43 protein-coding genes and 2 pseudogenes are annotated in these 44788 nt (G+C 26.4%); 14 read left to right on the top strand and 31 right to left on the bottom strand.

The window, feature by feature from the left end:
- Positions 1 to 244 precede the first annotated feature (244 nt).
- The 8 genes from NNC19_RS18195 to NNC19_RS18160 all read right to left on the bottom strand — a co-directional run bounded on the left by NNC19_RS18195 (position 245) and on the right by NNC19_RS18160 (position 11655).
- Positions 245 to 2278 carry a DUF262 domain-containing protein gene (locus tag NNC19_RS18195; RefSeq protein WP_310940107.1) on the bottom strand — a complete coding sequence of 678 codons (2034 nt, stop codon included), beginning with the start codon at positions 2276 to 2278 and terminating at the stop codon, positions 245 to 247.
- Between the two features lie 247 nt (positions 2279 to 2525).
- Positions 2526 to 3410 (bottom strand): retron St85 family RNA-directed DNA polymerase, encoded by an 885-nt coding sequence (locus tag NNC19_RS18190; RefSeq protein WP_310940108.1) that lies wholly within the window; start codon positions 3408 to 3410, stop codon positions 2526 to 2528.
- On the bottom strand, positions 3388 to 4353 hold the full coding sequence (locus NNC19_RS18185; protein WP_310940106.1) for a retron St85 family effector protein: 966 nt from the start codon (positions 4351 to 4353) through the stop codon (positions 3388 to 3390). Before NNC19_RS18185 ends, NNC19_RS18190 begins: the two co-directional genes overlap by 23 nt.
- Before the next feature lie 405 nt (positions 4354 to 4758).
- Positions 4759 to 6216, bottom strand: coding sequence for a TnsD family Tn7-like transposition protein (locus tag NNC19_RS18180; protein ID WP_310940105.1), 1458 nt, complete (start codon positions 6214 to 6216; stop codon positions 4759 to 4761).
- 1 nt (position 6217) lies between these two features.
- Entirely contained in the window at positions 6218 to 7837 is a 1620-nt protein-coding gene (locus tag NNC19_RS18175; protein ID WP_310940104.1) for an ATP-binding protein, read from the bottom strand.
- Positions 7830 to 9935: a Mu transposase C-terminal domain-containing protein gene (locus NNC19_RS18170; protein WP_310940103.1), complete on the bottom strand. Its 2106-nt coding sequence runs from the start codon at positions 9933 to 9935 to the stop codon at positions 7830 to 7832. Before NNC19_RS18170 ends, NNC19_RS18175 begins: the two co-directional genes overlap by 8 nt.
- Complete coding sequence (locus NNC19_RS18165) at positions 9916 to 10683, bottom strand: TnsA endonuclease N-terminal domain-containing protein (RefSeq protein WP_310940102.1); 768 nt, start codon at positions 10681 to 10683, stop codon at positions 9916 to 9918. The genes NNC19_RS18170 and NNC19_RS18165 overlap by 20 nt, the downstream gene beginning before the upstream one ends.
- Positions 10684 to 10809: 126 nt before the next feature.
- Entirely contained in the window at positions 10810 to 11655 is an 846-nt protein-coding gene (locus NNC19_RS18160; RefSeq protein ID WP_310940101.1) for a tyrosine-type recombinase/integrase, read from the bottom strand.
- Between the two features lie 368 nt (positions 11656 to 12023).
- Between NNC19_RS18160 and NNC19_RS18155 the strand changes: the two genes are divergently transcribed.
- The 4 genes from NNC19_RS18155 to NNC19_RS18140 all read left to right on the top strand — a co-directional run bounded on the left by NNC19_RS18155 (position 12024) and on the right by NNC19_RS18140 (position 15423).
- Positions 12024 to 12497: a hypothetical protein gene (locus tag NNC19_RS18155; protein WP_310940100.1), complete on the top strand. Its 474-nt coding sequence runs from the start codon at positions 12024 to 12026 to the stop codon at positions 12495 to 12497.
- A gap of 80 nt (positions 12498 to 12577) precedes the next feature.
- Positions 12578 to 13252: a hypothetical protein gene (locus NNC19_RS18150; protein WP_310940099.1), complete on the top strand. Its 675-nt coding sequence runs from the start codon at positions 12578 to 12580 to the stop codon at positions 13250 to 13252.
- 65 nt (positions 13253 to 13317) lie between these two features.
- Positions 13318 to 13992: a hypothetical protein gene (locus tag NNC19_RS18145; protein WP_310940098.1), complete on the top strand. Its 675-nt coding sequence runs from the start codon at positions 13318 to 13320 to the stop codon at positions 13990 to 13992.
- Positions 13993 to 14181: 189 nt separating this feature from the next.
- Positions 14182 to 15423 carry a hypothetical protein gene (locus NNC19_RS18140; protein ID WP_310940097.1) on the top strand — a complete coding sequence of 414 codons (1242 nt, stop codon included), beginning with the start codon at positions 14182 to 14184 and terminating at the stop codon, positions 15421 to 15423.
- Between the two features lie 519 nt (positions 15424 to 15942).
- Here the strand turns inward: NNC19_RS18140 and NNC19_RS18135 are convergent.
- The 6 genes from NNC19_RS18135 to NNC19_RS18110 all read right to left on the bottom strand — a co-directional run bounded on the left by NNC19_RS18135 (position 15943) and on the right by NNC19_RS18110 (position 20949).
- Positions 15943 to 16413, bottom strand: a complete 471-nt coding sequence (locus NNC19_RS18135) for a hypothetical protein (RefSeq protein WP_310940096.1) — start codon at positions 16411 to 16413, stop codon at positions 15943 to 15945.
- Between the two features lie 36 nt (positions 16414 to 16449).
- A complete protein-coding gene (locus tag NNC19_RS18130) occupies positions 16450 to 16980 on the bottom strand; it encodes a hypothetical protein (RefSeq protein WP_310940095.1) in 531 nt (176 codons plus the stop codon).
- 414 nt (positions 16981 to 17394) lie between these two features.
- On the bottom strand, positions 17395 to 17670 hold the full coding sequence (locus tag NNC19_RS18125) for a stage V sporulation protein S (RefSeq protein WP_310940094.1): 276 nt from the start codon (positions 17668 to 17670) through the stop codon (positions 17395 to 17397).
- Positions 17671 to 18420: 750 nt separating this feature from the next.
- The gene (locus tag NNC19_RS18120; protein ID WP_310940093.1) at positions 18421 to 20292 is read right to left on the bottom strand and encodes a hypothetical protein; all 1872 of its coding nucleotides are present in this window, start codon (positions 20290 to 20292) and stop codon (positions 18421 to 18423) included.
- A gap of 331 nt (positions 20293 to 20623) precedes the next feature.
- Positions 20624 to 20761 (bottom strand): hypothetical protein, encoded by a 138-nt coding sequence (locus NNC19_RS18115; protein WP_310940092.1) that lies wholly within the window; start codon positions 20759 to 20761, stop codon positions 20624 to 20626.
- A gap of 2 nt (positions 20762 to 20763) precedes the next feature.
- Positions 20764 to 20949 (bottom strand): hypothetical protein, encoded by a 186-nt coding sequence (locus NNC19_RS18110; protein ID WP_310940091.1) that lies wholly within the window; start codon positions 20947 to 20949, stop codon positions 20764 to 20766.
- Positions 20950 to 21210: 261 nt separating this feature from the next.
- Here NNC19_RS18110 and NNC19_RS18105 point away from each other — a divergent pair, with 261 nt between their 5' ends.
- Together NNC19_RS18105 and NNC19_RS18100 are read left to right on the top strand one after the other, a co-directional pair.
- On the top strand, positions 21211 to 21516 hold the full coding sequence (locus NNC19_RS18105) for a hypothetical protein (RefSeq protein ID WP_310940090.1): 306 nt from the start codon (positions 21211 to 21213) through the stop codon (positions 21514 to 21516).
- 14 nt (positions 21517 to 21530) lie between these two features.
- The gene (locus NNC19_RS18100) at positions 21531 to 21833 is read left to right on the top strand and encodes a hypothetical protein (RefSeq protein ID WP_310940089.1); all 303 of its coding nucleotides are present in this window, start codon (positions 21531 to 21533) and stop codon (positions 21831 to 21833) included.
- A 196-nt stretch (positions 21834 to 22029) separates the two neighbouring features.
- On the opposite strand, the gene NNC19_RS18095 is transcribed toward NNC19_RS18100, so the two are convergent.
- Together NNC19_RS18095 and NNC19_RS18090 are read right to left on the bottom strand one after the other, a co-directional pair.
- Positions 22030 to 22671, bottom strand: a complete 642-nt coding sequence (locus tag NNC19_RS18095; RefSeq protein WP_310940088.1) for a hypothetical protein — start codon at positions 22669 to 22671, stop codon at positions 22030 to 22032.
- A 266-nt stretch (positions 22672 to 22937) separates the two neighbouring features.
- Entirely contained in the window at positions 22938 to 23309 is a 372-nt protein-coding gene (locus NNC19_RS18090) for a hypothetical protein (protein ID WP_310940087.1), read from the bottom strand.
- A gap of 380 nt (positions 23310 to 23689) precedes the next feature.
- Here NNC19_RS18090 and NNC19_RS18085 point away from each other — a divergent pair, with 380 nt between their 5' ends.
- Together NNC19_RS18085 and dcm are read left to right on the top strand one after the other, a co-directional pair.
- Positions 23690 to 23893: a hypothetical protein gene (locus tag NNC19_RS18085; protein WP_310940086.1), complete on the top strand. Its 204-nt coding sequence runs from the start codon at positions 23690 to 23692 to the stop codon at positions 23891 to 23893.
- Positions 23886 to 25082 (top strand): annotated as a pseudogene (dcm, locus tag NNC19_RS18080) (DNA (cytosine-5-)-methyltransferase). The gene NNC19_RS18085 and the pseudogene dcm overlap by 8 nt, the downstream one beginning before the upstream one ends.
- Before the next feature lie 13 nt (positions 25083 to 25095).
- Here the strand turns inward: dcm and NNC19_RS18075 are convergent.
- Both NNC19_RS18075 and NNC19_RS18070 read right to left on the bottom strand, forming a co-directional pair.
- Entirely contained in the window at positions 25096 to 26220 is a 1125-nt protein-coding gene (locus tag NNC19_RS18075) for a hypothetical protein (protein ID WP_310940085.1), read from the bottom strand.
- Between the two features lie 2 nt (positions 26221 to 26222).
- A complete protein-coding gene (locus tag NNC19_RS18070) occupies positions 26223 to 27638 on the bottom strand; it encodes a Sau3AI family type II restriction endonuclease (protein ID WP_310940084.1) in 1416 nt (471 codons plus the stop codon).
- Between the two features lie 657 nt (positions 27639 to 28295).
- On the opposite strand from NNC19_RS18070, the gene NNC19_RS18065 reads away from it, so the two are divergent.
- Positions 28296 to 28598 carry a hypothetical protein gene (locus NNC19_RS18065; protein WP_310940083.1) on the top strand — a complete coding sequence of 101 codons (303 nt, stop codon included), beginning with the start codon at positions 28296 to 28298 and terminating at the stop codon, positions 28596 to 28598.
- A 208-nt stretch (positions 28599 to 28806) separates the two neighbouring features.
- Here the strand turns inward: NNC19_RS18065 and NNC19_RS18060 are convergent, their stop codons facing one another.
- Complete coding sequence (locus tag NNC19_RS18060) at positions 28807 to 29103, bottom strand: hypothetical protein (RefSeq protein ID WP_310940082.1); 297 nt, start codon at positions 29101 to 29103, stop codon at positions 28807 to 28809.
- 285 nt (positions 29104 to 29388) lie between these two features.
- Entirely contained in the window at positions 29389 to 30129 is a 741-nt protein-coding gene (locus NNC19_RS18055; RefSeq protein ID WP_310940081.1) for a hypothetical protein, read from the bottom strand.
- A gap of 831 nt (positions 30130 to 30960) precedes the next feature.
- Here NNC19_RS18055 and NNC19_RS18050 point away from each other — a divergent pair.
- Both NNC19_RS18050 and NNC19_RS18045 read left to right on the top strand, forming a co-directional pair.
- A pseudogene (locus NNC19_RS18050) lies at positions 30961 to 31337 on the top strand (hypothetical protein); the annotation flags it as partial.
- A 120-nt stretch (positions 31338 to 31457) separates the two neighbouring features.
- Positions 31458 to 31988 (top strand): DUF7010 family protein, encoded by a 531-nt coding sequence (locus tag NNC19_RS18045; protein ID WP_310940080.1) that lies wholly within the window; start codon positions 31458 to 31460, stop codon positions 31986 to 31988.
- 495 nt (positions 31989 to 32483) lie between these two features.
- Here NNC19_RS18045 and NNC19_RS18040 read toward each other — a convergent pair whose 3' ends face one another.
- The 10 genes from NNC19_RS18040 to NNC19_RS17995 all read right to left on the bottom strand — a co-directional run bounded on the left by NNC19_RS18040 (position 32484) and on the right by NNC19_RS17995 (position 42203).
- The gene (locus NNC19_RS18040; protein ID WP_310940079.1) at positions 32484 to 33962 is read right to left on the bottom strand and encodes a hypothetical protein; all 1479 of its coding nucleotides are present in this window, start codon (positions 33960 to 33962) and stop codon (positions 32484 to 32486) included.
- 227 nt (positions 33963 to 34189) lie between these two features.
- On the bottom strand, positions 34190 to 34597 hold the full coding sequence (locus tag NNC19_RS18035) for a hypothetical protein (protein WP_310940078.1): 408 nt from the start codon (positions 34595 to 34597) through the stop codon (positions 34190 to 34192).
- 202 nt (positions 34598 to 34799) lie between these two features.
- The gene (locus tag NNC19_RS18030; RefSeq protein ID WP_310940077.1) at positions 34800 to 35789 is read right to left on the bottom strand and encodes a DNA-primase RepB domain-containing protein; all 990 of its coding nucleotides are present in this window, start codon (positions 35787 to 35789) and stop codon (positions 34800 to 34802) included.
- A 135-nt stretch (positions 35790 to 35924) separates the two neighbouring features.
- Positions 35925 to 36113, bottom strand: a complete 189-nt coding sequence (locus NNC19_RS18025; RefSeq protein ID WP_310940076.1) for a hypothetical protein — start codon at positions 36111 to 36113, stop codon at positions 35925 to 35927.
- Positions 36114 to 36433: 320 nt separating this feature from the next.
- Positions 36434 to 36979, bottom strand: a complete 546-nt coding sequence (locus NNC19_RS18020; RefSeq protein WP_310940075.1) for an OB-fold protein — start codon at positions 36977 to 36979, stop codon at positions 36434 to 36436.
- Between the two features lie 862 nt (positions 36980 to 37841).
- On the bottom strand, positions 37842 to 38333 hold the full coding sequence (locus NNC19_RS18015) for an SMI1/KNR4 family protein (protein WP_310940074.1): 492 nt from the start codon (positions 38331 to 38333) through the stop codon (positions 37842 to 37844).
- A 41-nt stretch (positions 38334 to 38374) separates the two neighbouring features.
- A complete protein-coding gene (locus tag NNC19_RS18010; protein ID WP_310940073.1) occupies positions 38375 to 39310 on the bottom strand; it encodes a WG repeat-containing protein in 936 nt (311 codons plus the stop codon).
- 28 nt (positions 39311 to 39338) lie between these two features.
- Positions 39339 to 41666, bottom strand: a complete 2328-nt coding sequence (locus NNC19_RS18005; RefSeq protein ID WP_310940072.1) for a Hint domain-containing protein — start codon at positions 41664 to 41666, stop codon at positions 39339 to 39341.
- A gap of 11 nt (positions 41667 to 41677) precedes the next feature.
- Positions 41678 to 41890 carry a hypothetical protein gene (locus tag NNC19_RS18000; RefSeq protein WP_310940071.1) on the bottom strand — a complete coding sequence of 71 codons (213 nt, stop codon included), beginning with the start codon at positions 41888 to 41890 and terminating at the stop codon, positions 41678 to 41680.
- A gap of 10 nt (positions 41891 to 41900) precedes the next feature.
- Positions 41901 to 42203, bottom strand: a complete 303-nt coding sequence (locus NNC19_RS17995; RefSeq protein WP_310940070.1) for a hypothetical protein — start codon at positions 42201 to 42203, stop codon at positions 41901 to 41903.
- A 354-nt stretch (positions 42204 to 42557) separates the two neighbouring features.
- Here NNC19_RS17995 and NNC19_RS17990 point away from each other — a divergent pair, with 354 nt between their 5' ends.
- Genes NNC19_RS17990 through NNC19_RS17980 form a run of 3 tightly spaced genes read left to right on the top strand, consistent with a single transcriptional unit; the run spans position 42558 to position 43628 of the window.
- Positions 42558 to 42911 carry a hypothetical protein gene (locus NNC19_RS17990; RefSeq protein ID WP_310940069.1) on the top strand — a complete coding sequence of 118 codons (354 nt, stop codon included), beginning with the start codon at positions 42558 to 42560 and terminating at the stop codon, positions 42909 to 42911.
- Between the two features lie 2 nt (positions 42912 to 42913).
- Positions 42914 to 43249 (top strand): hypothetical protein, encoded by a 336-nt coding sequence (locus NNC19_RS17985; protein ID WP_310940068.1) that lies wholly within the window; start codon positions 42914 to 42916, stop codon positions 43247 to 43249.
- 28 nt (positions 43250 to 43277) lie between these two features.
- Complete coding sequence (locus tag NNC19_RS17980) at positions 43278 to 43628, top strand: hypothetical protein (protein WP_310940067.1); 351 nt, start codon at positions 43278 to 43280, stop codon at positions 43626 to 43628.
- 122 nt (positions 43629 to 43750) lie between these two features.
- On the opposite strand, the gene NNC19_RS17975 is transcribed toward NNC19_RS17980, so the two are convergent.
- Positions 43751 to 44461, bottom strand: a complete 711-nt coding sequence (locus tag NNC19_RS17975; protein WP_310940066.1) for a DUF4303 domain-containing protein — start codon at positions 44459 to 44461, stop codon at positions 43751 to 43753.
- Between the last annotated feature and the right edge of the window lie 327 nt (positions 44462 to 44788).

The following is a 44788-nucleotide window of genomic DNA, read 5'->3' as shown; positions in this document are numbered from 1 at the left end:
TTGTCCATCTGAAGAGGCGTATTGGAGTTTGGTTCAGAACTTTGTTATTTCGTTCAGAACTTTGTTATTAATGAACATATTTAATTCTTTTCAAATATATAAACTCTACAAAAACTATTTACATATTAGAATTAATATAAATTCCTTCACTACACTTGCTCAGGATACTTAAAGATTTTGTTGTTTTAAGTATTGCCTTCTGCTTATCGTTATAATATATATTTATTTTTGATTTTATAACAGCCTACTTAACTTTAAATGTTATTTCGTCATCCATTCCTTCGTATTTTTCAACAACTAATTTAGAATAATTCAACGCATCATTAGCACTTAAGTTTTGTTCAATGTAAATATTATCTGTAATCTCAGCAGGTTTTATCAAACTTTCTTTATCATCAGTAATAATCCTTTTTTTTCTGCCTTTAAAATCATTATGTCTTACTAAGCCTCTGAATATTTGTGAATCATATTCATACATTACCATACAAATTCTATAAAAAAACTCTCTCCAACTATTTATGCTATATTTTACTCCACATATTTCAAGCTCATATGGACTTCTTCCTGTAACATCTATGTCATCCATAATTTCAAATTCATTCATAACTAAATCATCATTTATATATATGTCTTCTACTTCGGGAAATCCCCATATAAGGATAGCCTTTTGAAGTAAACTATTTCCTCTATCATCTATTTCTTTTTCAGTCCATTCATCAACTTTAACTAACTGTCTATTTAACATAATATTAGAATTTATGAGATACTCTTTTTTTTCACTATAACTTTTATTAGATAGCTCTGAATTATATCCTGTTAATGTTAAGTTTCCTATCTTATTTAAATTAGTTTCGTGAATTTCTTTAAATCTTTTTCCTAAATCTACTTGCCATTTAGGAGTTAATGTTTGTGGCATTATATGTTCTATAGTTAAATCTTCCAATTGAACATTTTCTTTACTTTGTGATTTTTCTATTTCCTCTAAAATAAATCTTCCTTGTTTAAAATGATAAAAATCTTTATTTAAAAAACTCTCCTTTATAAAATTATCATTTGGAAATATTACTTTTCCTTTTTTGCTAATAAGTGCTACACTTATTTTCTTATCAATGCTTAACTCATTATATTTTTCTTTAGATATATCACGCAATAATGAAGCAAAAACCTTATTTAAAGCATTTGTTGGCAAATCACAAATTAATCTTCTTAATACATATGAGATAATAACATCTAAAGAACTACATAATTCAATAGTAGTTATATTTTTATATAAATAGCAATCTTCAAATATATTTAACAAAAATGGATATACTACAGTTGACTTTAATTTCTGTAATTCAAGTAATCTTTTATTAACATCATAATTAGGAGAATTACAATATTTAAACCAGCTATAATACTCACTATATGTTTTTAATTCTTCTAAAAATCCTTCTGCATCATAATTGCCTAAACCCTCGTAATATTCTTTAAAATTCTTATATACTTTATCTTTATTAGGTATTGTACCTGTTTTAAGTGTTAAATAATCTCTTATAAAATCCGAAATCATCAAATCTGGTAATAACTTTTCTATTTTTACCCAATAATTAGCATACAATTCTTCTTGTTTATTATATTCTTGTCCCATTAATAAATAATTTCTAATTAAATCTGCTTGAGTTAAGTCTAATCCAGTAGAATTTAAACTTTCAAAAATTAATTGTGGGTTTTCATTATCTCTTGATAATTGTATATACACAATCTCAAGCTTTTGTATACCTTCATATATTTCATCAGGTGTAAGGTTTGAATTATCTATTAATTCTAAAAAATACTTATAATTTGATATTATAGCTGACTCAGATAAATCTTCTATATTACCATCAATTACATCTTTATATATTTCAAAGTCAGATTTCATAGGTTTTAATTTAATTCTAAAATGTTCAGGCGCCCTTTTATTAATTAAAAAACTTTCATATATATCATCTTTAGTATCTTGATTTGTAATTCTTTGTTTTAATGCATTTAATAACAACATTATTGAAGTTAATCTTTGTTGCCCATCAATCACAATAAATTCTCTAAAATTTGCTGTATCTTCTCCTTGAATATAAACCATGGTTCCTAAAAAATGAATATTTCTATTACTATCTTTCGAAATCTTCTCAATATCTCTAAACAAAGTCATGCATTGCAATTTTTTCCAGTCATAATTTCGCTGATATACTGGTATTGTAAATGTTCTTTTAGATGCACTAATGAACTCTAAAAGATTTATATTATCCGCTTTCATGCCTTTTCCCCCTCATTACTTCAATCATTTCATACCATTACTATATTATTTGATTTAAAACAACTAAATACATCCGCATTTTAAGAAATATCTTCTATTTAAGTTAAAACACCTAAGATAATTCACTATTTCGATTATCTTACTTTTTATTTAGACAGAAGTAACTATTACTACTATATCTTAATTCTCTATAAATATTATTACATTTTTACTTTTGCCTCATCTATTTCTTTTAGCATATGATATATTAAAATAAAGTATTATTTTTATCATATTTACTATATATTTCTTTTAAATTATTATATTTTTTTATATCAATATCTTTTATAAATGCTAAACTTCCCAATATGTTATCTCTATTTCCTTGATTTTTAACTAAAAAACTGTATATTACTCTTTTAACTTCTCTATACTTTTTACTTCCAATAGATAAGGAGTTATTATTATTATCAATAACTATACCAGTAACAGCTCTTTTAGATTTTTTATTCATAAAATATGTTTTCTGCTCATTAAGAACAAATTTATTTTCATCTAATATAGCTTTAATATCTTTAATAATATTTTCACCTATATATTCCTTACTAGATATTATAATATCATCAGCATACCTAGTGTATATTAAATTTCTACCTCTTATGCATTTATTTATTATTTCTTCATCTATATCATACATAATACAATTAGAAATAATAGGCGACGCAACACTACCAATAACTAGATACTCACCTTTGTAAAAAACTATCCTCTTTATTAAATCCATATCTGTGCTATCTATTTTATCAATTTTTCTTAAAATCCTATCTAAATGATAATGTGATATGCTTTCAAAAAAATTAGTTATATCTAAATGTAACATATAATTAGAATTCTTATGAATTAAAGCATTTTTCTTTATCGAGTTTCCTTTTGAATATGCTGTACTACATTTACTAATAGGAAATTTCGAAAAAATTCTTTTTACCAACCAATATTGCAATAATTTAAGCTCTTTACTAGGATGATATATTGTTCTATATCCACCTTTTTTTTTAGGAATTCTATACTTTTTATAAGCAGTATTTTTTTCTGATATCTTTAATATAAATTCCTCATCCAAATTTAAATCTTTACTCATTAATTCTAATATCATCACTACCATCCCCCCACAATCTTTCAGGGTAATTCTTTCTCATCTCATAAAGAATTTTTCCTCTAACTTCATTGCACTTTTCCTTGCTTATATTAAATAAAGAATTATAATATGTATAATCGCCCTTTTTCTTTATATACTCTCCTTTTATATCTACCAAATCCATATTTTCCATTAATTTAATTATTTTATTTGAGGAATTAATCTTATGTTTTTCTCTATTTTTAATATCATATCCAGGAAATTCTTTAATTCTTTTATAAATATGAAAAAGTTCATGTGTTGTTATAGGTTCAAATAGCTCTATAATGTTTAATAATTCATAAATTAAATTCTTTAAGTCTAACTTTTTATAATTGTTATTAGGCGTAATAATAATTTCTTTTTCTTTTATACTTTTTATACTCTCATTAACTTGCAAATTGCTTTTGAATAAGTCATATTCATCATTAACTAATATATATCGTTCCTCATCATTCATTTTTATTTTTCTTATAGGACCTTCATTTATAAACGACTTGTCATCTTTATATTTTACATCATTTATTACAATAAGCTTTTTAAAAAACTTATTATTAACAGTAAATGCCCCTAATTCGCAAATTGTTCCAGGACTTTCTATTATAATTATAATATCTTCACTAAGTTCAGCTAATATTTCCTCAAATGTTAACGTATCAACCATAGAACTACTATCATATATTTTCTCTGATATTGTACATATTAATGTTCTAGATGATAACTTATCAATTAAAAATTGTCTCTTATTTTTATTCTCATTTAGCTGGTTACTATCAATAACATCCCCTGATTCATTTATTATCTGCTTTCCGCATATAAAAACAAATTTAGGTATTTTACAACTTACAAATTTATTTTTTCTTTTACAATATGATAACTTATCTATTATACTTTCAATACTTTTAGAATATAGAATTGACATAGTATACCCCCATTTGCATAAAAAAAGAGCTTTACATTAAAGCACAAGCCAAATGAAAGTGTGACTTAATTCTGCGGGGCATAATTAAGTTACAGTTTTATTTGGCAGAATGCTACCAATATCTCTTCCTCTGAACTCAACTCAAAGGAGCACAGCATATCAAAAATATACTATACGATTAATACTAAAGCTCTACTAACATTATACAACTTAGTTACTTACCAATCAATATTTTTCACTTTTTTACTTTTATATACATACTAATCATTATGTGGTATATCGTCATATAAAAATAGCTTTAGGCAACTTATATTGATACCTAAAGCTCTAAACTTCATTTACTTATGCTATGATTCGCTTTACACTCTACTAAATACTTTTCATAATATATATTTTGTATATTAATCATTTGATACCTACTAATCGCATCCTCTCCCACTGTCTCAACTCAGGAAACTTCTCCTCAACCCATCTATACCTTCTCTTCTGAAACTCTTCAATGCTCTCAATGTTTTCATCAAGATACTCCTTTGTTTCCTTTAATCTATATAAATTTCTTCCTAATAAATACCTGTTTCCTATCTTTCTACCTATTGCTCCAACTGAAACCCTCTCAGGTTTTCCTTCACTTTCTAATATATCTTCAACAGCCTTCTTGACCTGCTCCAATAACTCTAAATCTCTCTTATCCCAATCAATTTTTGAGTTATTTCCCTTTCTATTTCTTCTAGGCGAGTTTTGTTTTAACCACTCATTATCATATTTATACAGCCATGTATATGTAGAAATATCTATCTTCCTTATCTTTGTTGTATTGTAGCTTGGATATTCATTTAATAAATTGCTCCACTTAGTTCTATATTTTTGGGTTTCCTCATTACTTTTTTCTTTATATACCTTCTGTTTCTTAACTTCTCTATTTGCGAACATTTCATCAATATCTAGTCCTAAAAACTGTATCATTAAAAGATGCTGCAATGGGTGATACATTGTTCTATGCTTTCTTACAATATGAGTAACCCAATTGCTCTTATTATTTATATTAACCTCAGCTCCAACCTTTCTAAGATACTCTTCTCCATAAAGTCCAACAAAACTTTTTAATAGAGCCTCTTGATTTAAATTCATCTTATTACTGGCTATTTTCTTATTTATTAGCTGCTGTACATACACTTCTCTTGCATCATTCATCTCAAGTCTTTTATAATTTGAAGATAGTATTTTATGGACATTGTTACAATAAATTAACTGCAACTCTAACTCTCTATTATCTAACTTATGTATATCATTATCCTCTTGTAAATTATGTTCAACTTCTAGATTAAACCACTCTTGCCTATTTATTCTTCCTTTATCTTTGCTAAATGTTTTTAGCATAGTTTTATGTTTTCTACATATTAATACTCCATCTAGTTGATGCTCTAAATGCCAATATGCCTCTCCATATCTTTTCCTATCTTCCTCTATGCACATTTTACAGTATCTTAAATTTGTATTGGATTTGATTCTGTTATTACATAATCCTAATACATTATAAATTCTAGACCCATTACTACTTAGCATATTTTCATATACATTATCTTTAATCTCCGTAGTTGAAAAAGTAGTATAAAAGTTATATGCAGTATTAGATTTAATTAACTCTTCTGCTTTTATTACATACCTCTCTGGTATATTTTTATATAGTAATCTAAAATTAGCAGGTAATAATCTACCTGCTATAATATTAGTTGTATTATATAATTCTTTTAAAACTGTCTTATTATCAATTATTCCACTCCAAACCTTATATCTAGATATTACTCCATAAAATAATTCACTAGGATAAGGTGTTGGAAAAAATGTAAGTCTATTTCTATCCATACTAAACTACCTCTTGAAAAATATCTTTGTAATTTTTTATATATCCTATCTTTTTTAGATTCTCATATATTTTCTTATTTTCTTTGTTTGGAGCAGCTACTTTTCTTACATCATCATCTTCAAAAATTTTATTAGCTTTTCTTTTAGGATTATTTGCTTCTTTATTACTAGGGCCAACTATCATTTCTATAATTACTCTAACTATTTTCCCAACATCTTTTTCTCCTAAAGCTATAACCTCATCAATATATTTTTTTATTTCTATTTCCTTAAATCCTAATTCTAAAAGCTTAATGAATACTTCTTCCTTTATATCAACTTTAGCTTTACTCTTAATTTCTTCTTTTGCTCTTTTAAAATCTTCAATCTTACTATTCAATTCAACTTTACTTTTTTCTGCATTTATAAAATTATCTATATCTAAAACCATAATATCATTATAGGAAGTTATATTTCTCAAATCTCCTGAAGATAAAGCTTTAAGCATTGGCCTAACTAATTTTAAATTTTCTTTTGCTACATTTCTTATTATTGCAGCTGTAATACACTTCTTTCCTAATGATACTGCTCTAACTTGTGCCATCACAAATAGCTTTATTGCAATATCAATAATACCTTGTGATTCCTCATATATTATGTTTGAGAGCTCTGTGGTTAATTCCGTCTTCTCGTTTGTCCATTGATAATCCCATAGCCCTTCTAATAATAGAATCCATTGTTCATCATTTTTTAACCTATCCCAAACCATATCTCCTTGTCCACTTCCTCTTCTTGCTTGTCGAAATTCGCTCTGAAGTATTCCTAGAGCTTTTGGTGTTCCAACTAAAACAACTGGAACTCCTATAGTATTTATTAAAGTAACAAAATAATTTAACATTTTTTCTGCTCCACCACTTTTTGCTAAGCTAAGATGTTGAATCTCATCTATAATCAACATTCCAAGGTTTAGACTTCTAGCTACTTGATTCATTATTGGTAACAATGTATTAGCTGATAACCTTGCAGTATTGTACCTTTCAAAATAGTTAGTCCCTAAAACATTATCTACAGATAACAAGAAATTCAGACAAAGTGCCTTTAATGAACCATCAAATGGGCAATCTACTTTTAGCCAAGTTAACTGTGTTAAAGACATAGGAAATCCATTATATTTATCATGTGCTATTACTTGTGGTATTGTATTCAGAATTCTATTTAAAGCTGTTGTTTTTCCCATACCACTTACTCCAATTAAAGAAAAACCTGCTGCTGTTGTTACAAATAATTCTTCATTATTAATGACTCCATTTTCTATGTCTTTGTATCCATGATTTAATGACATTTTATATTCACTTGATAATGGATTTCTATTTATATATCCTTGTCTTAGCATCCTAGATATTCTACTTTCCAAATCTAGATGCATTGGTAATGGCTGAAAATATTTAAATATTCTTTGAATTATATGTAGTCTTATATGTGCTGGTAGCTTTTTCTCTTCATTATCAAACACAGGATATGATGATATTTTATCAATTACCTGTACTTTATCATCTATGTCTGGTAGAGCTTCAATTAGTGGGTTTCCTTTATATTCATATATTAATTGTTTTTTATATTTTGCCTTAATCTCTTTAATCACTATTCATGCTCCTTAATTTTCTTTTTAGTAAATCTAAATCACTAATTTCTACGCTTTCTGTGTCTTTATTTTCATTATGTTTTTGAGATTTACTACCATTTTCTAATATAAATGCCTCTTCTTTTTTATTTAATATCTTTTCAGCAGCTCTATTAGTTCTAATGCCTTTCAAATCCTTATTTTCCAATCTATTACTAGTTTCATTTTCTGCAACTTCAACAATTTCCTCGATGTTCTGTATAAAATTAATTTTATGCTCTAATTCCTCTCTTTCAAGTTCATTTACTTTTTCCATCTCTTTCATTTTTAAATATTGAACTTCATCAACTGTCATATTCAAGTATCTATATTCTCTGTTTAGTAAAAAGCATTTCTCATATTTACCAACATCATCTAACACCCAATATATATTATTTAGATTTCTTGGGTCATAGATTACTTTTATTTTATATTTTCCATTTAATCTTGCTTTTTCAAATAACCTTTCTTTAATTGCTTTTAATGAACTATAATAAACTCCTTTAAATCGTATTCCTTTTTCTGTAATAGTGCCATAATCTCTTGGCATAAGGCTATATTTTAGAGTTTCTTCACTTAATGCTTTTAAAATACCACTTCTATTTTTAATACCCCAATTCCATATTTTAATTGGAATTGGTTCAACACCATCTGCAATCATATCTGGTTCTAGTTTGTAATGCTTTAAAACACAATTATTGTTATGATGTACTATATAATTTATTATTATTCTAGTAAACTCTTTAATATTTAACTTTGCCTCTAACCTATAATCTTTTGCACCTCTTTGCCTAAAATCTTTTTGAATAGCTCCAGGAACTAACCCCTTTATCATAAGATTTAACACTCTAAAATTTTGCTCAACTACTGATTTCCACTCTGCTCTATAAGGACTAGTATTCTTTACTACAACATTTAAGTTGTTAACTAAATTATCTGCACTAAAACCTTCTAATTCCCCTCTATCTGCTAAAATAGAAAATGGAACATGGTAACAAGGCCAATCTTTCTCTTGAATATCAATATCATATTCTCTACAAAACTCTATTTTAGAAGTCATTGAATTATATAAAGCTGTAGCTGCACCTATCCAATTAGGCCCTTCTAATCCAATATAAAATCCTGTTATCATTCTACTAAAAGTATCTATTACCATATAAATTACTGGTCTTCCAATAATCCACTCTTTATTATATTGTGATACAAGATAAATATCCCCTATAGTTGCATCTATTGCATATTCCATCCCTGGTCCTAGTATTCCGTTATTTGCACTATTTAATATTGCTCTATGTTTTTGTTCAAATACTCTTGCTCCATATCTTTTACTTATCTCAACTTTCAAATCTCTCTCCTTATTAAACCAATATCTAAATTGATTTAAGGTTGGAATTCTTGAAACATTTTTAATTCTTAAATCTTTGCTGTTTATATCACTTTCTGAAAAATATTCTTTTATCATTAATTCATATGTAGCTTTTAAAGAATTTTTATTGTAGTTATTATAAAATTTATTTATAGATTTCTTAAATATCCTTTTGTTTTCTTGACTAACATTTATTCCTCTAGCCTCATTATATATAGAAGGTCTTCCAACTTTCTTAACTCCTAAAACTCTTTCTCTCCCTCTAGCTCCACACTTATAATATCTTGGCAGCAATGAATTTTTTGTCCTTCCACCTTTCAGATATCTTTTAAAATACACATCTATTGAATTCCTCGAAAGATTATATTTTTTAGCTAAATGCTTAATATATTCAACTCTTTCAAATGTATAAATATTAGGCTCTGAAATCATTTTATAAAGTTCATTAATAATCCCAAAATACTTGTCCCTTATTTTCTTGCTTGAATATTTTATTTCTTCTTCTTCAACTACAAGCATCATACTATCTTCTTCAACAAACTTAATGATTCCAGCATCTAGCTCACACATTAAATCAATACAACTCAGATTATATGGCCAATTACTATCATTTATGCTAATTAAATAAACTAAATCAAATTCTTCTGAAAACCACAGAACTCTACAAACATCATTTCCAATAGCTAACAAAGAATTAATTACTAATGTACTCATCAATATAACCTCTCTCTTCATTACCTATCACAAATCTTGATATTTTATCATTTAATGTAATTTTTTTATTCAAATCAGTTTTTATTTTGTTGGCAACAATCATCTTTTTTAATACTGCTACAACCTCTCCATTTAGCTCTAGTAACTTTTCAATATTTGCAATTAAACTTATTATACTTACTGAACTTGAAGTTTGAACACTATCAACTATAAGATTCTCAATTAATATTTCTTTGTCATAATCAATCTCATTATCACCTAATAAAAGCCACTTTATATTTTCTACCCTTTCAATTTCTATATCCTTATTGGTAATTATAAACCAATCTACCCCTTTGGCCTTCCAATACCTTCTTTCTACCTCTAATTTCTCTTGTGTTGTAGTTTTATAAAGTTGACTTTCATTTTTTACAGAAATAGCTATATATTTTTCAATACCTTCATCATTTACAGTAATAACAAAGGTTGTTGTAAATAAATATTGTTCTCCTGTCTTTTTATTTTTAAATTTATTAAGATTTATATTTTCCAAGTTTATATCTAAATCAAATAAATCTAACAATGGATAATGCTCCTTAATATCAATTACTTGTGTCTGAAAATCTAACAAATAGAACACATTACTTTCTAAATCACTTAATAAATGATGTAGCCTACCTGTAGTTTTTCCTTTAACCCTGCTTACCCTCCCCCTGCTTGGAAAATCTTGAATTTTAATGCCTGAAACATACTCTTCTTTTTTATCCATGAAACTACCTCCAAAAATAATTTTGAGCAAAATAAAAAAACCATTCTTTCCACAATAAATGTGTAAAATTATAGTTTTCTAATTGTAATTATTTTCTTATATTAATAGTTTTCTAATCATTTTTTTCTATAACAGTTCCATTTTCATCTTCATCTTTTCAATCGATGGGTTAGTGTAAATAAGAGTTGTTTGCACAGATTTATGACCTGCCAAATTTGCAACCTCTGCTATTGTAAATCCATTTTCCAATGCATTGCTACAGAAGAAGTGTCTAAGCATATGTGGTGTTATAACATCACTATACCTTTTTATTTCTTTATTTACTATTGTTCTATCTAATTTTTCCCTTTCCCTAGATATAAATAAATACTCACCTTTATCCTCTCTAACTTTCAAATATTTTTTGATAGCATTTTCTATTTTACTATTCATATAAATAGCTCTTTGTTTATTTCCTTTCCCATTACTTATTATAATATCTTTACTTAAAAAATTAATATTAGCTACTTTTAAATCAAGAGCTTCTGATATCCTGAGTCCTCCATAGGCTAATATGGTTATAATTGCATATAATCTTGAATTACCACTTTCTAATACTTTTTGCCTAAAACCCTCAACATCATTTTTATTAATTTTACATGGATTAGCTACATTAATTTGGATTTTTATAAAGTCCTCCTTGAAAATAACTAAATCATCTTGAACTCCATTTTCTATTAAAAACTTATTATAGGATACTAAAGCACTAATTTTAACATTAATAGTATTAGCATTTAGTTCTTTTCCCTCATGCTTTTTTATGTTTCTAAGATAGCTTTTATATTCCAAAATATTTTCTCTATACAATCTATTAAATTTAATTCCATAACTATCTTCAAACCACCTTTTATATTCTTCTATAGCCTTAATATAGCTCTCTTGGGTATTGTCACTTTTGGATTTGCTACATAAGTAATTTTTAAATAAATTCAAAACCAGCCCTCCTTTCAATCTTATTCTATCGCTCATTAATTTTTTGTTCAACATAATTATGTATGTAGCATATTCTATTCATTACTAATAAGCTTTTTATACATTAATACTATGCCAGTTATAAATATTTTGCCAGTTATAAATATTTTTAAGTTATTTCATTTTTCTTATTAATTTAAGTGTTTTTACCCTAAAACAGAGCATAAAAATGTAAATTAAGTGAACTTATTAAATAATATGCAAAAAGTTGAAATAATATGTAAAAAGTGGTATAGTATTACATGGTAAGACTAGCTAGTTTATCAAAACAGAAAAATATGAGAGGGGGATTAGGAAGAGTTTACATAAACACTCTTTCTAAAGATTTTATGAAAAAATTAGTTTCAAAAATAATGGCAGTAGTTGTGCTATTTAGCCTTATTGGTTTAGCACCTCAATTTACACAAAAAGCTTCAGCATCACCAGCTAAAACTGTATCACAATTTTTTATTGATGGTTATGTTGATGCTGGTAGTGCTACTCCATATTTTCATGAAAAAAGTGAAAACTGGAAAATGAAAAAATCAGATTTTCCAATGTTAGTAGAAACTCAACAAATGGGTTACGGTCATTGTACTGTTTATTTAGATGGAACTGCTCTAAATGACTCAGAGTGTTCATTGCAGCAATATGAAGGAATTAAAGGAACTGGAACAAATGAAATCGTTGGATGGATTTATGATTTCAGACTTACTCCAAATACATCTAAGTTGGGAACTGGAACTCACACAATAAAGGTAGTTTGTTTAGGATTAAAAGGTAATACAATGTCTGATTCATTCAATTTTGTTGTAACAGACTAGTAGAATTTTATAAATATAAGATAATTGTTTAATCGCAATTATCTTATATTTTAATTATATATAAGAAAGGAAGACAAGTTATGAAAATAGTAAGTCAACAAGCATATTCAAGTGTTTATATTCCTAAAAAACAAAATGAATCAAGCAATGTTGCTACAGAAAGTTTATTTACTACAAAAGAGATAAACACTTTTAAAAATAGCAAGTGTGTTTATGAAGATAAAAATATAGTTCCTTATTCAATAGTATATAATGATGCAACATTAGAAAATAGTAATAACAAAATAATAAGTAGCTCAGAAGATAAAATGAGTGATGAAGAATTAGCTTTTAAATTAGACAAAGATTTATATGACCATAGCGATTTATCAAGCAAAGGAATAAAATTTAACAGCAACGAATTTAAAAATTGGTTAAAAGAACAAAAAAAATCACTTGTAGTTCCCCCTGACGCTCCACCAAAGATAAGAAAAGCATTAACAGATACACTGGATTCATTAAAAAAGAAAGATGAAGTTGCTTGGTTTAGAACTTGTAGGGCAATCCATCGTGGATTAAAAGGGTATGATACTACAAAAACTAGCTCATATTCAAAGGTGTTTAATGATATACTTCAGGATAGCAAAGATTATATAACTTCCATAAATATAAGTGGTTTATCTAATTCCTCAATATTCAAAGATGGTATAAGAGTTAAACAAAATATGATTGAAGTTTTTACTAAGTTAAAAAGCAAAATAGAAAGTTCTTTATAAGAATTATAAAGAATCTTATCACTTTATTGCTGATAAGTTCAAATATTAAGAAATGGATTATAGTTATGAGAATAGGAAGTACATTATCATATTCAAATGTTTATTCTCCTCAAAACAAAAAAGATATTGAGAATGAAATTAAAGATAAACCCACCAAAGAAAGGTCAATTGTAAACAGAAATGTAAATATTACAAATAAAAATATAATACCATATGAAACTGTCTATAATAAGGCTACTTTGCAACAGAACAAAGGGACATCATTAAATAGTTCAAATGATAATTTAGAAGACAAAGAAATAAATTTAGTTTTAGATAAAGAAATATATAATAAAAATAGATTAGAAAAACAAGGAATAGAATTTGATAGTAAAGAATTCAAAGAGTGGTTAGAAAAAAATAAAAAAAGTTTTATAATTCCAATTGATGCTCCTGCAAAGGTTAGAAAAGCATTAACAGATACAATAAATTCTGCAGATAATACTATGGTTAAATTTAAAACAGCAAAGGCATTTTGGAGAGGTGTGAAAAACATTGACACCAAGGATGTTGATTCTTATGAAAAATTAAGTGACAATATAATTCAGTATAATAAAGATTATATTACTGCCTTAAAAATAGGTGATTCAACCTCTAAAGAAGTTAAAGATGCTATAAAAAATCACACACAAATTATAGATATAGTAACGCAGTTTAGAAGTAAAATTAAAAAGATAAAAACATCAGATAATGTCCAGTAAATCATAAATACAAATAATTTTATATATTGTTGGACTTCTATAAGAGACAATGCTGATTTTGAGCGATAGATAAATCAGACTTAGGTATAAAATCCTATTAATATTAATCTAGAATAGTAAAATTCAAATATAAGATAATTACTTAATTGTGATTATCTTATATTTATATATAAGAAAGGATTTTTAGTTATGAGAATAGGAAATACATTATCATATTTAAATGTTCATTCTCCTCAAAAACCAAAAGAGGTACTAGATGAAATTCAAAATAATTCAATTAAAGAAACTACTAAAGAACACACTACTAATAATTACTATAATAGAAGTGCTGAAAATTTAGAGTCTTATCAAACGGTTTATAATAATGCAACATTAGAAAATAGTAATAAAGTATCCCAAGATAATACTGAGGAGCAACTATCAGATGATGAAATAACTTTACAATTAGATAAAAAATTATATGATGAATGTCATTTAAAATATCGTGGAATTGAATTTAATAGTAAAGAATTCAAGGAATGGAAAGAAGAAATGAAACCTCATTTTATTGTTCCAGTAAATACTCCTCCTAAAGTAAGAAAAGCACTAACTGAAACGATAGATTCAGTTAAAGATGAAAGTGTTAAATCTGAGGTCCAATTTTCTTTATGGGAACAAATGAAGAGTTATGATAAAGCAGATAGTACATCTTACCCAAAAGCAATAAGTGAAATAATTAGTGATAATAAAGATTATATAACAGCATTAAAAAACTGTAATTTATCGCAAACAGCCATGGTTAAAAAGGCAATAAAAGAAACTGAACAGCTTATTGATGTATTTTCACAAATAAAAAATAAATTAAAAAATATAGATATATTTAATCAAAATAGTACTAGAGTTAATTTTTCAGATGACTTAGTTTCTCATCCAATAATATATAATAATGCTCCAATAGAAAACAGCAATTCTAAATTAGCAAACAAGCAAGAAGATAGTATGACAGATGAAGAAATTACTTATGAAATGAATAAAGATATATATGATAGTGAAAACTTATCAGAAAAGGGAATAAAATTTAATAGTAAGGAATTTTTTGAATGGTTAGAAACACATAAAAGTGGCAGACCAGTCCCATACGATGCTCCTCCTAAAATCAGAAAAAATTTAAAAGATACCTTAGATAAATTAAGAAATGAAAATGGTATTGTTTGGTTTCGTGTTGGGAAAGCTCTTGCTAGAGGATTAAAAAACTGTGATACTAAGGACCCTAAATCATATCTGAATATATGTGATAATACAATTCAGAAAAGCAGGGACATGCTCTCTTCTATAGCTATGGCAGGGTTAAATGATAGCCCTATGTTTAAAAGTACTATAATGGCTAATAACGCTTTAATTAATGTATTTAGTAAAATAAGAAGTGATATTAATAGCTATTTTTCAGAATAAACAGTAAATTTTATATATTATTGGACTTTTATAGGCATAATTCTAATTTTGAACGACAGATGAATTAGATAGAATATAAAAGATTACAGCCCCACCCCTTAAATTTAAGGAGTTGGGGTTTTTCTTTTTTTATTTATTATTTTTATATAATTCTCTAAAGTAATGATGCCTTTCTAATAGATTTTTAGTTACAAAGAAATCATCATTTGATATGTGCTCTAAAAAACCATTTCCTTATATTATTATGTTGCATTTTGAATTTATAATATTACATATAATTATGTTGCACATTCATATTTAAACTATGAAGAAACTCATCCTCAGTTCAACATAAGTTAAGTTGTGTTGCAAAATTATATTTGATGTTTTTCAAGTTACTTATGGTATTGTAAATAAAATAATATCACCCATAAAATTTCAATAATTCTTACCTGTTCTTTATTCTAGAATTGGATATAAAAGAGAGCGTATCCGCTCTCTTTTATCTTCTTATCTTAGTTTTAATAATAGATACATTCTTTAATACTGCATCTCATTTTTAGTATATATGTATCTACTTTCTTCTAAAATATAATTATCTGTATATAGAAACTCCAGGGCATCTATACTGTCAATACCCTTATATTCTGCTCTTACATATGTCCTATCAACACGCTCTCCCTTTTCTTTTTCATAGATTCTTACAAAATAATGTTGGGGGATTTTCAAATCAATAAATTGAGCTACATCATTCATCAACTCATAATCTTCAAAATCTCTTATTTTATTGTACCAAGTCCCAAAATCATATTTACCATTATAAGTTCTTTTATTTATAAAAGCTTCTGCCAATTTCATTCTATCTAAATTATTAACCTCATCTACTGAAATCAATTCGCCATCTTTAAACCACTCAATATTATGCGATACAAAAGTTCCTAAAACAGTCTTAATTCCTCTAATTGAACTTTCATCATAGTAATCAAAAAATTCTCTATATAAATCATCCATATAAATTTCCCACCTTCCACTATTAATAAATTGTCTTTAAAGTTGATTTTCTATTCCTTCATCATACTTTTTTGCTTCTTCAAAGAACTTTGTTTTCTTTATTCCCAATAAATACATAGCTTGCTTAGCATCAACTTCTTTGTTTCCATATCTTCTAAATACCTCATTTGAATACTTTGGTAATAACTTATTCTTTCTTCCCACACTTGTCTTAATTTTTCCTGTATAAAAATTAACCTCAATATCTTCAATAGATATCTTATTTTCATTTTCATATGATACATAATCATTTTCTCTACTTATCACCCATATCCCTTTTTCTAGAAGCTTACCAATATATCTATTTACGAACTGTATATCCATACTTATCTCATTAAAGTTTTCTATCGCTAATATATCTCCGAATTCTAAGTTATCCATAATATATGTAAGATTATTTCTTTCAACATTTAAAATGCTATCATGCTCCATTATTATTTCATCACAATTTAGCATCCACCTATAAAACTCTTCCTTTTCTTCAAAATCACTTTTATATCCTGTAAAATATCCTATCTTATTTCCCATTGCAACCTCCAACAAAAACTTTTACTATTCTATAATTGTTATTGCTGGTTTATTGCAAGTTTTTTTTATTTACGAACTTTATTTTATAGCTAATTTGCGAACTCCTTTAATTGTTTAATTTACAAACTAGAATTACTACTTTTTATTTACAAACCAATACTGAATCATGGAATAACAATAATAAAGCTAAAATTGAAGAAGTATCTACAGTTCGTAAATAGCAATACAACATTTACTTATGCAAATACCTGTATCTCTCCTATTTGCGAACTAGCTATAATTTACGAACCAACTACAGATACCCCTATTATATCTATACTAAATATTAATAAAATTCTATTTACGAACTCCAATTATTTCACTACAAAAATCTCTTTAGTAGTATGTGTAGTTCGCAAATAGAAAAGTAGTTTTTTATTCTTTAATACTAATATTAAAAACGACAGCATTATGAATAGATAAATCAGACCCTGTTACATATTGCATACTTGGCTGAAAGTCAATGGTTATAGTATCATCCTTAAATAAATTAACCATACAAACTGCTTTAGTTAGAACCATAACAGCTTGTCCAAATGCAATTAGTTTAATATGTTTTCCTTCCTTTAAACTATAGATTATACTAGTAGCTAATAACTTAGGGTCTGTTTTTGTAGCAACCTTTACTTCTTTTATATTTTTATTATGCATATTAACGAACTCCTTTTTATAAAAAATATTTACATATTTCTATAATTGAATTAGCATAATAAAATCAAGTATATAATGTTAATGTATTTTGCTACTTCTACATACTTTCAAATCGTAAAAAATCTATCTTATAAGTAATAACATTATAATATTTATGTTATCTATGTATATTTGTTTTATATCAATCAATATAATTTAATACTATATGCCAGTGTAATCATTATATTTATGTCCTTTACATATTGTAAGATATCAATATACAGATATTGTAAATAATTATTTCAATTTGATATGTTATCCTTAAATATATTATTTCTGATACCCCCATTTTCTTATAACAATATATAAAAGAATAGGGGTATTGGAGTTTTTTTATTATCAATTAAATTAAATATTGTCATATTGTAATATTTTCATTTAATCATTGTTTTTTTCTATTTGTGAGTTACAAATTTTTTTATATGTATCAGTTAAATATATTATTTGTAATCCCCCCATTTTCTTATACATTATATAAAGGAATAGGGGTATTTGATATTTGTATTATCAATTAAGCTAGATATATCATATTGTAAGGTTTATATTTATTTCTATATTTATTGATATTTTTTATCAATAAAATTAGATATCATGGTATTGTAATTATTTTTATTTAATTATTGTTTTTATTTAATTTATAAGTTATAAATATATTATTTCTGATACCCCTATTCTCTTATAACAATATATAAATATATAAGTTATAAATGCTTAGCCATGATAATAGCATCTTTTATCACATGCATGATTTGATATGAATTCTCTAAAACTTTTGTTTTTCTCTTTAGCTTTATCAAATTGATTTTGTTTAACTCCATTTAATCTTAATATTTCAGCTATTTCTAATTCTGTTGTCCAAGTATGATTTTCCCACCAATCCATAATTTTTTGTGCTACACTAATTTTTTTATTATTTCTGCTCATTACCTTATATTTAAGGAATTCATTGCTTGATAGATATTCTATATTTATATTGTATCTTTTTTCTATCATATCAATTAATTCATTATTTTTACCATCTATAAAAATATATATAATAATCTCTTCCTTAGAGCTAAAATTTCTTATTTTTGTTCTAAAAATATTTTGCTCAAAATCACATAATATCTTGCTAAGCATTATGTCATCTATATCTTTATTTTCAAAACTCCCACTAAATCCATTTGGTCCTTTTTTAAGTTTTTTTAATTCATTTATTTCAATTTTTAGTTCCTCCTCTGTCATTACATTAAATGCTTTGATTCTATTTTTATCCATCAACAAATATAATCCTATATAATGGTAATCAGGTTGCCTATTCCACCCTACATGCATCATTTTAGTTATATCTCTATATGCATTAGAACCTTTTATATTTCCAAAATACAATTTGATATGCTTATCAGTATTTACCTCTATTTTACTTTTCACCTCTTTGTGACTTGCTATTATTGCTGGTTCATTATAATGAATTCTATTTTTTATAAATTCATTTAAGACCTTTATTTTCATATACGAATTTGCCTTTATGGACTGCTTGGACATATTTTGATTAACATGTAATATTTTTAAATTTTCCTCTTTCGAATCATCTACCTCAATAAAATTGAATTTGTCACTATAGCTGTATTCCACATCAATTTTTGCAGTTGCATCAAAGACCCAGTATTTTACACTATCTGTATCAAACTCTATTGTATTATCTTTCAGTAAAATAAAGAATCTTTTATTTTCCATTTTTTTATTTTTCTTATTTACAAATAATCCTCCATTCTTATATAATTCTATAAGCTTACTTATCCTATATAATACATCTGCATTTAACATTTTTTCAGCTATATTTATAAATTTATTCTCTTTATCAAACAAATCATCTTCCCTAGCTCTAAACCACATAATTTCGTTTATATCTTTTAAATAATCTTTAATTTCTTCTAACTTAAGTTCAGCATTTCTAAACTCTTTTAAAAGAATTTGTTTATCTTCATTTTCTTCAATTTTATCAATCTCTTTTTTTATATCAGACATATATTCCACATCTATTGTAGTTTGATTGTATATACATGGTTTTTCATCAAAAATCACAAGACGTCTTGCCCCATTCTTCCACCTATAAAATTGCTCCCGTTGTTTCTTAGATAACCTTTCATATTTTTGTGTTGACATTAATAATATTGGATATAATGATTGCTTTTTTAATTGCAAAATATATTTTTCTTCATCTAATGTACAATTAACCTCGTCTTGATATTTTATCAGCATACACATTTCTTCTAATCCATCAAATTCTTTTATTTCTTTTAATCTCTCTAATTTATCTGTTACAACTATTACACCATCTAATTTATCTTCTTTTGTTTTATTCTCTACTAATCCCTTTAAAAATAACTTTATAGCTAATGTCTTTCCAAATCCACAACGTACTGGCACTACATTTACTTTACTAAACTCACAATCTGTATATAAGCCTCTAACAATCTGCTCTATAAATTTCTCTTGCTTTTTATGTGGCTCTCCTATAATATTTCTAAACCCATTTAATACTTGTTTTATCTTTTCATCAACTTTTTTCTCATTTAAATTAAATATCTTATTATTGACCATACTACTTTCCTCTTTTTCTCATTTTTTTTCTTTAGTATACTAAGATTATTTTTATTATACCTAGCTGATTTTTAAAAGTCTAATTTTACGGAACTGTTAATTTTTCACATCCAAATCCTACAAGGACATCTTTTACAATTATGGCTTCCTCAAATGATTCTTCATTAGTTTTTCCTTTATTAATTGTTTTGGAAATAATTTTATTACTACTAAAAAAGGCATAAATATCATGTGACTTCTAACTCATCTAAAAAGATGTATTACTTGATATTTATACCTTATTAAGTTCTATATTTATTTTAGTATCGATTTAATAAATTTATTGCAACCACTAAAGTTTCTCTAAGAATAATCTGATTTCCTCATCCGTTAATTCTCCTCTTTCTATCAAATCAGCCAAGCTCTCAAAATAACACTGCTCATCTTCTTTAGCTTTTTTATACTCTATAAAATCTATTACTTTTCCCATATTTAAAGCCTCCTTTTATTAGCTAGAATCCCCTCTATTTGATTAATACACTTTCTTATATTCTCACTTATCATTTCCTTAATTTCTTTATTATCTTCTTCTAAATAACTGATATTTATCATAGCAATTTTAAGCTCATCTTTTATATCTTCTATTGATTTTATATCTACTGCCAATAACATTTCCATTATATTTCCCCCTTTTATTTATCCTTTATAGAAAAAAACTATTATATACAGACCCATCCCCTCTCTTAAAAAGGCATTTAAGTATGTTAATAATAGTTTTCTAATAGTCATATCTGTATTTGTTTTTGTTTTTCTATTCTATCATATCTTTAGAATAAACGCAGGTGAAAAATCTTATAATTTCTACAAAAAATACTTGACACTCCTATATAAGATACATTACATATAAATATAAAATAAATATGAAAGGAGGGTAGTTAGATGCCACGTGATTTTAAAAGAAACCCTTTATTTGAAGAAATTAATGATACTATGAAAGATGCCGCTACTGAAAGATGTGCTGCCATTGGATTTAGAAGTAAGACTTTTTTATTATTAAAGTCTAGACAAAGAGCAATCGATTATATTTACAGATTAGAATTTATACTTAATACCTATGAAGATTTTGGATATTATTCAAGTGAGTATGAATCTATTAGCGCAGAACTTGAATTATTTAGAGCTACTAAGCTTAAAATAGACAAGTTTCTATATAACCACTTTAATATAAAATATATTCCCCAATAAAAGGAGGCAAAATTGTGAAAAAATGCATTAACACTGAATTAATTGATACAATACAAAAAAGGATTAAATCTACCGCGCTTGACACTATATATCCAAAAAACATTTTTTGCAAATTATTGGATTTATTAAGAGCTAAGCAGGAAGCTACAGAGTATCTAAATAACCTCTATAATATTTTAGATAATGATATAGAACTTGTCTATACAGATAAAGAACTTAAATCAATTAAAGAATTGATTGATTTATATACTTGTTGTTTGGCAAAAACTGATAAATTTATTTACCAATATCTTAATCTAGAATATATTCCAAAATAGAAATCTGTTTGCAATAATTAAATAATAACCAATTAAGAGGCATATTATATACACATAATGTGCCCCTTATTTTTTTATCTGTTGATAAAATAATTTTCTGTTAAACTACTTACACTTAACGTTACTTTAAAGAGCTCCCAAGGGAGCTCTTATCTTTTGCATCTATTTTAATAACATTGTATGTAAATTGTTTCGTTTAACTTGCTCTTCCTCTATAATCATCTTCATTAAAGGTCTTAACTAACTCTACAACTTTTTTACAAAATTGTGCACTTAATAATTCTTTTATTTCTTTTCCTTTGGTATTAAGATTATCAATATCAACTATATCCAGATTTCTTTCTGTAATTTCTTCTTCATCAATTGGTAAATGAAAAGAATAATTACTTGTTTGATAGAAAAGATAATAATTATCTTTTTCTATATCAACAATTACATCTATAAAACTAACATACGTTCTAATTTCTCTATCATAATACTCACCATAATGTACAACTTTTTCTGTTTCTGCATAAATAGAATACTCTTCATCATATTCATCACGATATCTTATTCTTTTCGTTTTAATTATCGTTTCTTTATGTATACATTTAGGTTTTAATAACTTATTAAGCAAGAATTCTTTATCTCTATAAGCCTCTTGTTCTTTTCCTTCATATCTTTCTCCATTTCTTTGGTATAAGTCATATCCTCTATTTCCTGCTTTCCTATAATTCTCTTGTTTTTTATCTCTATAGTTCTTAGCCCTTTTATTTATGCTATATATAACTAACTCTATCATATCTTCAGTTAATATTTTTTCATCTAAATTTTCAACGAATTTTTTAGGTGTTTTCATGTTGATTCCTCCGCAAATATTAATTTATCAGCTGATAATTAAATTATATTAAATATCAATCCAAAAGTCTATTTTTACGGAGCTTTAAACTTTAAATATTTACATCTTGTCATTTTTCTTTATAATAGTCATAAATAATACTCACTCGCTTTTGTCTTTTCTTATTATAGGTACAGCAACACTGGCTCCGTTCAGCCTTCCAATTCTGAAAATATGGTGGACGAATCAAAAAACTACTTCATAAAGTTAAAAGTAACTTGCTTACATTAAATAAATATTTTTTTATTTCTGCAACTTTTATCACTTTTAATATCTTGATATAATTTCTTAGTATCTTGTTCTGATACTGGTTTACTTAGATATAGAATCTCAACTCCAAATTCTGTATATATTTTGTCTAATATTAAACCTATCTTTTTATCTTCAATTTCTAATTCATGCTCAAGTTTCTTTTTTAATTTTCTCATTTTAATAATCTCTTTTTTAGCTGCTTCATGCGTATTAAATATTTTGAATTTGCTTACCCATACATGTTTACCACTTTTTAACTGTATCCATTTAGAAGTCCCTCTTCCATTTTCTCTAACTATCACTCCTTCTAATATTTTTTTATTTCTTATAATATATACTTTTGTCAAATTTACCACCTCCTTTCTTATCATTTTTTATTAAATAAGCTCATTTTCTCATTTCAGGTATTACTATGCCCATCGTAAATGACTTATATTCTTTTTACTTTTAAATGCTTACTAAAGCTAGTTTGTCCATCTTTACAAATGTAAAGTAAAATGATACAAATCTTAATATATTTTTAAACTTATATCCTAAACTGTTAACTTTATAAATACTCATATATAATTACACCACAACCCTTTTAAATTCTTAATTTTTTAAAATATTATCTATATTTTTATAATAAAAAAGCATTCTGTAGAACGTAAGTTTGAATAAAAGGGTTGTAAAATCTTTATTCATTTGCTAAACTATCAGTATTATGTATCATAAAAGGAGAAATTTTATGTCTTATCGTGGAGGTCCTAGACTTGGGGCAGGTAGACCCCCTTTAAATCAAGCTAAAAAAATAGGTGTTAAAATATATATAACAACCGAATTGAAAGAAAAAATTATTACAAATGGTATTGGTAATAGCTTTTCTGAAAAAGCTTGTGAAATAATAGATTCAGAGTTACGCAAAAGAGAAGGGAAGAATAAAAATGAATAAAACGGTTGTTGAACTATTTGCTGGTGTAGGTGGTTTCAGAGTTGGTCTAAATAACACACATACTGAATGGGATTTTGTTTTTGCAAATCAATGGGAACCTAGCAGAAAAAATCAAGATGCTTTTAATTGTTATATATCTCACTTTGGAGATAATTTAATACATAGTAATGAAAATATTAGCCTTATTGACAAATCATAATTACCTGCTCATTCATTACTAGTTGGGGGATTTCCATGTCAAGATTATAGTGTAGCATCAACACAAGCTAAAGGTATCCAAGGTAAGAAAGGTGTTCTTTGGTGGGATATTCTTGATATTATCAAAGAAAAACAACCTCCTTTTGTACTTTTAGAAAATGTTGATAGACTGTTAAAATCACCAGCAAATCAAAGAGGACGAGATTTTGGTATTATCTTAGCTTGCCTTGCAGAAGAAAACTATTCAGTTGAATGGCGTATTATAAATGCAGCAGAATATGGATTTTCTCAAAGAAGAAGAAGAACTTTCATTTTTGCTTATAAAAATACTACTCAATATTCAAACATTAATAATAGCACATTAGATAATATAGTTGGAGTAACAGGTTTCTTCCAAAATGGATTTCCAGCAATACCAACCTCAAAAAATAATATTGGTAATTTTGAGCTTGGTAATGTTTTAAACATTTCTGATAACTTTAGTTTTGATTTCTATAACTCTGGGGTAATGAATAATGGTCATATTTATACAACTGAAACTATCCCTAGTTATGATGGTCCTTATGCTAATCTTAGCTCTATACTTGAAACAAATGTTTCAGAATCATTTTATCTTGATTCTGATTTAAGTGATTGGACTTATATGAAAGGTGCTAAGAAAATAGAAAGAGTTAGTAAAACAGGTCATAAGTATATATTCTCTGAAGGTCCAATTGCTTTTCCTGACTCCCTAGATAAACCTTCTCGAACTATGCTTACAAGTGAAGCTAGTAAAAACAGAAGTACTCATATAATCTGTGACCCTATAACAAATAGATTACGAAAGCTTACACCTATTGAATGCGAAAGATTAAATGGTTTTCCAGATAATTGGACTAATACTGGTATGTCAGATAGATTTAGATATTTTTGTATGGGAAATGCATTAGTTGTTGGATTGATTACTATAATGGGTAATATACTTTCTAATATAATTGATAATGAACCATAAAAAGGAGCAGTATTTAACTATTGCTCCTATAAAATTTAATTGTGTTATTTTCAAATCTATAATATATTAATTCAATGTCTGTCCATGTTTTAGCAACGGTAGGTCTTCTTCCTTTTGTATAATTTCTTATGCAAACTTCTTCCTTATACTGGATAACCTCTTGAGGAAAATTATACGCTACAATAAATGCTTTAATTGTTGAATAATCTCCAAATGAATATTCTTGATTTATCCAGTCTACATACTTCATGATTTGGTCAATAGCTTCTTTACTTGCTATATCCTTTTTTATTTCAATAACTAAATACTTTGAAATAGTATCAAAACCTTCAATATACCTATATCCAAACACATCCATCTTATCCATGTAATCAATCGGCTTGAATGGTGATGCTATAACTTGATGTGATATATAATCCCATTTTCCAAAAATACTATTATCGTTCTTATTAATATTATCTATTATTGCTGCCTCTATAGCCATCTCATGTTTTATTTTGTTACTTTCAAAACAATTTTTTAAAATATTATTAGATTCCATTATATATTCAGGCTTAATTTTTAATTCTATAATTTTATGAAACCTATCACTATATTCAAACGAATTACTTCTCTTGTATATATATTCTTCATTTCTTTTTAATAATATATCCTTTAATGCCTTATTCTCTTCATCATCAATTTTGATAAAAGATAGCTTCCAAAAGGCTCTTAGCATTCTAAATTTAGATGGATTTGAAGAAAGTACATCATCCATATCAACTCCATTAATAAAGAAGTTAGGATTAGGTTTAAACAAACAAATACATCTATTGTCCAAATTTTCTATACTGTCTAAAAGCATCATTTTTTTTATATTTTCATAATCATATATATTAGCAACATCTGCATTCGGATAATTTAGATAACTACATTTCCACTTTATATTTATTAGTTCTCCTATCCCATATATTTTTCTATTAATAAAAAAATATATATTATCCCCTGAATTCATTCCAAAATAGTCTGCAAATGTTCCCTCATGATGTATCAACCAATTTCCATTTTTAGGTTTACTCAAATTGGTACTATAGCACCCAATATTTATGCATCTTCTTAATGAATCCTCATCTTTTAAACTCACTATGTATCCTGCCATTATTATTTCTCCAATATATATAATATTTGCTGCAAAATATAATTATTATTTAACCAAAAACACTGTTTAGTTAATGTTCTTCCATCTGGTAATATATCTATATCTGAACTATCTCTCGCATGTGGTCTAACATGACAAACATCATTTTCAGATGCTGCTGGTAAATTATTATATTGTTTTTTACCTTTTTTATTTATCTCAACCCCACACTTAATAATATTTCTTGTCTTTTTCCATACCATTTTAACATCATTCTCTAAATCGCTATATGGCATATTCCAAAACATGGAACCTTTTAAAATCAACTCATTCTCCTCATTAAATTTAAATATGATAAATAGAAATTTTGTTTCTGTCAAATATTCTCTAAAACTACATGTATCCCATTTTTCATTTATTATTTCTTTAAATTTAAACACTGGAAACGACATATGTTGTTCTATTGTATTATCATTTTCTACTCTTATTGCTTTTATCTTTATATTTGCTTTTTCAAATTCAGTTGCTTTATTAGATTTTATCCCTAACATTCGCATTGCTATTATAGATGTAAAATGTTTCGATTTTATCTTTACATCAAATTCATTTGCTAATTCATTTGCTGACATCCCTTTAAATCTAATAATTTTATCAATTATATACTTCTCAAAAGTAGTGTTTTTTAATATATCTTTATTTTTTACTATAGATTCATATGTATTTTTACCTTTTAAAATGTAATCATTCAATACGTATGTCATAAACTTATTTTTTAATGAAAAAGCTCTTTGTTTAGCTTTTATTGTATTATTAGGCTGTTTTCTATCCTTTGTTTCTTTTCCACCCTTTGTGCAAGCCCCTAAATAAAAAGTATCACCTTCACTTAGTTCGTGTGCCTTACCATTTTCTATTTTATTTTTTATTTTATTCCAATCCTCTCGTATAATAGCCAAGTCCTCATCATTATATGTAAACAATTGAGAATTTTTAATAACATAATCCAACTTGTCTATATTCTCTTTATAAAAATAATGAACCAGTAGCAACAACTTATTTTTATTCCAAAAACAGCTTGTTTCAAATTCCTCATCTATAATTTCCATATAATTTATAATATTTAAAACTAATCGTTCCTTTGCTACAAAACTTTTATTCTTATTTTGCTTAAATGGTGTTACTTTTAATTCAACCCCTGCCTCTAAGAAGTCTGGATTTTTGTCACTATTAGGTTTATACAAAAAATACTTTTCTTCCAATAATTGACCCAAACCACCCTTTCCCTTATATTCCTTACCCTCTCCGAGCACTTCTCTAAAAGTTTTTTCTACTAACCCTTTAGAATAATTTTCAATTGACTTTGGTGAAAACTTATCATATGGTAATTCAATTATTTCCTTTTCTTTTAAGTTTATTGAAACTTTTTTTGCTTCAGTCTTCATTTATTTTACCTCATATAAATAGTAATATTTTTCTAATAATGTTATTCTAATTATACAACTTTTTATTAAACTCATAAATACTGATTATAAAATATATTATTTCTTAACTTATCATTTTAATGCAAAAAATTTTTCCCATATAATATTATTCAAATAACTATTAGCCTCTAATTTACTATTATAATAAATCAAACTCTTGATTAATTTCCTACCTAACAATTTAGCACTATAAATTATCCTTTATAAATTCAGATAAAAATAATAACCATAGATAACACATCATCTACATTTATTACAACTCTTAATTCAATTAAAACTTTTCAACTTTTTGTTTGAATAGGATAATTGTAAATATCTCATGTCTTAGAAATTTACAAACTATAGCTTTTCCATGATTTCTATTAGCTCTTTCATATACAACTTTGAAAGTATTATTTTCAATTAATTTATTAATTCTATATTTACTTACGAAATATCTTATCTTTTGTTATTTTTCTAATTTCATTTATATATACTATTTATCGGAATTAAGTATTCACTTGAAATACGCAAAAATTATTCAAATTATATTATTTATAAAAAAATTTAATTTATACTTGCTTTTTTATATCTAAATTTCTTATATATATTTATAAACTATTAAAAGGAGGGCTTTTTATGAGCACAAAAGATTATAAGTTAAAAAATTTACGAAAAGAAATAAATGTATTAAAAGAACTATTGCTAGAGGACTTAAATAACAATATTCCCTACCATAAATCAATTGATAATCTTTCCAAGTTATTAGAATGTAAATATTTATTGGAAAATCACCATAACTACTTAAAAACGGAATTTTTTGCAAGAAATATTCAATCATTAAGTAATTTTCAAAAAAAGTTTTTTGAACAAAATTTAATTGAAGCTACTGCTTTAAAAAACAAATTGAATTCTTTCCTTATATCCTATTTACACCTATAATAAAGAGCTCCCTTTTGGGAGCTCTTTATTATAGATGCATAATGTATTTTTTAAGTTTCCAAGAAACAGAGAAGAGTTTTATATCTCTTCTTAATCTAAGCTATTTCTGTATCTTTTTCTATATAATCTAAAATTACTTGTAATTTTCTTTTATTTAAACCCAACACAATTTCCTTATATTTGCTTAATAAACATTAAACAGCAAAATCTAGCTTTCTTCTTGTCCACAATTATATTTTTCTATTATCACTCTAACAACATTTTCCCCTAAACCTGTTAAGTAATACATCTGACTTCTTTTATTTGTTATTATAGTTACCCATCCTAAAAATATAAATTTTCTAATATATACATTTATTGTTGTTTTTTTTAACTTTGTTAGTTCTATCAAATCTTTAACTCTTAAAGGATTTGCCCAATCTCCATCATTTAAAGCTACTAAAATCCAATCTTCTTCTACTGTTAATTTATTAATCATTTCTCCTATATAATCATCAAATCTCAAATCTGATTCCTCCTTATAAATATATTTAATTATTAATAAGGTATATAAGCTATAAAAGTCAATAAAAATTCCTTAGTGATAGGTTTTTATATAAATCATTCATCTATTTTTAGTAATCAATTATTATCAAAAAATTCTATCTAACCGTCTCAAAACATCTCAAGACGTTTTATAGACGTTTCAAGACGTCTTGAAACACTCATATTTTCACCTATTATTTATGATATATTAACATTTGCAGAAACAGATATAGTCTCTATTTCTAAATTATCATAAACAATAATTTTATGAACCTAACTCATTTAATTCATATTCTTCTAATGTACCTTTAAAAACAACTTCATCTTTATCATTAAACAATATATATTCAAAGGCTTTTGAGCCATATCCTGAATATTGAATTTCTCTATCAAATTTTAGTTCTTCATCTATATATAAAGTTTCTTCTTTTTTCTGATGTGCTTCAAATTCATTTTCTAAAGTAATATATTCTTCATTTATACCTTCCTTTATTAAAGATGGTGCTTTAATTTTAATCTTAAATTTTTGTGTATAATTACTGCAATTTCTTATATATACTGCTCCGTTTATAATAAGTTTGTCCTTATTTCTTTGAAAGTACACTGAAGTTTTCTCTCTATCAAGATATACAGAATTTAAATCATTAGAAAATCCTTTATAGAATTGAATACAATAAACCCACATTGCAGGAAAAAGATTCATTAATATTATTGTTACAATAAATCTTCTAAAGTTTCTGTTAATTAGAGAATTTTCTCTTATTTCATTAAGTTTCTTTAAACAATAATATACTCCTACTATAACTATTAATATAGCATAGTAAAATCTCCCCCCATTAAATACAATAGGTTTAAATATTCTTTGAATAAAAGCTTCTGGCACATTATTACTATTCCCCATTAATACAAACATTATTGTTAGTCCTAAACAACAAAGTATTCTTTTTTGCATTTTAGATAACTTATCCAAATTCTTCTCCTCTTGACTATCTATCAATCTTTCCATATTTATTAATTTTGTATATGATTCTAACTGGCTCTACTACCTAGCTTCAAATCTGAACAATAATTTATAATTGCTTCATTGGTGATAATTTCATTATACCATTATTTCACAAAACCATAATTACTTGTAAAATCCTGTGTAATTAAGCTTGTTCTTTAAGTTTCTTATTTTCTTAATCAAGTCTTTTAATCTTTCTTTTTAAACTTGCAATAATAGGATTTTTATTGTTATCATTCATTTCTCTTTCACCTGTCTTTAAGCTTGCTCCATTAGGAAGTTTCCCCTCTATCAACTAACTTAATTGTATGCCCTTTGTTATGTTTAAATACAATATCTTCTATAAATAAATGTCTTCGCCTATTCGCAGACCCGTTCCAATATCTTTATTAGAAATTTATCGCTTATATTAGTTGTAACATCATATACCTTTTGTATTTCTTCTTTTGTTAGTACTTTAATTTTTCATCTTGGTTCTAAACATTAACTTATAAAAATGTTAATTTAAATAAAAAAATTATTACATTCCAATTGCTATAAACACAATTTAAGATTAGTAATAATTTAAACTTATATCTATCTATTTATTTAACAATAGTGTTTTCTTTTTCAATTTAAAAACCTAGTTAGGGATAGTCAACTCACTTTTTACAAGTACACACCAAACTATCAAGTGCACCTCCGTATTATTAGCCTAACACTAAATCAACCTCATCAGTTAATCAAATTATATACTATAATAAACTATTTAGTCAATCGCTTATATTATAGCTACAACAAAGCCTTGTCTTCCATTTATTATACTTTTATCAATTCAAATTATGTTATTAACAAAAAATTCTTAACCACACAAGTTCTTTCTTGGGGGTAGACTCTGTTGATGGTGTTATTGAAGCAGATGTAGTGTTTTTCTCAGAAAGGTTTAAAGGGACAAGACCTTCAAATATGTCAAGAAAAGCTCACAAGAGAGGTAAGTAGGTTAAAAAAAGGGGTATTTCTAAAACATCATACTATTCATAGTAAGTTAAAAAAGTGGATTGGTAGGTTTAGTGGTGTTGCGACTAAATATATCAGTAACTATGTACTGGTTCAAGTGGCTACAATTATTTGAACACAATAAAGAAGCTGTGCAGATTAAGAACTTTATTGTCCAATCTAATGCCTATACAAAAGCATCAAGCTTCAAGGAAAGAGAGCCTATATTTATATAATAATATACATTTTCTTGAGATAAATGTTATAATTGTCTTGTGTGTAAATGTAATTTATTGCATTATTTTGAGATGTTATGCTATGTAAATTTGCTATGTTTTATTTGTGGAGGACTGATTATGAATTTAGAAAAATTACGATTAAATTGTGCAATTAAGCAAAAGAAAGGGTTACATTTTATATTAGCTTCTATCATTATTTGGTGTGTTGTATTGATAATTCATTTAACATCATTACCTATTTTGACAAAGAACTTATTTACATTTTGTGCTACAGCACCATTAATGCCATTAGCATTCTTCATATCCAAGATAATAAAGGTTGATTTTCAAAACAAAGAAAATCCATTAACTAATTTAGGGATTCTTTTTTCTGCAAATCAAATTCTATATTTACTAATTGCTATGTGGATATATCCAACAGTTCCCGAAAAAATGTTAATGGTAATAGCAATGATTTTTGGAGGACATTTATTACCATATGGTTGGCTATATAAATCGAAATCCTATATAGTATTTGCTATTTTAGTACCAATTTTATCACTTATAGTTGGTGTAAACTTTAAACCTTATATACTTGCAATTATGATGATAGTAATAGAAATTTTATTTAGTGTTTGTTTAATATTAGAAAATAAAAAAATATCGTAAATATGAACCATAAACTTTAATATTATATAGAATATAATATTCTTAAAAATGTGCTAACGGGTGATATACTTCACCCGTTAATTGATAAAACATTTCAATATTGTGTTAAAACATAGCCTTATTTTTAAAAGTAGTTGTACAGAAATCTATTGGATTCATTATCAAATTTCTATTAGACATACCATCAGACACCTCATTTATGGGTACCTCAAGCAGCAAAGCTGCTACTGCTTGTAAGCCCCTAGGGGGCTTTAGTTTGGAGTCTTTTTGGATTCTTTGGGGTTCAAAAAAGGAGCTCTTTCTGGAGCTCCTACCCTATATCAACAGATTTATTTCTGTTCTCTTTTGGTTTTTTTCGGTATTTCCTGCAAGGCTTTTTTTGAAAAAACAAGGGTTCATTTATATTTGAATGGGTTTGTTGGATTGTTACATAGTAAATATACTTCTTCTAAGCCATTACTCAGCTTATAGATTTTTATCATCAATATCTAAGAATTAATATTCTCTAATTTCATTACATGCTCTACATATACAAGTTTTATCTTCTCCATAATAAATTGTCCAATCACTTGTCTTTTGTCTACATAATCTACATATCCATGTTTTAACATAAATACTTCTATTAATAACTATGTCTTTTTCATCTTCAGTTTTAGTGTTAACCCCTTTATCAATTCTATCTACTGTATTTATATACATCTCATTCATGAATCCTTGTATTTTTTCTTCTTTTGATATGGCAGTCATAAATAACTCATCATTAACAACCAAAAAAGATGTATAAAAATTTTCACTACACCTTTCTTTATGTAAAAAGCCATAATCCCTTAAATACAATAGATATTTTAATATGGCACTAGTTAAATCTGGTATATTTTTCCCCTTAATATCTTTTGTATATTCTAAATCCTTATTTATAGGCAATGCTGAATATTTTTTAATCCATTTTATAACATTACAAACCATTACTACATTACCTTTTCTATTAAGAATAAACTTTTCAAATACATAACTTTGCCATATCCTTCTATCACAATTAAATGCTAATTCTCCTGGGACTACGTAATTAAAATATTCAGGTATATCTTCTGCTTTAATATTAAGTCTATTTGAAATTTCATTCCATAATTTGTTTAGTTCAAAATCTATTTCAAATTCTTTAATCTTCTTTTCATAATTTGAGATTAAAAACTCTACTTTTTTAAGTTTTAAATCTATTTTTCTATTGTATTCTGAAAGTTTTTGTTTTTCCCTTATTCTTTCTTTTTCTGCTTTGATTTTATTATTATATAAAATCTTTCTTTTTGCTAATTCTGATTTTCTATTATATATCCACTTTTTTCTATCAATATTATCTACTATAATATGCTCAATAACTTTTCTATCAAAGTTATAACAATCTATTTCTTTTATATTTAAATCAATTTCTATTGTAGAAATACCTAATTCTTTTATTTTTCTTTCCTTTTCATTATCAATATAATGAGTTACTGCTATTTCAATTAGTAAAGGAACACCATTTTTATATACTATTATATCTGGAACTATTGTATTAATTTGAGTTTCTAGTTTTATTTCATCAAATTCCAAAAAAAATTCATTTGCTATTGTTTTTTCTTTATATCCCTCATTATCTAAAAAATTCTTATAATCAAATTTATAATAACTCAATTCAAAATCTGACATTGATTTATAATATTTATTATATATAAGTTTTAATTCTGGTAATTTTATTTTTCTACTTTTCTCCAATATCTCCTTGGCAAATTTATGTAAAGTTGTTTCAAATGCATTTTTGCAATTCTGGTTACTATGTGCAAAATGTCTTATATTTTTATTTCCTAACCTTGCTTCTAATGGTTGTCTACATTCAGGACAAACACAATTACATCGTAATCCTCTTTCATTTTCATTAATCTCAGATATATGAATAAGTCTGTCCTCCCTAAATCCAAAAGGGAGTTTAATCTTCATAATCCATTCCTCCCACATATTAAAATAACTGTAAAGTTGTGAAGTTCTTTTTTACTCCTGAATTATATTAAATTATATAAATATTTTGATACAAAAATAAAAACAAAGTAGCTACCCCTATAATTGTATATCTTAATATTTTTCTACCCAACTTAAGACTTTTTATAATAACTTATCTAAGTATATTATTTTAGTAATTTGCATTTTTAAATAAGTCTTTCTGTCATTTATATGTTACTTTTCATATCTTTAAGTAAATATTCACAAACCTCGATGTGAATACCTTGCCTTTTTAAAGCCATTAATAAATATTTTGTTTCAAGTTCTTCTGATATATATTTTCTTATAAAATCCTCATACTCATTAAAAGATGGCTCTTTATTAATAAATAAATCATTTAAAGACTCAATACCCTCACAAAGTTCTTTCATCTCACTTGATACTTCATTTCCTAAAATTCTATCCTTTAACACTCCTAAGCTTTTCAAGATTATCTTAGTCTTTTGCTCTGAAATATTATGGTCTATTACAAAATTGTAAAACATGTATTTATCATCATCTGTTACACTAGAAATCATTAATTGAAGTAATTTTATCTGGTATTTTAATAATTCATAATTTTCATCTCTATTCATTAAATCACCTCGAAATTATTATTAAATAACATAAATATTTTACAATAGATTAAGTCTACTTTCAATAAATGTATAAAATGGTTTTATATTCATTTGCATTATTACATAAAAATTAGGACTTTCTTTCTATATAAACTTCATATTTTTCATCTAAAAATACTAAAGGAGGGAATCCCCTCCTTATACTTATCATTCGTTATCTTTAAGCTGTTTTTCTTCTATCTTCTATGTGATTAATTATATCTGTCCACCCTTGCTCCAATGCAGTTTCATATAGACCTTTACTGTAACCACAACCACTACAATAAAAATATAGAGAATCTTTAAAGAATACAGCAGAAGGATTAGTATCCTTATGTGAACTATTTAAACAACTCATTAATAACTTACTTCCTGTATCTGCAACTACCAAATGTCTTATATGACTATATACCATACTTTCTAATTCATCTTTGCAGTTAGTTAAATCAAAAAACTTGCCTGATTTCTTTTCTTTTAGAGGTAACTTAAGTAACTTAAGTTCAGTTATTACTTGAGATTGAGTATAAACAAGTTCTGGATTACACTTAATTAGTTTAACTTGTATAGGTTCTTTCTTGTTATGATAAAAACCAGGCAATCTCATACAAGTTGACTCATTTTTCTTTTGCATATCACCACCAAAAGTATAAGCTAATCTTTGTTGTATTTCTCTAAACTTCTTTACTTCTCCACCTTTAATTAGAAAATAAACATGATAGCTCCTTCTAGTTTTAACTATAACACTAGGTTCTAAAGGTAGTTTTTGAATCAAAGCCCATTGTTCTTCCATAGACTTATCATCTATTTCAAAGAAGTGTGCATGAACCTTTTTTACATCTGAATCCTTATGAGCTCCATTAATAGCTACATGAACACCATGCCTACAATATTTATTTTTAAACCATAGTAGTCTTCCCCATTTTTCCATATCATTTAGAGTTACTTCAATTTTTACAGAAGAACATCTTTTACATATTGGTCTATCTTTTATATATAGTAACATATCTGTTTCTTCATGAAACTTACCACAAATATTACATCTTATTTTATTGCCTCTTTTTTCAACACCTTTTAAATCACTTTTAATATCTGGAAAACTTCTTAAAGCTATCTTATCAAAACCAAATGCCTCCAAAAATCTTATAGTATCTTTATTAAAAATTGTACCCAAAATACCCTCTCCTTTTTATCTTTAAGTTTTTATACTTGTATATAGTTAATGTTTGTATTAAAAATCAAGTATTTTTGTATAATTTCTTAAAGAAAAAAAAGGAAAAGCCCAAATGGACTTTAACTAACTACTTAATTACTTTTTTGGAAACTTCTTATTTATTATATTTGCAACTATTCCTATGATACTTCCTAAAGCAAAAGCCACCCACCCACTAGAAAATTCAATGTTGGTGTTATTTCTAATTATTAATAATACTACTGCACAAATAATTCCTACTACTATACTTACTCCTATTGATTGTAATGTTTCTTTTAAATTCATAAATATCTCCTTCTTATCTCTAAAATATTATGATTTTATATATTGAAAATACTTTTTAGTAATGAAGTATTTTAAATTTATTCTTGAATGACACTAAATCACCAGCAAGACCTAAAATTTTCTGTGACATTACAGAAGACTATTCTTATATTTCTACTTATTTCTTGCATTGACTGACTTACTCTATTAAAAGTCAATACAGTACTAGTTACATTAATTTGCACATTACTTTCTCTTACAAGCAACCAAAAGAGAAAATATAGCCCAAAAATAGCACCAACTTTTCAGCCAGTGCTTATTAACATAATTTATAGTTTTAATTACTTTAATACACAGTTATTTACCCCAACATTCATTGATTTTCCGTCAACAACTCCTTGTATTTTAACAGCATCACCTTTTTTTAAGTTTGCTATTTTGTCGATTTCCGATTTTTCCTTAAAAAAACATTGAACATTTGTTATAGCAAAGTCTTTTTCTGATGAAAGTACAACAAAAGTTTGACCAGCAATAACACCAATATCACTTATCTTACCGTTTATCAAAACTGTTTTTCCTTTATAATCCTTATCTGCATTTACCTCATTGTCTTCATAGGCTTTGGCTAAATCAGCAGCCGAAACATTAACTGCCTCTACCTCTTTCTCCTCTATTTTCTTTGTTTCTGTAGTATTTGGACCAGTTGTATTATTCTTATTTCCTCCCATTGCAGAACCAATAACACCTATTATAACAAGCACTAATATTCCAGTTATTATTTTGTGTTTCATAAAGAAATTCCTTTGGTCTTTACCACAATGAACGCACTTATTTACACCTTTTGCTATCTCCTTTCCACACGCTTTGCAATTTACCATTTTACTCATTTAATACTCCTCCTTTTTAACCTCTATATCTTCACAAAGTCATTCACAATAAAATACTGCTGTTTATTATAGTTTTACTTTCCTAATAAAAACATACTCTATCAGTATTAGTTACAATATATTGTTAATTAAATAAACTGTATTATAAATCTAAATATCATCTCAATATTGACTTTCAATTATCATTATTTATTATGTATATATTCTTTCTATTTGATACTAAAAATCTCTTTTTAAATTTATATTCATTTATCTTCAATTTCATTTGAACTCAAATCTTTTAATACTGTTCTGTATTAGCTTTTTGCAGCCTTACACATGCTTCAAAATAATCTCTAAAATGTATAATAAACCAACTCTCTTCTATTCTCAAATATAATCCCCCCATTTAAGTATGTCTAACTCTCTTGTGTAGATGGTCCTTTTCTTTATCCTCTTCCTACAGATTTCTATTCACCTTTTCATATATAATAAGATTGTTTTGGGGCTAAATTAATACCTCTTTTACAGAAGTTACATAAATAAAATCTCCTACTTGAATTACTGAAATGCTTCATTTAACAACTTACATTTTAGTAACTACTTTCCTATTTATGTTGTTTCTATTACACGAAAAAAGATTAATGCTCCAACAACTGAAACATTAATCCTATCAAAATTCTTTTATTCTTTCTAAAGCACTTGCTTTAAAATCTATTATACTCCTAAATTTGTTGTAATATATTTTTTATTCATTCAAATAATATTATTTTGAATCTATTCATCAATTAATTCTAGGTTGTTTTAATGAATGTTATATCGTGATATAGCTTTTCCTATACCTAAATAAAAATTACTTTTCCCATATTCTCACATTATAAAATTAATCCTCATCATCAGGGTAAATCATATCCAAAAATTCTTCAAATGAATTAGCAACACGATAGAAATTTTCATCTAATAATTCATATAGAGGTCTTTTCTTTAAATCTTCTTCTGTAATATCCTTTTCAGAATAAGCCTCTTCATGGTCTAAAAATAAAATTGCTGGTTCTTTTTCATCTTTTCTGTAATCAAAAAAGAATATATTTCCATCTCCATCTATTGCAAATTGAAACATTTTATCTGGTTCTGGAAAACAACCTTTGTAGATATCATACATAAATTTAATCATAGGCTCTTTTCTTTTTTCACCTTCCATAAAACTTATAAATATAAACGATATTGTTTCCCAATCTGGAATATCAATAAGCCCAGTTTGCCATTCTTCATTTACATCTTTTACTTTAGGTCTGCTATTATCATTTGCCATGACAATATCTACATATTCCTTTGGAAACTTTATACTCCATTGTGATTCCATTTCTCTTATCACTTTTTCCTCTATTTTATCACCAATACGCTATTTAATTTCTCTTACCATAAATCAAAACTCTTTGGTTTATACACAAACTCACCTTCTTTATTAACATAACCCCATTCACCTTTATATGTTACTAACCCAAGGCTATTTTTAAAACTATATGCTGAATTAAAAATGTGTTTTAATATAACCTTTCCATTGGTATTAATATAACCGATACCTTTTCCATACTCTGCTACAGCTAAACCTTCACTAAAGCTATCAACAGTTATATATTTATTCTTTATCACAAGCTCTCCTTCTTTATTTATAAATCCCCATCTGCCATCAAGCTTTAAGGTAACTGCTGCAAGTCCATCCTTAAAATCAAATCCATTATAATATTCTGGTTGTATAATAAATTCTCCTGAATTATCTATGTACCCATATTTTTCTCCATCTATTGATGCTATAGCAATTCCTTCTGAAAAAGGGCCTACATCTGTAAATTTAAAATCAATTTTTACGTTCCCATTTATATCAATAAATCCAGCTTTACCGTTTAATCGAGCTGACATTAGGCCATCTCCAAAATCATTTATTCCTTCATAAATAGGTTCAACTACAAAATCACCAGATTTATCAATTACCCCCCATTTTTCTTTTACTTCAACAATTGATAAACTATTAGAATCAAAATTTTTTATAACCCAATCAATTTCTGGTTGAATTTCTATTTCCCCATTTTTATTTATAAATCCAGTTTTTCCATCCTTCCTAAAAAAAGCATAACCATTATTGAAACTTGAAATTCCTTCAAAATCAACTGTAAACAATTCTTCATTTTTTTCATTTATAAATTTCTTTTTCCCATCTGCTGTTGTAACTAGAGCAATATCATCACTAAAATCATTAGCATTTTTATACATTGGTTCAATCACTATTTCTCCAGTATAATCTATATACCCATAAAGGTCTCCTACTTTTAATAAATAAAGTTCTTTTCCCATTTATTATCACCTTTCTATTTCTAATAAATTAACGCCAAATTCTACCAGGGTAGTTTTCGGATATATACCAATCATTTGGCCAATCTCTTGCACTTGTAGACAATGGATTATATGTTACATCAATATTTCCTTCAGGAATTCTAACTCTAACATACCCATTGGCTAAATTTTCATTTATTACCTCTTTACCTTGAAGGCTATCTCTTCTATAATACTCAAATCTTTTTATTTTCGATTGATTTACGGGTGAAGTTTGAGGAATAACATTTAATGGACTATCTTCAATACAATTATTTAGTGCTCCTTCAGAGATGGATTTTAAATGACCTTTTTGATTTCCAGCCCCTACAAGTGACCTTGCCCAACCAGTAAACTTTGTTCGGTCTTCAATTTGTTCCCCAATAATCCACCTCATTTCAAGCACTTTTCCTTGTGAATCAATAATTATTGAAGTACTGTTACTCGTTGTCACTATTTTAATAGCATTTCTCCCATTGTAGGTAACTTTATCTAATACGAATATATCATTACTTACGCCTGTCATAAGCTCTCTAAACATTATATTTGAATAATTTTGATTGGTTTTTAAAGTAACATTAAGATTTTGAAGTTCATTAGTAGAGAACTTTCCACTCTTCTCAGACGCAGCCTTTATTAAATCGGCTAACTTAACACATCCCATATTATGTACTAAAAGTGCTAGCTTTGAAATATAATATGTACTATATCCCTCAATACTTAAATTATATATTCTTTCTGTTTCTTCTAGCAACTCTTCTTTTACTGAAATAACTTTTTTAGCTTGTCCATCAGAAGATAATATTTCATCTCCTGGCTTTAGCTCTCCTGCTATTATCCACATACCTTCATTTGTATAAAATAAATGTCCTGGAGTTGTTATTATTTCTTCTCCTTCAACATTAAGCTTAACGAATTCATTAGTATTTCTTATATGAACCTGTAAAACTTCTTTATATTCTTTATCTCCTGTTTTTACATCAGTTGCATAAACAAAATCTCCTACTTCAATTTCATCAATTCTTATAAACCCTTTATCTGTTAATACAAGAGTATCTCCTACAAAACACCCCTCTATACAATATTGTATTGCAGAATCTGATATGCCTTGTGCTCTAAGTTCTGCTTTGGATATTGTTGTTTCAGAGCCATTCCCTAACTTAAATACTATTGAATCCCCTTCATCAACTGTTTCTTCAACTATATCAAATATATCATCAAACTTAGTTTTCAGTTTATTTATAACAGATGAGACTTTTTCAAATACTTTCTCAACTTCTACAATATTACTAACCTTAACTTTAATACCTTTCCCTATCTTAAATAACAAATAATCTCCAATAATAGAACCAGTAAAATATGCTAATCCCTTTTGGTCTAAATCATCAGACATCTGTTGAGCCATACCTTCAGGTATAATTGATGGGTCTTCAAGAATAGCTTTTAAAATCTCATTGCCTTTATGGTATTTTTCAGCATAATAATTATCAAGTGGTGTCATTTCTTTTCCTAATATTTTAGCTTCCCATACTGCTTCTGCTCCCTTGGTATAATCAGCAATACCTCCAATTAATTCAAATGCAGATTTAAATGAATTACAAATTGCATCCCATGCTTTCTTCATATTTTCATCTTGCTTGGCCTTGAGATTTGCTCGTGCTTCCTCAATGCTTGTATATTTATTATATATAGGGGCTACTTTACCTGCATAAATATCATCCGTCTCTTCAAAATGCACTACTTTATTATTAAAGAGGTCCTCCATAACCTCTCCTCGTTCTGTTATTCTTCTTGAATATCTTTCTATTAACTCTCTTATCTCTTGAAGTTTCTGATAGTTATCTTCTTCATTCTTTTTTTCTTCTTCATTTACTATTTTATTAGGATGCCATCCATATGAAACTTGTAAATTATCAGATGAACCATAGTCACTTGTTGAAGTTGCAAATGCATTTATATAATTGCTACCATACTTTAAGTTCCTTATATCTTGAATTGCATATATTATTGATTGTAAATTGAAATAAACATCTAATCTATCAACTCTCACATTCACTAATTTATTAGTAGGTTTTATATATGTTATCATCTCTTCATAATATCCTGCAAAAAGTCCATATAAATCTGTTAATTCTTCTTTGCATGAATCTATATAATTTTGAAGCTTATCATACTTTTCTACCAATGCATCTATAGATTCACCACGATTTTCGTTTTCTAATACATCCTTCATACTCTTTAAGGACTCTTCCATAATCTGTAGAGCTGATTTATATTGAAATATGTCTCCAACTATATCTTCTATTATAGAATAATTTATTATTATGTCATTTTTCAAAGTCTGCCCTCCTACCTAAAATTGTATTCTTCTATATCCCTAATTAATCTATTACAATCACGTGTTATAGCTTCAACTAATTCTCTATACTCCTCATTAACATCTGAATTTTCTAAATCCATTTCATTAAAGTTTTTTATTATCTTTCTTCTAGCTTCTTCTATCTTTTCTATATATCTAGCTACTGCATTTTCTGCATCCTGCTTTTTTATCCTGTTTGCCATGACTATTTACCTACTTCCCTAAATTCTCACTATCTGCTATTTCCATATCTTTTTTCTTAAATTCTTTCACTAAATCTACTCCATTTTGGTGAATAATCTCTATTTCTTTTATTAATTCTGGAGCTTTTGTATCTGCCATATTCGATAAAGCCACTTTTACTTTATCTACAAAATCAGAGTTTAAGCCATTTAACCTTTCTACAGTTCTATTCATAAAATTTTTAGAATAAGGTTTAAAATCTTCTATGGCTGCATTCAGTCTTTCTAAATCACTTGTCAATTTTTCTACTTTTATTTGTATCTCATCTTGCATAATTTAAGCCTCCATTCTTAAGTTTTCTAATTTTAAACATCACAACAAGAGCAACCTAAAAAGTTGCCCTAATCACTTCAATAATTAAATTTTCTCTTATTTGTCCATTTTTTACATTAAACAATCTACTCATTTTATATCTCCATTCAATATAAAATTTTTCCTATCGTTTGCTTAATGTATTTATTGTTCCCACATATATAATTTTACATTGATTCTTTTTCCTTGTAAATGGCAAAAAGCCCCTTTAAAAAGAGGGTTTATAACTAACATTGTTATCAAATCAACCTTTTATTAAGCTCTTAAAAACAGAAACATGATATAATTTTATAAACGAAAGAGGAGTTGATAATAATGATGAATTTAAAGATTTGGCAAGCAGTAATAATAACTACATTAATAAACCTTTTATATGTGTACTTAGCTTTTACTTATAACCTACCAGGTATTTTTACTTTTCCAGTATTATTAGTCTCAGGCTTACTTATTTATAATGGTGGTATTAATTCAATAAAAGTAATAAATTTGAAAACAAGATTAAAGCTAATAGCTCTTATATTCTTTTCCTTACTTATACTTTTACTTAGTTTTTCCTTGCCAAATAACACTATGTTTATAAATATTTTATCTTTTATTATATATATTATAACTTGCCTTGGAATAGCTTATTATTTCTATAAGAAGTGCATGGAAATTATTGGAGAATAAACATGAAGGTGTGGAAAGCAAATTTACTTATACTATTAATTAATTACATATATTTAAGATTAGCTTTTACAATAGATATTCCTGGGGGAATAGCTGTGCCAATACATCTTTTATCTGCTTTTATTGCATACTTAGGTGTCACTTCTGTTAGTGGAATAAATTGTATAGATAGATTAAAGATAATGTCAACTATTTTTGTATTATTTATTGTAGTATTTATTAGTTTTGGCTTCCCTAATGCCATGGATTATGTACGTTATATATCTGGTATTATTTACTGGACATTTATAATATTACTTATATGCCACTTGGAAAATAAATTAAAGAAAGAGATATAATTTTTTACTAAAGGAGGAGTTTACGACGATGAAAATGAAGATATGGAAAGCAATAGTGCTAATTTTATTAATAAACTACCTATATTTTAGTTTAGCATTTAATATAGATATACCTGGGGTTTTTATTACTCCTATACATATTGTATCTGGTTATATTGCTTATCTAGGGGCTACCTCTATACCAGGGATAAAAATTATAGATAGATTTAAATTGATAGGGCTTTTAATTATATTATCTTTAACATTTGTTTTAAGTTTTGGATTACCACATATGTTTAACTATGTTCGTATTTTATCTTCTTTAATATTCCTTGTATCTGGTTTGGCAATGTTAAAACACCAGCATAATGAAATAATTAAAGATTCTATGAAAAGTTAGGATTAACTCCTAGCTTTTCTATTTGCTCTCTGTTTAAAATAATAGATATGTTTAATTAATAGTGCTGATAATATAGTATATAATAATGGAGCTCCTTTTCAAGAGTTCCATTATTTCATGATTTAAGAAGAAATTTCATCTCCAAAAATTGTAATTAATGTGCTTAGTGGTGCTGTTCTTTTCATTAATGAAACAATTGTTTTATTATCCATATCACCAAGGCTAACAAATGCTATAAAATTCAACGTACAATCTAATGCATTTACTACATCCTGCATTCTATTTAAGATATTTATTCCAATCAAAGATAACCCATTGTCAAAAATGTTATTTTTTAATGCAATTGGCTTAGTAACATCTAAAATAGGATGTTCGGCTCTAATGCAATAATATGCGTTTAATATTTCTTTAAGTTCAGAATTATATATTAAATCATCAAAGAACCTATAACAAAAATCTCCAGCGTTATATTTTACTCCAGATATTCCATTTAATCTATCCTGAGAATAATTTGAATATGTATTAGCAACTCTATTTTCATACGCAGCAATAGAATTAATCGAAATACCAATCTGTCCTACATCCGAGTCAACTTCAAGGACTAAAGCATAAATATCCTTATTATATTTGGTTTCTGAAAACTCAATTATCTTCTTTTTGCAATCTTCCAACAACATTTCTTCCAGTCTATCTTCATCTACAATATATATATTTTTTTCCAAAATACAATCAGCTTCTTCAATTGTTTTATCTGGATAATAAATTTTATATCCTTCTCCATACTTGCTACGAACTCCTTCTATTAGTTGTAGTCTCCATTCAGAATACTCCATCTTAATACCTCCAAATTTTTTGGTTTAAATTGATAGTTACTTACACTTGTCCATTTGTTCAATTATATAATATACAACCATAAACATTCAAATACTTGTCTAACTATATAAATTGCTTTTCTAAATTTAAAGTCCTTTAATTTTTTATCAGAATGACATGTATGAGATTATATTAATAACTTTTTTAGTTCGCTATCAAAACTTTCTATAAATGTCATATACACTTTAAGTGATATTTTTTTATTATCTATGTTCCTTTATAACAAAGTCCTGAACCACCCCAACCCCATCCAAACCCTCACCACCACTACCCTAACACCACCTTCC

The sequence above is a fragment of the Clostridium sp. SHJSY1 genome, assembly GCF_031626875.1.
In the GTDB taxonomy this organism is placed as follows: Bacteria; Bacillota; Clostridia; order Clostridiales; family Clostridiaceae; genus Clostridium.
Note: the sequence above shows the minus strand (reverse complement) of the source record. Positions and strands in the feature narration are given on the sequence as shown.

Bases quoted from the DNA above. Each gene is read 5' to 3' on its own strand.
- NNC19_RS18195 (WP_310940107.1), bottom strand. From the start codon at position 2,278: ATGAAAGCGGATAATATAAATCTTTTAGAGTTCATTAGTGCATCTAAA.
- NNC19_RS18190 (WP_310940108.1), bottom strand. From the start codon at position 3,410: ATGATATTAGAATTAATGAGTAAAGATTTAAATTTGGATGAGGAATTT.
- NNC19_RS18185 (WP_310940106.1), bottom strand. From the start codon at position 4,353: ATGTCAATTCTATATTCTAAAAGTATTGAAAGTATAATAGATAAGTTA.
- NNC19_RS18180 (WP_310940105.1), bottom strand. From the start codon at position 6,216: ATGGATAGAAATAGACTTACATTTTTTCCAACACCTTATCCTAGTGAA.
- NNC19_RS18170 (WP_310940103.1), bottom strand. From the start codon at position 9,935: ATGAGTACATTAGTAATTAATTCTTTGTTAGCTATTGGAAATGATGTT.
- NNC19_RS18165 (WP_310940102.1), bottom strand. From the start codon at position 10,683: ATGGATAAAAAAGAAGAGTATGTTTCAGGCATTAAAATTCAAGATTTT.
- NNC19_RS18155 (WP_310940100.1), top strand. From the start codon at position 12,024: ATGAAAAAATTAGTTTCAAAAATAATGGCAGTAGTTGTGCTATTTAGC.
- NNC19_RS18150 (WP_310940099.1), top strand. From the start codon at position 12,578: ATGAAAATAGTAAGTCAACAAGCATATTCAAGTGTTTATATTCCTAAA.
- NNC19_RS18145 (WP_310940098.1), top strand. From the start codon at position 13,318: ATGAGAATAGGAAGTACATTATCATATTCAAATGTTTATTCTCCTCAA.
- NNC19_RS18140 (WP_310940097.1), top strand. From the start codon at position 14,182: ATGAGAATAGGAAATACATTATCATATTTAAATGTTCATTCTCCTCAA.
- NNC19_RS18135 (WP_310940096.1), bottom strand. From the start codon at position 16,413: ATGGATGATTTATATAGAGAATTTTTTGATTACTATGATGAAAGTTCA.
- NNC19_RS18130 (WP_310940095.1), bottom strand. From the start codon at position 16,980: ATGGGAAATAAGATAGGATATTTTACAGGATATAAAAGTGATTTTGAA.
- NNC19_RS18125 (WP_310940094.1), bottom strand. From the start codon at position 17,670: ATGCATAATAAAAATATAAAAGAAGTAAAGGTTGCTACAAAAACAGAC.
- NNC19_RS18120 (WP_310940093.1), bottom strand. From the start codon at position 20,292: ATGGTCAATAATAAGATATTTAATTTAAATGAGAAAAAAGTTGATGAA.
- NNC19_RS18115 (WP_310940092.1), bottom strand. From the start codon at position 20,761: ATGGGAAAAGTAATAGATTTTATAGAGTATAAAAAAGCTAAAGAAGAT.
- NNC19_RS18110 (WP_310940091.1), bottom strand. From the start codon at position 20,949: ATGGAAATGTTATTGGCAGTAGATATAAAATCAATAGAAGATATAAAA.
- NNC19_RS18105 (WP_310940090.1), top strand. From the start codon at position 21,211: ATGCCACGTGATTTTAAAAGAAACCCTTTATTTGAAGAAATTAATGAT.
- NNC19_RS18095 (WP_310940088.1), bottom strand. From the start codon at position 22,671: ATGAAAACACCTAAAAAATTCGTTGAAAATTTAGATGAAAAAATATTA.
- NNC19_RS18085 (WP_310940086.1), top strand. From the start codon at position 23,690: ATGTCTTATCGTGGAGGTCCTAGACTTGGGGCAGGTAGACCCCCTTTA.
- NNC19_RS18075 (WP_310940085.1), bottom strand. From the start codon at position 26,220: ATGGCAGGATACATAGTGAGTTTAAAAGATGAGGATTCATTAAGAAGA.
- NNC19_RS18070 (WP_310940084.1), bottom strand. From the start codon at position 27,638: ATGAAGACTGAAGCAAAAAAAGTTTCAATAAACTTAAAAGAAAAGGAA.
- NNC19_RS18065 (WP_310940083.1), top strand. From the start codon at position 28,296: ATGAGCACAAAAGATTATAAGTTAAAAAATTTACGAAAAGAAATAAAT.
- NNC19_RS18055 (WP_310940081.1), bottom strand. From the start codon at position 30,129: ATGGAAAGATTGATAGATAGTCAAGAGGAGAAGAATTTGGATAAGTTA.
- NNC19_RS18045 (WP_310940080.1), top strand. From the start codon at position 31,458: ATGAATTTAGAAAAATTACGATTAAATTGTGCAATTAAGCAAAAGAAA.
- NNC19_RS18040 (WP_310940079.1), bottom strand. From the start codon at position 33,962: ATGAAGATTAAACTCCCTTTTGGATTTAGGGAGGACAGACTTATTCAT.
- NNC19_RS18035 (WP_310940078.1), bottom strand. From the start codon at position 34,597: ATGAATAGAGATGAAAATTATGAATTATTAAAATACCAGATAAAATTA.
- NNC19_RS18025 (WP_310940076.1), bottom strand. From the start codon at position 36,113: ATGAATTTAAAAGAAACATTACAATCAATAGGAGTAAGTATAGTAGTA.
- NNC19_RS18020 (WP_310940075.1), bottom strand. From the start codon at position 36,979: ATGAGTAAAATGGTAAATTGCAAAGCGTGTGGAAAGGAGATAGCAAAA.
- NNC19_RS18010 (WP_310940073.1), bottom strand. From the start codon at position 39,310: ATGGGAAAAGAACTTTATTTATTAAAAGTAGGAGACCTTTATGGGTAT.
- NNC19_RS18000 (WP_310940071.1), bottom strand. From the start codon at position 41,890: ATGGCAAACAGGATAAAAAAGCAGGATGCAGAAAATGCAGTAGCTAGA.
- NNC19_RS17995 (WP_310940070.1), bottom strand. From the start codon at position 42,203: ATGCAAGATGAGATACAAATAAAAGTAGAAAAATTGACAAGTGATTTA.
- NNC19_RS17990 (WP_310940069.1), top strand. From the start codon at position 42,558: ATGATGAATTTAAAGATTTGGCAAGCAGTAATAATAACTACATTAATA.
- NNC19_RS17985 (WP_310940068.1), top strand. From the start codon at position 42,914: ATGAAGGTGTGGAAAGCAAATTTACTTATACTATTAATTAATTACATA.
- NNC19_RS17980 (WP_310940067.1), top strand. From the start codon at position 43,278: ATGAAAATGAAGATATGGAAAGCAATAGTGCTAATTTTATTAATAAAC.
- NNC19_RS17975 (WP_310940066.1), bottom strand. From the start codon at position 44,461: ATGGAGTATTCTGAATGGAGACTACAACTAATAGAAGGAGTTCGTAGC.